At 40.7% G+C, this 57,671-nt stretch carries 56 protein-coding genes, 2 pseudogenes and 1 riboswitch (2 of these 59 running past the window's edge); of the genes and pseudogenes, 22 read left to right on the forward strand and 36 right to left on the reverse strand.

The features are described from left to right. Positions 1–193, reverse strand: partial view of a carbohydrate-binding protein gene (locus FTV88_RS02585; RefSeq protein WP_243137275.1) — the 5' portion only. 131 nt of this gene lie to the left of the window's left edge; 193 of the gene's 324 nt are visible here — the first part of the coding sequence; it begins with the start codon at positions 191–193; the stop codon falls past the left edge of the window. A gap of 196 nt (positions 194–389) precedes the next feature. Here FTV88_RS02585 and FTV88_RS02590 point away from each other — a divergent pair, with 196 nt between their 5' ends. Continuing rightward, on the forward strand, positions 390–578 hold the full coding sequence (locus FTV88_RS02590; RefSeq protein WP_153724268.1) for a hypothetical protein: 189 nt from the start codon (positions 390–392) through the stop codon (positions 576–578). Positions 579–591: 13 nt separating this feature from the next. Here the strand turns inward: FTV88_RS02590 and FTV88_RS02595 are convergent, their stop codons facing one another. Further along, positions 592–948, reverse strand: a complete 357-nt coding sequence (locus FTV88_RS02595; protein WP_162007864.1) for a GlpM family protein — start codon at positions 946–948, stop codon at positions 592–594. Positions 949–1,269: 321 nt separating this feature from the next. On the opposite strand from FTV88_RS02595, the gene FTV88_RS02600 reads away from it, so the two are divergent. From FTV88_RS02600 to FTV88_RS02610, 3 genes are all read left to right on the forward strand, one after another. Continuing rightward, positions 1,270–2,316, forward strand: a complete 1,047-nt coding sequence (locus FTV88_RS02600; protein WP_153724270.1) for a cytochrome-c peroxidase — start codon at positions 1,270–1,272, stop codon at positions 2,314–2,316. Positions 2,317–2,551: 235 nt separating this feature from the next. Continuing rightward, the gene (locus tag FTV88_RS02605) at positions 2,552–3,331 is read left to right on the forward strand and encodes an LppM family (lipo)protein (RefSeq protein ID WP_153724271.1); all 780 of its coding nucleotides are present in this window, start codon (positions 2,552–2,554) and stop codon (positions 3,329–3,331) included. 214 nt (positions 3,332–3,545) lie between these two features. Further along, positions 3,546–5,147, forward strand: coding sequence for a hybrid sensor histidine kinase/response regulator (locus FTV88_RS02610; RefSeq protein WP_162007865.1), 1,602 nt, complete (start codon positions 3,546–3,548; stop codon positions 5,145–5,147). 177 nt (positions 5,148–5,324) lie between these two features. Here FTV88_RS02610 and FTV88_RS02615 read toward each other — a convergent pair whose 3' ends face one another. Together FTV88_RS02615 and glgP are read right to left on the reverse strand one after the other, a co-directional pair. Next, positions 5,325–5,561 (reverse strand): hypothetical protein, encoded by a 237-nt coding sequence (locus FTV88_RS02615; protein WP_153724273.1) that lies wholly within the window; start codon positions 5,559–5,561, stop codon positions 5,325–5,327. Between the two features lie 197 nt (positions 5,562–5,758). After that, the gene (gene glgP / locus FTV88_RS02620) at positions 5,759–7,549 is read right to left on the reverse strand and encodes an alpha-glucan family phosphorylase (protein ID WP_368277462.1); all 1,791 of its coding nucleotides are present in this window, start codon (positions 7,547–7,549) and stop codon (positions 5,759–5,761) included. Between the two features lie 207 nt (positions 7,550–7,756). Here glgP and lexA point away from each other — a divergent pair, with 207 nt between their 5' ends. After that, entirely contained in the window at positions 7,757–8,389 is a 633-nt protein-coding gene (lexA, locus tag FTV88_RS02625) for a transcriptional repressor LexA (protein WP_153726477.1), read from the forward strand. A gap of 75 nt (positions 8,390–8,464) precedes the next feature. Here lexA and FTV88_RS02630 read toward each other — a convergent pair whose 3' ends face one another. The 5 genes from FTV88_RS02630 to FTV88_RS02650 form a co-directional block, all read right to left on the reverse strand. Further along, positions 8,465–9,559 carry a D-alanine--D-alanine ligase gene (locus FTV88_RS02630; RefSeq protein WP_153724274.1) on the reverse strand — a complete coding sequence of 365 codons (1,095 nt, stop codon included), beginning with the start codon at positions 9,557–9,559 and terminating at the stop codon, positions 8,465–8,467. Between the two features lie 53 nt (positions 9,560–9,612). Beyond that, positions 9,613–10,092 carry a DUF456 domain-containing protein gene (locus FTV88_RS02635; RefSeq protein WP_153724275.1) on the reverse strand — a complete coding sequence of 160 codons (480 nt, stop codon included), beginning with the start codon at positions 10,090–10,092 and terminating at the stop codon, positions 9,613–9,615. 32 nt (positions 10,093–10,124) lie between these two features. Beyond that, positions 10,125–11,435 (reverse strand): methionine gamma-lyase family protein, encoded by a 1,311-nt coding sequence (locus FTV88_RS02640; protein WP_153724276.1) that lies wholly within the window; start codon positions 11,433–11,435, stop codon positions 10,125–10,127. Between the two features lie 114 nt (positions 11,436–11,549). Beyond that, positions 11,550–11,933, reverse strand: a complete 384-nt coding sequence (locus tag FTV88_RS02645; RefSeq protein ID WP_153724277.1) for a response regulator — start codon at positions 11,931–11,933, stop codon at positions 11,550–11,552. Positions 11,934–12,145: 212 nt separating this feature from the next. Further along, complete coding sequence (locus FTV88_RS02650; RefSeq protein ID WP_162007866.1) at positions 12,146–12,361, reverse strand: cell division topological specificity factor MinE; 216 nt, start codon at positions 12,359–12,361, stop codon at positions 12,146–12,148. A 254-nt stretch (positions 12,362–12,615) separates the two neighbouring features. Between FTV88_RS02650 and FTV88_RS02655 the strand changes: the two genes are divergently transcribed. The 5 genes from FTV88_RS02655 to FTV88_RS02675 are packed head-to-tail and all read left to right on the forward strand — an operon-like array spanning position 12,616 to position 17,779. Further along, entirely contained in the window at positions 12,616–13,050 is a 435-nt protein-coding gene (locus tag FTV88_RS02655; RefSeq protein WP_153724279.1) for an ATP-binding protein, read from the forward strand. Positions 13,051–13,053: 3 nt separating this feature from the next. Next, positions 13,054–13,461 (forward strand): STAS domain-containing protein, encoded by a 408-nt coding sequence (locus tag FTV88_RS02660; protein WP_153724280.1) that lies wholly within the window; start codon positions 13,054–13,056, stop codon positions 13,459–13,461. Further along, positions 13,461–14,579 carry a PP2C family protein-serine/threonine phosphatase gene (locus FTV88_RS02665; protein ID WP_153724281.1) on the forward strand — a complete coding sequence of 373 codons (1,119 nt, stop codon included), beginning with the start codon at positions 13,461–13,463 and terminating at the stop codon, positions 14,577–14,579. Before FTV88_RS02660 ends, FTV88_RS02665 begins: the two co-directional genes overlap by 1 nt. Positions 14,580–14,595: 16 nt before the next feature. Beyond that, positions 14,596–15,738: a PAS domain-containing protein gene (locus FTV88_RS02670; RefSeq protein WP_162007867.1), complete on the forward strand. Its 1,143-nt coding sequence runs from the start codon at positions 14,596–14,598 to the stop codon at positions 15,736–15,738. 49 nt (positions 15,739–15,787) lie between these two features. Further along, positions 15,788–17,779, forward strand: a complete 1,992-nt coding sequence (locus FTV88_RS02675) for a methyl-accepting chemotaxis protein (protein ID WP_153724283.1) — start codon at positions 15,788–15,790, stop codon at positions 17,777–17,779. Between the two features lie 21 nt (positions 17,780–17,800). On the opposite strand, the gene FTV88_RS02680 is transcribed toward FTV88_RS02675, so the two are convergent. Beyond that, positions 17,801–18,640 carry a tyrosine-type recombinase/integrase gene (locus FTV88_RS02680; protein ID WP_162007868.1) on the reverse strand — a complete coding sequence of 280 codons (840 nt, stop codon included), beginning with the start codon at positions 18,638–18,640 and terminating at the stop codon, positions 17,801–17,803. Between the two features lie 215 nt (positions 18,641–18,855). Further along, on the reverse strand, positions 18,856–19,878 hold the full coding sequence (locus FTV88_RS02685; protein WP_153724285.1) for an AAA family ATPase: 1,023 nt from the start codon (positions 19,876–19,878) through the stop codon (positions 18,856–18,858). Between the two features lie 193 nt (positions 19,879–20,071). Here FTV88_RS02685 and FTV88_RS02690 point away from each other — a divergent pair, with 193 nt between their 5' ends. The 3 genes from FTV88_RS02690 to FTV88_RS02700 all read left to right on the forward strand — a co-directional run bounded on the left by FTV88_RS02690 (position 20,072) and on the right by FTV88_RS02700 (position 22,513). Further along, positions 20,072–20,851 carry an energy-coupling factor ABC transporter permease gene (locus FTV88_RS02690; RefSeq protein WP_153724286.1) on the forward strand — a complete coding sequence of 260 codons (780 nt, stop codon included), beginning with the start codon at positions 20,072–20,074 and terminating at the stop codon, positions 20,849–20,851. A gap of 109 nt (positions 20,852–20,960) precedes the next feature. Beyond that, positions 20,961–21,665: a CbiQ family ECF transporter T component gene (locus FTV88_RS02695; RefSeq protein ID WP_153724287.1), complete on the forward strand. Its 705-nt coding sequence runs from the start codon at positions 20,961–20,963 to the stop codon at positions 21,663–21,665. After that, on the forward strand, positions 21,662–22,513 hold the full coding sequence (locus FTV88_RS02700; RefSeq protein ID WP_153724288.1) for an energy-coupling factor ABC transporter ATP-binding protein: 852 nt from the start codon (positions 21,662–21,664) through the stop codon (positions 22,511–22,513). The genes FTV88_RS02695 and FTV88_RS02700 overlap by 4 nt, the downstream gene beginning before the upstream one ends. A 34-nt stretch (positions 22,514–22,547) precedes the next feature. On the opposite strand, the gene FTV88_RS02705 is transcribed toward FTV88_RS02700, so the two are convergent. From FTV88_RS02705 to FTV88_RS02755, 11 genes are all read right to left on the reverse strand, one after another. Then, positions 22,548–24,086, reverse strand: a complete 1,539-nt coding sequence (locus tag FTV88_RS02705; RefSeq protein WP_153724289.1) for a sensor histidine kinase — start codon at positions 24,084–24,086, stop codon at positions 22,548–22,550. 96 nt (positions 24,087–24,182) lie between these two features. Beyond that, entirely contained in the window at positions 24,183–25,349 is a 1,167-nt protein-coding gene (locus FTV88_RS02710) for a sulfate/molybdate ABC transporter ATP-binding protein (RefSeq protein ID WP_153724290.1), read from the reverse strand. Continuing rightward, positions 25,346–26,020 (reverse strand): molybdate ABC transporter permease subunit, encoded by a 675-nt coding sequence (gene modB / locus FTV88_RS02715; RefSeq protein ID WP_153724291.1) that lies wholly within the window; start codon positions 26,018–26,020, stop codon positions 25,346–25,348. Before modB ends, FTV88_RS02710 begins: the two co-directional genes overlap by 4 nt. Positions 26,021–26,072: 52 nt before the next feature. Beyond that, positions 26,073–26,921, reverse strand: a complete 849-nt coding sequence (gene modA, locus FTV88_RS02720; RefSeq protein ID WP_153724292.1) for a molybdate ABC transporter substrate-binding protein — start codon at positions 26,919–26,921, stop codon at positions 26,073–26,075. A gap of 236 nt (positions 26,922–27,157) precedes the next feature. Beyond that, positions 27,158–27,466: an ArsR/SmtB family transcription factor gene (locus FTV88_RS02725; RefSeq protein ID WP_153724293.1), complete on the reverse strand. Its 309-nt coding sequence runs from the start codon at positions 27,464–27,466 to the stop codon at positions 27,158–27,160. Between the two features lie 9 nt (positions 27,467–27,475). Next, entirely contained in the window at positions 27,476–28,564 is a 1,089-nt protein-coding gene (arsB, locus tag FTV88_RS02730) for an ACR3 family arsenite efflux transporter (RefSeq protein WP_153724294.1), read from the reverse strand. 135 nt (positions 28,565–28,699) lie between these two features. Then, a complete protein-coding gene (locus FTV88_RS02735; protein WP_153724295.1) occupies positions 28,700–29,122 on the reverse strand; it encodes an arsenate reductase ArsC in 423 nt (140 codons plus the stop codon). A gap of 232 nt (positions 29,123–29,354) precedes the next feature. Continuing rightward, complete coding sequence (locus FTV88_RS02740) at positions 29,355–29,660, reverse strand: hypothetical protein (RefSeq protein WP_162007869.1); 306 nt, start codon at positions 29,658–29,660, stop codon at positions 29,355–29,357. A gap of 246 nt (positions 29,661–29,906) precedes the next feature. Continuing rightward, complete coding sequence (locus tag FTV88_RS02745) at positions 29,907–30,407, reverse strand: L-2-amino-thiazoline-4-carboxylic acid hydrolase (RefSeq protein WP_153724297.1); 501 nt, start codon at positions 30,405–30,407, stop codon at positions 29,907–29,909. 59 nt (positions 30,408–30,466) lie between these two features. After that, positions 30,467–30,850 (reverse strand): fluoride efflux transporter FluC, encoded by a 384-nt coding sequence (locus FTV88_RS02750; RefSeq protein ID WP_153724298.1) that lies wholly within the window; start codon positions 30,848–30,850, stop codon positions 30,467–30,469. Positions 30,851–30,923: 73 nt separating this feature from the next. Further along, entirely contained in the window at positions 30,924–31,337 is a 414-nt protein-coding gene (locus FTV88_RS02755) for a fluoride efflux transporter FluC (protein WP_153724299.1), read from the reverse strand. A gap of 118 nt (positions 31,338–31,455) precedes the next feature. Here FTV88_RS02755 and FTV88_RS02760 point away from each other — a divergent pair, with 118 nt between their 5' ends. From FTV88_RS02760 to FTV88_RS02770, 3 genes are all read left to right on the forward strand, one after another. Beyond that, entirely contained in the window at positions 31,456–33,399 is a 1,944-nt protein-coding gene (locus tag FTV88_RS02760; RefSeq protein ID WP_153726478.1) for an ABC-F family ATP-binding cassette domain-containing protein, read from the forward strand. 315 nt (positions 33,400–33,714) lie between these two features. Beyond that, positions 33,715–34,251: a DoxX family protein gene (locus FTV88_RS02765; RefSeq protein ID WP_153724300.1), complete on the forward strand. Its 537-nt coding sequence runs from the start codon at positions 33,715–33,717 to the stop codon at positions 34,249–34,251. A gap of 181 nt (positions 34,252–34,432) precedes the next feature. Further along, positions 34,433–35,212 (forward strand): glycerophosphodiester phosphodiesterase, encoded by a 780-nt coding sequence (locus tag FTV88_RS02770; protein ID WP_153724301.1) that lies wholly within the window; start codon positions 34,433–34,435, stop codon positions 35,210–35,212. Here the strand turns inward: FTV88_RS02770 and FTV88_RS15760 are convergent. After that, positions 35,093–35,365, reverse strand: a pseudogene (locus FTV88_RS15760) (low molecular weight phosphatase family protein); the annotation flags it as partial. The gene FTV88_RS02770 and the pseudogene FTV88_RS15760 sit on opposite strands and share 120 nt — an antisense overlap. Positions 35,366–35,591: 226 nt before the next feature. Between FTV88_RS15760 and FTV88_RS02775 the strand changes: the two are divergent. The 4 genes from FTV88_RS02775 (at position 35,592) to FTV88_RS02790 (ending at position 39,643) form a co-directional block, all read left to right on the forward strand. After that, the gene (locus tag FTV88_RS02775; RefSeq protein ID WP_153724302.1) at positions 35,592–36,587 is read left to right on the forward strand and encodes an ABC transporter substrate-binding protein; all 996 of its coding nucleotides are present in this window, start codon (positions 35,592–35,594) and stop codon (positions 36,585–36,587) included. After that, positions 36,578–37,264 carry a GTP-binding protein gene (locus FTV88_RS02780; RefSeq protein WP_153724303.1) on the forward strand — a complete coding sequence of 229 codons (687 nt, stop codon included), beginning with the start codon at positions 36,578–36,580 and terminating at the stop codon, positions 37,262–37,264. The genes FTV88_RS02775 and FTV88_RS02780 overlap by 10 nt, the downstream gene beginning before the upstream one ends. A gap of 17 nt (positions 37,265–37,281) precedes the next feature. After that, the gene (locus FTV88_RS02785; RefSeq protein WP_153724304.1) at positions 37,282–38,292 is read left to right on the forward strand and encodes an ATP-binding cassette domain-containing protein; all 1,011 of its coding nucleotides are present in this window, start codon (positions 37,282–37,284) and stop codon (positions 38,290–38,292) included. A gap of 85 nt (positions 38,293–38,377) precedes the next feature. Next, complete coding sequence (locus FTV88_RS02790; protein WP_153724305.1) at positions 38,378–39,643, forward strand: 4Fe-4S dicluster domain-containing protein; 1,266 nt, start codon at positions 38,378–38,380, stop codon at positions 39,641–39,643. A 132-nt stretch (positions 39,644–39,775) separates the two neighbouring features. Here the strand turns inward: FTV88_RS02790 and FTV88_RS02800 are convergent. The 6 genes and pseudogenes from FTV88_RS02800 to FTV88_RS02825 form a co-directional block, all read right to left on the reverse strand. Then, positions 39,776–40,638, reverse strand: a pseudogene (locus FTV88_RS02800) (DUF6544 family protein). Positions 40,639–40,943: 305 nt separating this feature from the next. Continuing rightward, positions 40,944–41,885, reverse strand: coding sequence for an RpnC/YadD family protein (locus FTV88_RS02805; protein ID WP_153724308.1), 942 nt, complete (start codon positions 41,883–41,885; stop codon positions 40,944–40,946). Positions 41,886–42,551: 666 nt separating this feature from the next. Further along, positions 42,552–44,552, reverse strand: coding sequence for a DEAD/DEAH box helicase (locus FTV88_RS02810; protein WP_153724309.1), 2,001 nt, complete (start codon positions 44,550–44,552; stop codon positions 42,552–42,554). Beyond that, positions 44,510–45,004 carry a putative endonuclease domain-containing protein gene (locus FTV88_RS02815; RefSeq protein WP_153724310.1) on the reverse strand — a complete coding sequence of 165 codons (495 nt, stop codon included), beginning with the start codon at positions 45,002–45,004 and terminating at the stop codon, positions 44,510–44,512. The genes FTV88_RS02810 and FTV88_RS02815 overlap by 43 nt, the downstream gene beginning before the upstream one ends. A 548-nt stretch (positions 45,005–45,552) precedes the next feature. Further along, entirely contained in the window at positions 45,553–46,251 is a 699-nt protein-coding gene (locus FTV88_RS02820) for a hypothetical protein (protein ID WP_207707900.1), read from the reverse strand. Continuing rightward, positions 46,244–46,792 (reverse strand): nitroreductase family protein, encoded by a 549-nt coding sequence (locus FTV88_RS02825; RefSeq protein ID WP_153724312.1) that lies wholly within the window; start codon positions 46,790–46,792, stop codon positions 46,244–46,246. The genes FTV88_RS02820 and FTV88_RS02825 overlap by 8 nt, the downstream gene beginning before the upstream one ends. Positions 46,793–46,980: 188 nt before the next feature. Continuing rightward, positions 46,981–47,143, forward strand: a riboswitch (M-box (ykoK) riboswitch). A gap of 330 nt (positions 47,144–47,473) precedes the next feature. On the opposite strand from FTV88_RS02825, the gene mgtE (FTV88_RS02830) reads away from it, so the two are divergent. Both mgtE (FTV88_RS02830) and mgtE (FTV88_RS02835) read left to right on the forward strand, forming a co-directional pair. Next, complete coding sequence (gene mgtE / locus FTV88_RS02830; protein ID WP_207707901.1) at positions 47,474–48,466, forward strand: magnesium transporter; 993 nt, start codon at positions 47,474–47,476, stop codon at positions 48,464–48,466. Positions 48,467–48,534: 68 nt separating this feature from the next. Then, a complete protein-coding gene (gene mgtE / locus FTV88_RS02835) occupies positions 48,535–49,926 on the forward strand; it encodes a magnesium transporter (RefSeq protein WP_153724313.1) in 1,392 nt (463 codons plus the stop codon). A gap of 79 nt (positions 49,927–50,005) precedes the next feature. Here mgtE (FTV88_RS02835) and FTV88_RS02840 read toward each other — a convergent pair whose 3' ends face one another. From FTV88_RS02840 to FTV88_RS02870, 7 genes are all read right to left on the reverse strand, one after another. Further along, on the reverse strand, positions 50,006–50,740 hold the full coding sequence (locus FTV88_RS02840) for a YybI family spore inner coat protein (RefSeq protein WP_153724314.1): 735 nt from the start codon (positions 50,738–50,740) through the stop codon (positions 50,006–50,008). Positions 50,741–50,934: 194 nt separating this feature from the next. Beyond that, the gene (locus FTV88_RS02845; protein WP_153724315.1) at positions 50,935–51,984 is read right to left on the reverse strand and encodes a copper amine oxidase N-terminal domain-containing protein; all 1,050 of its coding nucleotides are present in this window, start codon (positions 51,982–51,984) and stop codon (positions 50,935–50,937) included. Positions 51,985–52,142: 158 nt separating this feature from the next. Beyond that, the gene (locus FTV88_RS02850) at positions 52,143–52,619 is read right to left on the reverse strand and encodes a gamma-glutamylcyclotransferase family protein (RefSeq protein ID WP_153724316.1); all 477 of its coding nucleotides are present in this window, start codon (positions 52,617–52,619) and stop codon (positions 52,143–52,145) included. Between the two features lie 289 nt (positions 52,620–52,908). Further along, positions 52,909–55,248: a bifunctional glutamate--cysteine ligase GshA/glutathione synthetase GshB gene (gene gshAB / locus FTV88_RS02855; protein WP_153724317.1), complete on the reverse strand. Its 2,340-nt coding sequence runs from the start codon at positions 55,246–55,248 to the stop codon at positions 52,909–52,911. An 87-nt stretch (positions 55,249–55,335) separates the two neighbouring features. After that, a complete protein-coding gene (locus FTV88_RS02860) occupies positions 55,336–56,316 on the reverse strand; it encodes an ABC transporter permease (protein WP_153724318.1) in 981 nt (326 codons plus the stop codon). Further along, entirely contained in the window at positions 56,309–57,223 is a 915-nt protein-coding gene (locus FTV88_RS02865) for an ABC transporter ATP-binding protein (RefSeq protein WP_153724319.1), read from the reverse strand. Before FTV88_RS02865 ends, FTV88_RS02860 begins: the two co-directional genes overlap by 8 nt. After that, positions 57,223–57,671 carry the 3' portion of an SGNH/GDSL hydrolase family protein gene (locus tag FTV88_RS02870; RefSeq protein WP_207707902.1) on the reverse strand. It continues 361 nt past the right edge of the window, so 449 of the gene's 810 nt are visible here — the last part of the coding sequence; the start codon falls outside the window, past its right edge; the stop codon is at positions 57,223–57,225. The genes FTV88_RS02865 and FTV88_RS02870 overlap by 1 nt, the downstream gene beginning before the upstream one ends.

Genomic DNA, 57,671 nt, shown 5'->3' on the forward strand with positions numbered 1-57,671 from the left:
CTTGAGATTTTTCCATACGATGATCGTAGCTTTTCTGCCAATTGGTGCCATATCCAGCGTGAAGATAAACCTGATCAGCACCAGAGCGATGCAGTAAACCGTCGTAAACAATGGTTACATCGCGCCCATCGTTGAATAAAGGCTCAATTTTAATGCCCTCTTGAGGATAATTTAAGGTGCCTTCGATTTTCAAAATGAAATACCCCCATAAAAAAGATTGAGCAAACCATCAATTATTATGGATCGGATGAAAATTTATATGAATACGATGACTCATAAAATGTTGGGATCTTTGGAAAGTTAAAATTTTGTCAACAGATATAAAAAACATTGAAAAAATAACCAGACATGATAATCTTAATGGTAGAACATATAGCAGAGGTGGTTGTATGGCTGAAATAATCATAGCCCTTTCGATTCTATCTATCGTGGCTTGGATTTTTCTTAAGCCTGGTTACCAGCATCATACTGATATTATTACGAAAGAGGCAGTACAACAGGGCGACAATGAAGTAGGCGTTAAAAAGTACAGTTTAAAAAGAACTAAAGGAGAAAGAATTCTTAAAAGGCGAACATAAATAAGACTTCTAGTCATCTCTTCCAGATCTCAAAATAATTACCGAGAGCCGTTGTCCCTAGGGCGGCTAAGAACCAAAAACCAAGGGCAAATACCAAAGATTTATGCATAGGCATGGTGCCTACAAAGCGATAGAGTGCATAGAGAAAGACCATCGTTGTAGGAACATAATAAAGGCTGTTAAAAATAATCGCTTTTAACTGCATTGTAGAAACATCAAAGGATAAAAAGTAATAACCTGCAACAGTAACAGCTGGAAAAAGCACGGCAATGCTGGCCAAATAGGCAAATTTGCTTTTTCCTAATAAGCTTACCAATAGAATCAGAGATCCACCTGCGACAAATCGAAGCAATGCTTCTGTGTAACTCAAAAAATTGCACCTCTTTTGCTGTATCTACGTACAGGAATTTTCTCTTCTTTATACTAGCAAGCGAATGCTACCTTTGAAAATCATTAGTTTTTTCCATTCTTAACGAATAATGAAAGCGATTTCTCTTAGTAATACCAATACTTTAAACTATTATTGCGCCTTATTCATACATAATTCTAACGAGTCAAGAAAAGCAAGATAGAAAAAGAAAAAAATTTTTTTCATATTTACACAAGTTATTCCATCAGCTATAATAAAAATGCGAACTATTACTGGCTTCGTAATAATTTATACTTTATTTCAGAAAGGGGCATTTCGGTTATGTTAAAGAAAAAGAAAGCCTCATGGATTGCAGCGGCCTGTAGTGCAGTCCTCCTCGCTGTCATTGCTTCTGGTTGCGGTAGTAGTGCTTCAACAGACTCTTCACTAGCGCCACAGGCTCCACAAGACGACTACATAGCGCTTTTTCATCCTCTTGGAGAGGTACCCATTCCTGAAGACAATCCCATGACGCCTGAAAAAGTTGATCTAGGAAAAACTTTATTCTTCGACCCTCGCTTGTCAGGCAACAATCAAATTAGCTGTGCTTTTTGTCATAATCCGAGTCTTGGCTTTGGTGATGCCCGTCCTACTTTTATTGGCTTTGAAGGGTTTCAAGGTGGACGCAACAGCCCCACTGTGATTAACGTGGGATACTATGACGCTTTTTTTTGGGATGGTCGTTCTGCGACCTTAGAAGAGCAAGCCCTGGGTCCGATTCAAGCTGCAGAAGAAATGAATCAAGATCTTGATGAGCTGGTTATAAAGCTTAAAGCGATTCCCGGATATGTAGAGCAGTTTAAGGATGTCTTTAACGAAGAAATTACAGCCGATAATATCGCTAAAGCGCTAGCTGCCTATCAGCGGACCGTTATTATCAATGACTCCGATTTTGACAAATACTTAGCGGGCGATCAAAATGCTTTATCAGAAGAGGCTAAGAGAGGCATGGATATCTTTGTTAACAAAGGCAGTTGCCTATCTTGCCACAGTGGTCCAGCTTTATCGGACTCTAACTTCTATAACACCGGTGTTTTAACAGACGACTTAGGCCGATATGAAGTCACGAAGAAAGAAGAAGATAAAGGAAAATTCCGCACACCGGGCTTACGCGGTCTTAGTTACACAGCGCCTTATATGCATAACGGCAGTATCGCTACTTTAGAAGAGTTGGTTCACTTCTATAATATTGGTGGAGAAGTAGAAGAAAATCGAGATCCTCGTGTAAGACCTTTAGGATTGACACCGGAAGAAGAGCAAGATCTGGTCGCTTTCTTAAAAGCTCTTGATGGAACAGCACCTACAGAAACGTTACCGGAACTTCCATAAAGGATCGAGAAAAGGGTAAGAGTACAAAATAATAGCCATGTGAAAGCCTAGCCGGATAGGGGGAGTAATCTTTCTATCGGGCTATTTTTTTAGCATTTTTCTTGGAAAAACAAATCAATGTGGATTTTTTTGCTATCAACGTTTTTCTATGCTCCTTGTTATTGAACGAGAGAAAGCTACATAAATATTGTCAACCAGCGTCAAGTTCTGTGGTAGGGGAGAGGGGAGTGGATTATTGGTAAAGAAAAGCAGGCTACTATCATTTTTCGCTCTCTTATTATTAACAACAATGGTTGCTTCAGCATGTATAGAAGCAAAGGCACACACGACAATTTATCATGACGGAAGCGCTGATGTAGCATACCGTGTAGGATATAATCAAAGTCTAAAGGCAATGATGACAGCAAGTGGGGAAGACCCTTTTGCTGAAATCAAAAAAACAGCTCAAGAACAGGGATTGATAGTACGAAATTATCAGGATGGTTCCATAATAGGCATTGAGCTTACAGGCCACTATAAAAACCTTGTTGAGGTACCAGACCCTATAACGTTTTTTCGTAGCTTTGAAGAAAACAGGGATGAAGGTTTCGTTGCAGAAAAAGGTACTTTACAAATAGAGCGGAATCTTTGGGGAACAAAGTATAGTGTCGATGAAAGCATTGACTTACGAGGTATGGGAGCTGCAATAGGATTTGATGAATTCGGCATCAATGCTTCTTTATTGGAAAGTATGAACTTTGTCCTATCTTTTACTTTTCCAGAAGCACCAAGGAGCCATAATGCCACTTCTGTAACAGACGAAGGAAAAACACTGATTTGGAAGTTGCCAGCGGGAGAAGTAACAGAAATTCGCTTTGATCTCGAAATGAGTCACAAGGGCGCTCTGGCTGTGATTGCTACTTCAGCGCTTCTTTTTATAGGAACTTTCTTTTTCTTCTTTCGTAAAAGAAAAAACAGTAAATCACAAGAAGATTCAAGGGATAATGATTCCAAAGATAGTGAAAAAAGTCATTGATACAAAGGAGCCTATAGAACGAGAAAAAGCCTCTTAGACGAAAATTGTCATAAGAGGCTTTTTACTCTTCTTAAATAATGTAAAATTAAAGGTGTAAAAAAAGGAAAACAAATTATTCTGTAGAATATATTTTTTGTGTTTTAGTTTCACGAAATGTTAGTAGATGATAGGAGTCGCAAGCGAGCATTGAGTGATTGCGAAAGGTTTTGATACGATGGAAATAGAAAAAAAATCCTACAGCTTTACTCCGGAAGAGCTTTTGCATACAATTACCGACAATATGCTCGATATGCTTTTTGTAACAGACAATCACTTTATGATTCAATTTGCTACACCTTCTTTTGAAAAAGGATTGGGTGTAAAAACAGCAGATATCGAAGGAACTTCCATTTTTGAACGAGTGCATCCTGAAGACTTGCCTTATGTACAAAGAAAAGTAAAAGAAGCGCTGAAAGGTGAAGGGCAAGGTACAGCAATCTTTCGCTATCGCCATGGAGCAGGTCATTATATATGGAATGAGGCCAGGGGAAAAGTTTTATATAATAACAAGGGGCAAATTACAGGCGCTGTTTTTACCAATCGAGATATTACAGAGCGGAAAAAAGTTCAAGAGTGTTTGGCCGATCAGGCTAAAGATCTAGAAATTGCCTTAAAAAAAGCAGAGAGCGCCACAAAAGAATTGATTCAATCGGATCATAATAAAAATCAATTTCTCAGCAGCCTTTCTCATGAACTAAGAAACCCGCTAGCCTCTATAACAATGAGTATTTCTATGCTAAAACGGGTAGCTTCTGATTCAGAACAGGCCAAGCAAGCGCAAGCCATATTGGAACGACAGACAATGCAACTTTCTCGATTGGTTGACGATTTACTCGATGTAACACGGATTTCTCAAAATAAAATTGAACTCAAAAAAGAGTTTGTCGAGTTAAATGGCCTGGTCTTAAAGGCCGTAGAAGACTATAAACCCATGTTCTATGAAAAAGAAGTAAGCCTAGAAGTCCACAATTCCTCAGATCCCATGTATTTACAGGCTGACTCAGCCCGAATAACACAAGTTGTAGGAAATTTATTACACAATGCGCTTAAATTCACAGAAAAAGGTCATAGCGTTCAGGTCGTTGTATTAAAAAACGAAGAATCTAAGGAAGCGGAAATCGAAGTCAGAGATAACGGACAGGGCATTAAAAAGGAGCTATTACCAGAAATTCTCAAGCCCTTTGTACAAGCGGAAGTATCTCTTGACCGCATTCACGGTGGCCTTGGTATGGGCCTGTCGATTGTCAAAGGTATCGTAGAATTACATGGTGGAAGAGTAAGCGTCCATAGCCTAGGATTGGGAAAAGGTTCACAAATAAAAATTAGCGTACCAATTCCACAAGAAAAAGAGAATAATGAAGAAAAGAATACGCCAAAGATAGAGAAATCTCTTTCTCCGATGAAGATCATGGTAATTGAAGACATTGCCGATGTAGCTGAAATTCTTTGTTCATTGCTGCAATTATTAGGCCATACGGTCACTTCAGTATCCGATGGATCTCAAGGTTTAGAAGAATTAAAAAAGTTTAATCCGGACGTAGTTTTGTGCGATATCGGTTTACCGGGGATGACAGGCTTTGAAGTAGCTCAAGCGATTCGTGCAAATCCTGCTTTTAAGGAAATATTTTTAATTGCTTTATCAGGCTATGCCCAGGAAGAAGATAAAGAAAGGGCTATGAAAGCAGGCTTTGACTTACACCTAGCCAAACCAGTGGACTTAGATCATCTAGAACAGATTTTGTCAAAAGTCAAAGCTTCAGCAAGAGAAATCTCTTAATTAAGAAAAAGAATAGAATGATTTATCAATGAATGGAAAAAGCAAGGCTTTATCAAGTGCTCGCTTTTTCCATTCAACGCTTCCCTAGTTTACATAATACCTATTATGTAAACTAGGGAAGCGTTTTTTAGGGCTTCGATTCTGCTGAATCTCACTAACTCCATTCCCGCGAGAACTTTATGAAGCCTTTTGAATCATGCTTGTTATATCTTCAGGTGCTGGTGTTGAGTATTGATCTTTTCGCAAAAGGTTTTTCTCAAGAGCATCACGGACGTAGCAGCTGATGCGCCACTGTTCTTCTAATGTGCCAAAAAAAAGATAGGCACTTTCGAGACCGTTAGCTTTAATTTTTGCAAAGAATCTGATAGAGACTATGACAGCCGAATTATCCAGTTCCTCTCTGATGCACTTCATAATAGAGCCCCTGTTTATCGCCAGAGATAGAATTTTTTACAATCCATAGAGTTTTCAATTCTCCATGTCGAATGCATTATGTCAACTGTATTATGTAAACAAAAAACCTATTCCCTGTTCTTAACTAGCAAAAAAGGGAAAATGGATTCTGTCTTCTTGCAGTGACTAGAATCCATTTTCCCTTTCCCATTTGATTGTTAGTGATCGTAGTGATGTTGACGGTGATACTGGTGATGATGGTGGAACTGATTGTTATAATAGTTGAATCGGTGCTGCCCATGCTCTTCTACAGGATTTTGCAGTGCATGCTCTACATTGCTATAACGGTACTCTTCTTTCCCGTCTTTAATATCTTTGGTCACCTGGTACATTAATTCGTAGTACTCTCGAATCATGCGATGTGATGAGAAATGCCATCGAGACATATCGATGCTTGCTCGCATCATTTCAACCCAGAGATCTCTATCATTATAGTAAGTGGGGATCACTTCATTTAGTAAGACATAATAGAGCTCTTGAAGATCCCGTTCATCTTGCTCCCACTCTTGTAATTTTTCATTGTGCTGCGGATTGATGAGCCAACCACTGACACGGTGTTGCAATCCTTCTCCAACCCAACCATCGATAACACTAAGATTTAGGACACCATTCATAGCTGCTTTCATACCAGAAGTACCACTGGCTTCAAGGGGCCTTCTAGGATTATTAAGCCAGACATCGCAGCCTCGAATCATATAGTGAGCCACTTCCATGTTGTAGTTCTCAATAAAGATCACGCTGTCTTTATACTTTCGATCCATCTGCACAAGCTGTTGAATAATATCTTTTCCCATCCCATCTTTTGGATGGGCTTTACCGGAGAATACAAGTTGCACTTTCCCTTCTCGTAACAAGGGTTCAATGACTTCTGTAGAACGGAAGATCAGATCGCTTCTTTTGTAAGGAGCAGCCCTACGTGCAAAGCCAACAAGAAGTGCGTTGGGATTGACGTTGCTTCCTGTTTTATCTTTGATATACTGGGCAAATTCTTTTTTGTTTTCCATATGAGCAGCCCAGATATCCCCTTTTTGTTCAAAGGCTTGGCGAATACGGCTATCTTGCCAGGTGTAGTTATGAACACCGTTGGTGATAGATATAATATTGGAAGCTTTAGGAACGTTTTTCCACATCCGTGATGCTGTTAGACCATGCAGCTTTGATACGCCATTGGACACATGAGACAAGGACAAACCAGCCGCTGTCATATTGAAGGGGTCGCCACCAATTTCTTTAACTTGTTCGTAGGTAAGTCCATTGTAAGCATCCATAAAGCGAAGTAAGTCATGCTTGTGAATCTCATTGCCTGCTGCAACAGGTGTGTGTGTTGTAAAGACAATTTCTTTACGTGTTTCTGCCCAAGCGTCTTCGAAAGAAAGAGCACGCTGGTTCATTTTTTCTTTGATCAACTCAAAGCCGGCAAATACGGCATGACCTTCGTTCATATGGTAGATATCTACGTTGATACCAAGAGCTCGTAAAGCACGCATACCTCCAATACCTAAAATAATCTCTGCGGCAACACGATCTTGCTCCTCCCCACCGTACAAACGACGAGTCATCCAACCATGTGTGCTGCCTGGGAAGTTAGTATCGAGTAGATAAAGGGGTATATTGCCATATTGTTCTACTTTATGAACTTTGCATGTTACATTCTCGCCGCGTACCTGTACTTGCACCGTTACGCCCGTATCTTGTACATTGTCAAAGTTGAAGTCAGGATAGACATCGTAAGGCCGTCCATCTTCTCCAATAAATTGTTCTGTATAATCTTGTTTCCATAGAATGCCGAGAGCTACCATAGGTAGTGACAAATCATGAGCCGCTTTAATGTAGTCTCCAGCTAGAACACCGAGACCCCCTGCGTAGATAGGTAGCTTGTAATGCAAGCCATATTCCATGCAAAAATAGGCAACCCGTGGAAAAAACTGACGCTCAGTGTAAATGTTCAATTACTTTCCGGTGACAATAACTGTCACCAGATTCACCTCCTCATAACAAGAACAATCATTCCTGTCTTTAGATTGCACAGCTTTATTAAAGTCATACTATCTTTAAGATTCACTTTTTTTCCTTAGTGGATGTATGAAATTTCATGGTATGTTATAATGTTTGCTGAATAGGGTGTAAGGCCCCAGGAGGTGTTCCGAACTGGGATGATGGAACAGAACAATAAGCGGAAAAAAGATCTGAGTGAGCGGCAAAAGCATATTTTAACGTATATTCGACAAGAGCTACAGAGACGTGGCTATCCCCCTTCGGTACGTGAAATTGGAGAAGCCGTGGGCTTAAGCTCCAGCTCTACAGTGCACGGTCATCTTCATCGATTGGAAAAACTAGGTTATATTAGGCGGGATCCTTCCAAGCCAAGAGCCATTGAAGTTCTAGGCACCAGCAATTCTCTTGGTGGAAAGACGATAGTAGAAGTACCAAAGCTGAGCAAAATATCTGCAGGAAAACCTCTTTTTACCAGCGAAAATCGAGATGGTTCTTTCCCTGTCCCGTATGATTTCATTCAATCAGATCAAGTTTTTATGATTACCAATCGTGGCGAAAGTATGATTGAAGCTGGTTTGTACGATGGCGACTTGCTTGTCGTACAGCAGCAAAATAATGCTCAAGATGGTGATATTGTCGTAGCCTTGCTTAGTGAAGATGTTACGGTGAAGCGAATCTACTTTGAAGATGGTTATTATCGGTTACAGCCCGAGAATAAAGGGATGGAACCTATTTTGATGAAGCAAGTCCACATTATTGGAAAAGTCGTTGCTGTTTTCCGGAAGTTACCTTAACCTAAAAAGAGAAAGACTCTCCCTGCATAAAGTAACAGGGAGAGTCTTTTGCTTTTTGGGTTTACAGTCTCATTACTATTTTGATGGTTTTACCAGTAGAGTCTGCTTTTCTTGATGCCGTTCTTCGGCCAGTTCAATAAGCCGATGTAACAAGTCACTATAGCCGAGGCCTGATGATTGCCAAAGTTTGGGATACATGCTGATAGAAGTAAAGCCAGGCAGCGTGTTAATTTCATTGATCCAGATCTGACCGTTCTTTTTGTCCATAAAGAAATCGACGCGGGCCAGTCCTGTGCCGTCAATGGCCTTAAAAGCTTGGATTGCCATTTGTTGCAATGCTTCGCTCTCTTCTTGTGTAAGCGGTGCCGGGATTAATAAGCGTGAACGATCGTCTATATACTTGGCTGTATAATCGTAAAAGTCATTGCACGGTACAATTTCTCCAGGGATGGAAGCAGAGACTTCATTATTACCAAGAACGCTCACTTCAATCTCGCGAGCTTCCACACCTTTTTCTACGACAACTTTATTATCATAGAGAAGGGCTTCTGCAAATGCTTCTTGAAGGGCCTGACGATTTGAAGCTTTAGAGATACCGACGCTCGAGCCCATATTGGCAGGCTTCACAAAAAGTGGGTAGCCAATACTTTCCTCCAGTGTTTCGATTACAGAAGAGGATTCTTTTTCCCATTGTAGCCGTTGTACCACTTGATAAGGTACCTGCGAAAGCCCAGCTTGAGAAAAAAGCATTTTCATAATGCCTTTATCCATGCCACAAGCTGAAGCAAGAACACCACAGCCTACATAGGGCACATTGGCCAACTCTAGTAAACCTTGAATAGTGCCGTCTTCCCCATTCGGTCCGTGTAAGACAGGGAAAAAGATCTGCACAGGGATTTCTTCCCAACCCTGGGCAGTAAGTCGTATCAAGCCTTGGCGACCTGGTTCAGGAAGTAAATGTACGGGATCGCCATAAGGCTCTTCCCCTTTTTGCATTCTAGCAATCGCATGCTCTCCAAGCCACCATTTACCCTGCCGATCTATGGCTATAATAAGCACATCGTATCGTTCTCTATCTAAGGCTCCTGCAATGGCATTGGCTGAGACAAGAGAGACTTCATGTTCTCCGGACCTTCCTCCACAGAGCAGGGCCACCTTTTTCTTATTCAAACAAAAACTTCCCCCTTTTGAGCATTAATAAGTCGATCATAGAAGGTCTATGCTTACCATATTCTCCATATGAATGCTACAATCATACCAAAAGCGATAAAAAGGCGAACGATTGTGGCACCAACGAGTCCCAGCATGGTTCCGATACCTGCTTCAATAGCAAAGTCAATAGAGCGGCCTTTCATGAGTTCACCAATGACAGCACCAAGAAAAGGCCCGGCCACAATACCGAGTGGGCCGAAGACAAGTAAGCCAACGACACCACCAATAACGGCACCCCAAGCACCAGAAGAAGAAGCACCAAAGCGTTTGGCACCCCAAGCGGTACCTAGGTAATCAATCACTGTAGCAAGTAGCACGATTAATAGGTTAATCGCTAGAAAAAGTGGTGTCATAGTGACAAAGCCTTCAGAAAAGCCATAGCCAACCATGGCTAGAAAGATAAGCGGAATGCCAGGAAGAATCGGCACAAAAGTACCTAAAGCTCCGAAAAACATCACGATCAGGGCAACAATTAACCAGATATCATACAAACTTTTTCTCTCCTCTCCCCCCTGCCCATCTCCTATGAACGCAATGCTGGCACCAAGGACTGCTCATAAAGCTTTTGTGCAGCTGTAACAGCACCAATGCGGACAAAAGTTTGACTCAAACCACCTTGAAAATAGACAGCATAAGGTTCACGTATGGGCGCATCAGCACTTAATTCACTAGTAGCACCTTGAATAAAGGTCCCACCAGCCATAATGACAGGATCGGCGTAGCCAGGCATGGCGTTGGGTTCCGGCAAAACAAAACCATCAACAGGGCAAGCTTGTTGTAAACCTTGACAAAAAGCAACAACGCCTTCAGCTGTACCAATGGTAATGGCTTGTATAATATCAGTACGCTTTTCATCGTAGCGAGGTGTCACTGCAAAACCAAGCAATTCAAAAAGACGAGCAGCGAAAACGGCTCCGGCTAAAGCTTCATAAACGACTTGCGGTGCCATAAACAATCCCTGAAAATAAAGTCTTCGTCCACCAGGGCTGCTGCCGACATGAGAGCCAATGCCAGGTGCTGTTAGCCGAGCTGCTGCTTTTTCTACGAGCTCACTTTTTCCGGCTACATAACCACCCGTTGGTGCCAAACCACCACCTAAATTCTTAATAAGAGAACCAGCGATTAAATGAGCACCCAGTGCAGTTGGCTCTTTTGCTTCCACAAGTTCTCCATAGCAATTATCAACAAAGGTGATGACATGAGGATACTGTTCTGCTAAAGCTTGACAGGCCTGACCTATTTCTTCGACGGATAAAGAAGGCCGTAAGCTATAACCACGGGAACGCTGAAACATAACGAGCTTCGTAGTAGGCCTGATTGTATGGAGCAAGGCAGGTATGTCAATGGTACCCTCAGCTGTTAATTCTACTTGTCTATAGGTGATGCCAAATTCTTGTAAGCTACCCGATGCATCATCAATACCGATCACTTCACGTAATGTATCATAAGGTAACCCTGTCGCTGAAAGAACTTCATCGCCCGGTCGCAAAACGCCAAAAAGAGCTGCCGCAATGGCGTGGGTACCAGATACGAACTGTTCTCTTACCAGTGCACTTTCGGCTTTAAGAACTTGTGCCATGACTTGATCAAGAGTCTGCCGAGCTGTATCGCCGTAGCCATAGCCTGTTGATAGACCAAGGTGATACTCGGAGAGACGGGCTTCTTGAAAGCTTTCTAATATACGCATCTGATGATAATCTCGTTGTTGGGCTAAATTGTCAAGATATGGCGCAACTTCTATAGCAGCTTGATTGGCCAGGTCAGCAATCGCTGCAGAGAGTCGACCTTTTTGCTGCAACATTGTGAAAAGTTGATGCTTCGTTCTGGTTATCATGAATGCTCTATTTCCTCCAGAAAAAAATACAAAAATAAGCTCCTTTCCTTGCGGTTAAGGAGCACGCTGTATGGGATAATCATACCATAATTCGACAGAATTGCCTAGGCGACGTCAGTTTCTCCCGCTATTTACGGGGGGTTGTAGACACTTCTTAATTGCTTGTTCTACTTGATCACTGATAATTGGTTTTACGAGAAAATCAACGGCACCGGCACGCATCGCATCTAAGATATAAGATTGTTGACCCATGGCGCTAACTATAATAACCCTCGCTTTTGGATCCCAACTACGGATGGCTTTAACTCCGTAGATACCATCGTACTCTGGCATCGTAATATCCATCGTTACGATATCCGGCTTTGCTTTCTTGTAGGCATGTAAAGCTTCAAGACCATTACTAGCTTCTGCGACAACTTCGTGGCCTAATTGAAGAATTATGTTCTTTATGATTTTGCGCATAAACTTACTATCATCAGTGAGTAAGAACTTGGCCATCCCACCTGCTCACCTCTTTTGCCAATTTACCAATATTCTGACTTAAGAAAAAATTGTATTTTCCACAATTGTATCATTGCAAGCGTTGTCATATTGTTTAACTATTGTACATCACTATGGAAGAATTGATCAATTTAATCATGAATATTAAAGAAACAAAGCCTGAACTTTTTACATTAATGATTGTGCAAAAAAGATCAGGCTTTGTTTCTTTAACTGCGTTGGACTGTAAGCACTGGTATAGAAGCTACCATTATGCTCTGATTATCTCTAGATTCAAAGGCTATTTTTACTTCTGAGGCATTAACTTCCATATACTGCGAGATGACTTGAACAAGGTCTTGTGTCATTTCTTCCACAATTTGTTGAGAATAGTTTTCTATTTCTTCGTCTATTACGATGATTAGTTGATTGTCTTTCTTGCTCATAGATACCACCTTTTTCATGCTTACCAGCTTTTTACCTTTTCTATGGAGTATATAGTAGAATCATACTTCATCTTGTATGGGACTTCAATATCTTTTCTAGTGGATGGAGTTATATAGATAGTAATGATATGCAAGCTCTAATCTCAGTTAAGATTAGAAGGAAAGGGACTGCTATTTATTTTACCTGTAAAATGTTATAATGTTTCACACAAGTCTTACATCATTGGAGTATTTCAGGAAGGGGTGGTTTGTTTGTGATAGAAATAAATATTTGCTGTTCTGCTACCACAGAGAATCTTCCCTATCTTACACATATGGTTGAACAAACGCTTCTTCAAGAAATTGTGGAAGAACATCGTGAGATTGCATTTGCCATTCATGAAGCCCTTATCAATGCTGTTGAAGCGGTCAGGCGAGATCATACATATAATGTAGGGTTCCTTACTCTTCATCTAAAAATCACAGAGCAGGAAGTGTACGTTTCTGTAACCAATAGCGGAAGCGCCTATTCTAGATACGAAGCAGAATATATGCTGAATCAAGATATGCTACAAGTACTTCATCAAGATTGTGGCAGAGGATTCTTGTTCATGCAAGCGTTGATGGATGAGATTTGCATTGAAAATCTCGATAATAGAAAAGCTTTTTCTGTGATTATGAGAAAATTCAGAAAAAAGAAAGAAGGATGATAGATGCAAGACAGAATACGACGTCTCGATGAACTGGTTGATATCTCAATTGATTTTAGACCTTGTAAAGACTATGAACAAATCGTATTTACAGGTCATCTTGTCTACAACACCAACGCAAAAACGAAAAGTCTTCTTCATAATCAATCGACTACGGTACGTGGTACTATCTTAGATCTGAGCAAAATTCAAAATATAGATAGCACAGGTTTCGGGGTACTTGTAAATTTAAGTAAAGAAGCGAAGCAGCAAAATAGAAAGTTAGCCGTTGTTGTTACCGATCCTTTTATTGATCAGCTTTTTCAAATCTCTAAAGTTTACTTACTTTTCCCGGTCGTTGACTCTCCTGAAAAAGCTCTTCAAATATTAGATCAAGGCTATGTACCGACCCTTTCACCGGAACAATACTGATGGATAACAAGAAAATACTATTAACGCTCGGGCGTTTGGATCAATCGATTCTAGAGTTTCTAGCATTGAATCACGCCATTCTTACGATACCTTTTAAAGATTGCTGCACTTTGTTACTAAAGCGTCTTCCTGTTGCTGATGTCGCTTTGTTGGGACAGTTCAATGATTTGACCCAAGCTTTACGGGTCATTGAATGTATCAAAGTAGAAGAGCCTCTCTTGCCTATTATTGCTTATATGCCAGAACTACCTGAGCAAGATAAATGGCTTCTTATAGAGAAGGGGCTAGATTGGTTTTTTTCGTCGCCACTGAATCTTCTCGAGTTGAGAGCTGTTATGAAAAGAGAAAATAGACGCTTTCGCTTTCTGCGACGGTATGAACAACAAATGAACCAAGTTGAGGTAGAGATTCAAGTAGCTAGGCAGATTATGAATCATCTTTTGCCGAAAAAAGGTTGCTTTCAGAACATTGAAGTTCAATGGATACAGAGACCCCACTCTCTTCTTGGCGGTGACATGTTTTATTACTATGACCTACCTGATGAGAAACTGGCTCTCTTTCTTATTGATGTTTCTGGTCATGGTTTGACGTCTTCTATGGTAACGATGGCATTGCGTTCTCTCTTAAAAGGTGTGGCCTTAAAAGTACAAGAACCGATTCAAGTGATGACAGAGTTAAATCGCCACATTTGTGATCTTTTTATGAACTTACCGGAAACAATCTATGCAGCCTGTACCTATTGCATTGTTGATAGACTGAACCAGTGTATACACTATAGTAATGCCGGAAACCCTGATGCCTGTCTATTTGGTACCAATGGAACTGTTCAAAAATTAAAAACGGAGAATATGGCCCTAGGTATCTATCCCGATCTAGAATTTCAGAAAAAGACGATTCGGTTACAGGAACAGCAAAGATTGGCACTCTTTACCGATGGAATCTATGATAAAAGAGGATCTCTAGAATCTAAGTTCGCTTTACGGGACCAAGTGATTCAATCTATAGCGCTAGGAAGAGATCTTTCTCTAGCTGTGCTTTGTGAGCAGTTAGAAAAAAGCCTTGATAAAAGCTTGCAGCACTCTGAAGATGATTACTCACTTCTTCTTGTACAATGGTGAGTCGGAGGCGTATAATTTGAAAGTAAGCAAAGAACAAGAAAGACAAGGTAATAGTAGCTTCTATCAAAATCTTTTGACGATCGTAGGCGACTTTTTTTACGTAATTCATTACGAGAAAGATCAGCCTTTTCTACATTGGCATATGGGTCATCTAGTAGAAGAAGTGCCGATGATTCTATCTCTTCTATTGAACCAGGATGAGGCTATTGACTATGTCCATCTTGATGATCAATTGCTCCTATCGCATTTTCAGGAAGTGATTGCTACAGGAGAAAGAAGTCGCCTTACCTTTCGATTTATCGATCCAAAGGGACAAACGCGGTGGTTTCAATATCATGCCATCCCGGAGAAGGATAATGAGTTGGGTAAAGTCACGAGAATCTATGGATTTATTCGTGATGTCACAGAGCAAGAATTGGCTTGGAAAGCGCGAGAACTATATGAAAGAGAGGTAGAAGCGAGAAGAAAGCAAATAGAATTGCATCAGCGTAATAAAATAGCACAGTTGCAATTGGCTATTTTCTACCAACGATTGTTCAATAAGTTGATACATAATACTCTCAAAAAAACATGCAACGGCACGTCAGAAGTAAGTCTTCGTCTTCTTTTATTAGTCAATGAACTGATGGATGACATATTCGCCACGCCTACATCATGGAACAAGCATGGTACTCCTAATCCAAATGAAAAAGAGCCTATTTCATTGAAAGACGTGATCAACCCTATGATTATTTTTTTCGAGGAGATGGCAATAAATCAGAATAAGCAGGTACAGATTTCTTTTGATTTTGATGAAAACAAAGTAGTTTCCCTAGCTCGGAAGCCCTTTCTGAAAATGATATTGGGCATCTTCGTTTATTTATTAGAGCAAGAAGAAGGTTCTAGCCATTTGCATTTTCAGTCTAAGAACAGTCGCTCCGGTCAAGTCTTTTTTCATTTTTACATTGAAGACAATCGTGCTATCATGCCATTGCGGCTTTTTGAAATGCTAGGAAATAAGGTCCAAGCTATTAACTGGACAGAATCTTATACACTCTATGGTCCCTTTGCACTTGCTCTCATAGAAGCAAAAGTCATTGCTGAAGAAAGTGGTGGCACCTTTTTGCTTAAGAAGAGAGTTGAAAGCGGTGTAGAGATTCAAGGCACCTTTCCTATCTAGCTTCATCGAGTCATCTCATATTATATCGATTTGTTAAGGAGATGTTTCTATGAAAAGCATACGTTTCAAACTATTAATCTATTTTGGCTTGGCCATTGTTGTTGTCTGTACAGCACTCGGTATGCTCGCTAGTTATACGGCTTCCCAAGCCTTAGAGCAGAAAACAGAAGAAGCGCTTACTCAATATGCTAAGAATGCAGCCGATCTTGTTGGAAGCAAAATCGACTATCACCTACTAGCCATAGAAAGCGTTGCCAGTCGTGACGATATACGTACTATGAATTGGCAAGAGCAACTGGAGGATCTGAAAGAGGAAAGTGATCGTCTCGGTTATTTGACCATGGCTGTAGTGACTCCCGATGGTGTAGCCCATTATGTAGATGGAACAGAGACCTATCTGGGCGATCGTTCTTATATTCAGAAAGCTTTTGCTGGTGAAAGCAATATGTCTGATATCCTTATTAGTCGTGTAATTAATGCACCTGTTATTATGGTTGCGGCACCGATTTATGGAGAGTTTCAGGAGATTGTAGGCGTACTTATAGCACGCCTCGCCGGTACAAGCTTGAGCCACATAATAACAGATATTTCATTTGGTGAAAGTGGCTACGCCTATATGATCAATGGTGAAGGGACCATGGTGGCTCATCGAAATGAACAACTCGTATTAGATCAAGTGAACTACATAGAGGAAGGCAAAAGCGATGCAACATTACAGGAACTTTCTTTCTTTATGAGTACCATGGTTACAGAAGGCACCGTTATGGCTACCTATAACTATGAAGGCGTCGTTCGCTATGCTAGCTCAGCGACTGTAGAAGGAACGGACTGGTATATTGCTGTTGCAACGACCCAAAGTGAAGTAATGGCAGCAATTCGTGATCTTTATAGAAATATATTTCTCTCTTCAGCTTTTGTCCTAGTCATAGGACTGGCATTAATCTATGGGCTAGCTCAAAAAGTCATTATCAATCCTCTTTTCCAGTTAAAAAAAGAGCTTTCTACATTGGCAGAAAAAGGCGGCGATCTTACACAAAAAGTAGAGACGCCAAGTAATGACGAAATAGGCGATCTTGCTCAAGCCGTCAATTCCTTTATAGAAAAAATCCACCGTATTGTTTCTTCAGTCAAAGATAGTTCCAACCTCGTGACAGCTTCTACAACAGAAATTGCTACCGCCATGATTCATACGGGGCAATCAGCCAGTCAGATCTCTCAAAGTATTGAAGAGATTGCTGATGGTGCGAGCAAACAAAGTGAAGAAGCAAGTAAAATTATAGTGATGATGAATCAAGCTGATCAAGGTATGTCCCTTGGGCTTCATAACTCTAAGAGACTTGTAGAAAAGGCGACGCAAGCCACGTCACTTGCTGAAAAAGGAGAAATGGCGATTAATGAAGCCATTTCCAACCTGAATATGGTTGAAAAAACAGTAGAGTTTGCCACAGAAGCAATTCAGAATCTAGGACTTCGTTCTTCTGAAATTGGCGAGATTGTTACAATCATTACCAATATATCCAATCAAACCAACTTACTAGCGTTAAACGCAGCCATAGAAGCAGCTCGTGCTGGTGAACAAGGCAAAGGCTTTGCTGTTGTCTCTGAGGAAGTACGAAAACTTGCTGAGGAATCAAAAGAATCGGCAGAGAAAATTTCAAGATTAATCAAAGATATTCAAGCAGAAACGTCTGTAACGGTACGATCGATGGAAAGCAATTTAGAAGTCGTGAAAAAGCAGCTTCATATTATTACCCAAGGTGGCGATATGCTCAAAGAAATTGTTATTGAAGTAACAGACACGAAAACAGATTCTCTGCGATTACAAGACGTATTTAGCTCTTTGAATAAGAGCTTTGAAGAGGTACAACGAGCCATTCAAGAGATTTCTACGTTGATTGAAAACACCGCTGCTGCTTCAGAAGAAGTTGCTTCTTCTGCTGAAGAACAGTTAGCAACAGTAGAAGAAGTCTCCGTTCATACCGATGAAGTAGCAAAAGCAGCTTCGAAATTAAATGAAGAAGTAGGTCGCTTTAAGACTTGATAAGAGAGATTGCTTATGACCCTATTCTTCGTCAAATAAACGATCGGCCACTTCTTGAATTTGTACTTTTGTTGGCTTCGCATATCGCGGCAACATTTGTGGTGTTATTAGGCCTGCCTGTTTTTGAATAACGGACCAGTCTTCTTCCCCTTGAACCATGGCCGAGATAAAAGTATGGCGGAGAACAGTAGCTCGTAGCTTATCTCCGCCATACTTTTTTATGATCATTTGAACTGAACGTGTACTGATTGGACGATCTCTATTGCTAATAAAAAGTGCAGAATGGTCGTCCTCTCTTTCAAAAAGATAGTCAGAGAGGGCTTGGCGGATCATTGGACCGATGGCTACTTCTCTAGTTTTTTCTGCATTCCTTTTATGAATAATTATAGTACCACGATTGTTTTCTAATCTTACATCACAGCGATTCAATGTTACCAGTTCAGATACGGAGAGTCCAGCGCCTAAGAACAAAAGAATAATAGCCACGTTTCTTTTGTTTTCACTGGCCATCGCGACGAGAGCCTGACGCTCTTCTTTAGAGAGCGTCTCAGGCTTTATTTTTTTGACATCGGGAAGATGAATGAGTCGAATGTCTTCCGTTAAGGTCTTTCTCTTTATCCATTTGCTATACGCTCTGAGTGCATAAAAGTGCTTGTGAATGGTTGCAGGTGCTTTCCCTTCCCCTTCCATTGCATCCAGATAGTCTTGGACATCTTGCTTGGTAAAGTTATCCAGAACAAGCTTTCTTGTTCTTAAAAAAAGTTCAAAATGTAATAGTGCTGCTTTGTAAGTTTCTCTTGTTACAGTAGACCTTCTTTTTAATCCATACGTGATAAAGTTATCTAAATGATTGTTATCCATAGCAATCCAGCAACCTTTCCGGGAGGACTTTTTTTCTTGGCTTTCTCTCTTACAATGAGGTAATGATTTTATCGTTCTCATAATCTTATTGCATGGAATTATAATTCTACGCAATAAGATAGATTTCCTTCTCTTTTCAAACAGTTTTTTTGGTGCAAATCAATTAAAATGATTAAAGGCAGTCTTCCTTTATAGGAAGTCTGCCTCACCTGCCCTCATTTTTTCTCATCGTAACATTGTTTACAACCTTCTGTTATATCCTGTGCTTCTAACACCATAAGTTCTTGACGCGAAAACTTCTTTTCATTATTTGTACTTAACAATCGCACTGCATGTCTGCGAATCGATTTTTCTATGATATTACGAACCAATCTTGCATTGCCTCGATGAGGATGGCCGTTTCGTTCTTGTTCATTCAAATGTTTTTCTAAGGCCAACTTGCCTTCACCTGATAAATAGTACTCTCTTTCTTTAACCATGGAGTCGGCAATTTCTAATAATTCTTTTGTGGCATAATCAGGAAATTCTAATTGAATTGGAAATCTAGATCGAATGCCTGGATTTGTTTTTAAGAATATGTTCATTTCATCTTTATATCCCGATAAAATAACAATAAGGTTGTCGCGAAAGTCTTCAACACTTTTGACCAAACAATCGACACATTCTTTACCAAAGTCTTTGTCACCACCACGAGCCAGTGAATAGGCTTCATCAATAAAAAGTACACCACCGAGGGCCTTCTTCACTTGTTCTCTCGCTCGAATTGCTGTATGTCCAATATACTCACCTACGAGGTCCGCTCTTTCTACCTCAATTACATGGCCTTTTGGAAGGACACCTAACTCCTTAAACAGTCTTCCTACTATTCGAGATACTGTCGTTTTTCCTGTGCCTGGATTGCCTTTGAATATCATGTGTAGCGCCATAGCCTCATTCGTTAAGCCTTGTTCTATTCTCATATTGCGAACTTCAACAAAAGACCTGAGTTCATGAATTAATGTTTTTACTTCTTGAAGGCCTACCAGACTGTTTAATTCTTTGAGAATCTCTTCTATTGCTTCGTTGTTGATTTCCCTTACATTGTTATCCATTGCCTTGGATGTTTTTTTTTCTTTGGCTTTATCGTTCCTTAATGTTTTAACAGTTTTGATTGATTCCGGTAGCTTAGAAGGCAACCAGGTACTATTTTTTAGGTTGGCCAATTGAGCCTCTGGATTTATGTTCAACCTTATTTTCATAATAGCACCTCTTTACGCGCATTTTCTCAATTATATGTGAGTAAACATTTGATCTGACCAGTAAAAATTAAAAAACCTCAGTCTTGTAGTGCCTGAGGTTTCATAGATAATGACTAGTAAATAATGTTTACTTTCTGATAACTAATATGATAATATTTATCAATGGGCTAATCCATCCTAAGGAGGTTTCTTTGTGACCCATCTACATTTTCCCGATGGCATATTACCACTATGGTTCGTAGCACTGGGATTTATTCTTACAGCTATCATTCTAGTTCCTGCATTACAGAGACTTAAAGCAGAAGAGCACTTTGCCAGAAAAGTCTCAATGATTGCTCTTTTTTCAGCATTAATGATCATTGCTATGTCGATTCCTTTAGGCTTTATCCACTATCATATGAATCTTGCCGTGCTTGTAAGTTTGCTACTAGGACCTTGGTATGCTTTTATTTCCATCTTTGTCGTTAATACTTTTCTTAGCTTAATTGGTCATGGTGGTATCACTGTAGTCGGACTGAATACAATCATCTTGGGGTTTGAAGCATTTCTAGCTTATTATATTTTTTCAGTTTTACGAAAGCTTTTACAGCCTTACATAGCTCTTTTTTCAACAGTTTTGCTTTCTCTATTAAGTACAACAGCTTTTATGCTTTTTGTAGTCTTTTTTGCCACTTTAACAACGGAGCCACTTCTTTTAGCAGAATACTTGGAAAAAGGACAGCAACTCGCTGGTGGCGTTATGCTCTGGTCTATACAGATCATTTTGCCTATCGCTTTCATCGGTGCACTCATAGAAGGAACTGTTACTCTCGTCATTGCCAAGTATTTATGCAGACTCAAACCTGAACTGATGCAGCACCTAGACTTGAGAACAGACGTTGTAAGCTTGCCAACAAAAAAGCATAGAAAAAATCCTCTCAAAGTAATTGTGAACAATCAAAGTCAAGAAGAAGATAAAAAAGAAAGAAAGTAAACCGAGTCGTCATAATCTATCTATCTATCAATTCTTTATAAGTAAGGGTCAACTGGAAGTAACCTGATCAAGCCCCTGGGATACTTAAAAGCAAGGGTGCCGTGAAAAAATGAGTTTACAAACTGTTGATATTCTGGCCGTCTCAGGAAGTAGCTATCTCCATCGAGTGACGGCTACATGTAAGCTTCTAACCTTGTTATTCATGATAATTTCTGTACTAATAACGAAGAATATTTATCTGTTAAGTGTCCTAGCTGCATCTCTTCTACTTTTTCTGCATTTTAACCTTAATTTTTCATTACTTAAGCAGCTTACAATCTATATCTATCCCCTTTTCTTCAGCCTTATCTATGGCTTCTTTTTTCTTAGTTTTACTGGTGAAGCCCTTTTGGTTGTTGTGTTACGAGCTCTTACTGCGGTCATACTTTTGCTAACTTTGATCGTAACAACACCTTATGTAAAAATTTTTTCAACCCTTAACAGAGTAGCTCCTTCGGTACTACTCGATATCTTCTTCCTCACCTATCGAGCTTTCTTTCTTTTGCTATCGAAAGTTTTAGAAATCCTTGCTCTTTTACGGTTGCGAGGGGCTATGGAAGGATTATCCTTACGGCGCCGACTGACCAATATGGGTTCCTTTTTCGGTTTAGCCTTTGTAAAAGCCATCGATTTAAACGAAAAAAACTATTGGATGATGACAGTTCGAGGCTATGAAGGTGCAATGTACAGCAAAGGCGAAAGATCTTTTCAAGGAAGAGATCTTCTTATCTATATCACGTCTGTTCTTTACTTTGCTTTGGCGGTGTTGTTATGAGATCACTCGTAGAAATTGAGTCATTGGTTCATCGATATCCTGATAAGACAACCATCGAATTTGGTGGGATTGATTTTCACATTGCGCCGGGTGAAATAGTAGCCTTGCTCGGTAGCAACGGTTCTGGAAAAAGTACGCTCCTCAATCATATGATCGGTCAGCTTGTACCTCATTCGGGAAAGATTAAAGTTTTTGGCGCCAACCCTCGTAAAGAAATCAAGAAAATCCGTCATTCGCTCGGTATGGTGTTACAATCACCAGAAGAGCAGCTCATTGGGCCTACTGTTTGGGATGACATTGCTTTTGCTCTTTATAACGCTACGTGGCCAGAAGAAGAAATTATTTCTCAAGTCGACACAATCATGAAAGAGCTATCGATTGTTCACCTTGCTGAAAAACTTCCACACTACCTCAGCGGTGGAGAACAGCAAAAAGTAGCTTTAGCCGGTGCGATCGTTATGAATCCTAAATTGCTGATTCTTGATGAGCCCTTTTCACGCCTTGATCTCAAAAGCAAAGAAGCTCTCGTACAGTTACTGCGCAAAATCAATGAAAAATACGGCACAGCCATTTTACTTACTTCCCATGATCTTTCCATGCTGCCAGAACTGGTTCATAAAGTCTACATTTTGAAGAAGGGTTCTTTTATTGGTGCTGGAAAGCCTGAAGAAGTCCTTCTTGATGTGCCTCTATTGACCCAGGCAGATCTAGAGCCACCACCGTTGCTCGAATTGGTGAAACGATTGCGCCAGCAAGGCATCAACCTCCCCTATACCTCCAATGTCAAAGAGGTGACGGATGCACTTTTGCCTTATCTATCCTTTCCTCCACGAGCTATATCTCGCTAAAATAAAAGAAAGCGCAGTAAACCGACCGATTGGTTTATTGCGCTTTCTTTTCTTGAAAAGTCATTCGAATTGTCGTTCCCATACCGATTCCTTCACTTTCTGCCTCAATTGTTCCCTTCATTTGTTCGATCAAGGCTTTGCTAATAGGCAAGCCAAGGCCTGTTCCTCCATATTTTCTACTAACAGAACCATCAAGCTGAATAAATTTTTCAAATATCAGATGCAGTTTTGATGAATCTATACCAATTCCTGTATCTTTAATAAGACATTCTACTTTACCCTTTTGTTTTTGATAAGTGATTGTAATAGAGCCTTTTTCGGTAAATTTAAGAGCGTTATCTATGATTCTGTGTAAAACTTCTTGTAATTTCATAAAGTCAGCCATAATTATGAGGTCAGATGGTGGAAGCTGGACTTGAAACTCAATACCTTTATTTTTAATTTTGGATCGATAAGCTTCTTCAACTTCTGAAAAAAGATCATTCAAGGCAACAGGTACAATCTCTTCAATAACAGATGCTTCTGTTTCAATCATAGATAATTCAAAGACATCGTTCAATATCCGTAAAAGCTGTAAACCACTTTTGAAAATGGTGTCGGTAAAGATAATTCTTTCATTTTTCGTCAATTCTTCTGCTTGTTGTAATAAATCAGCGTACCCGATAATCGCATTCAGAGGTGTCCTTAATTCATGAGATACATTAGCAAGAAATTCTGATTTTAGTTGGTTGGCCAAAGTAAGTTGTTCATTAATTTTTTCTAAAGTACGGCTGTAGGATAAGATTTTTTCATTTTTTCTTTTGATCTCTTCTTCTTGCTTTTTCCTTTCTGATATATCTCGAATAATACTAAGCAAAAGAGGCTGTTGATCGACCATAGTACTAATAGAACTTACTTCTACCGGAAAAAACATTCCGTCTTTTCTTTGATGAAGCGTCTCAAAGATAATGCCATTTGTGCTATCTGCTTGCTTCATTTGACGTTCTACTACATGAAGTGATGAAGGGGCTCTAAGATCGCGAATGTTTAAGCTTAATAAGGCTTCTCGTTCATAACCATAAGCGATTTCTGCCGCTCGATTGGCTTCTACAATATGCCCTTCTGTAGAAACAAATAAGATGATATCTCTAGCATTTTCAAAGAGTAATTGATATTTTTTCAGCACCCTCGCTGATTTTTTCTGCTCCGTTATATCTTCAAAGATCAAGATATAATATTGTGGTACTTCATCAATGTCTTTAACCATAGATGCCGTTACGTTGGTCCAGACAACCTCCCCCTTTTTGGTTTTTAATTGTCTTTCTACAACATAACGATCTAAGGTACCATCTACGAGGCGAGATAATCGATTCGCTACATCTTTCCAATCTTCTTGAAAGTTAATCTCTTCAATATGCATGTTTATCAGTTCTTTTGGATCATAGCCCAGAATATAAGCAAAACGTTGATTCACTAGAATGATGCGCCCGTCAATGGTAGCATGGGCTATGCCTACAGCAGCTTGTTCAAAAGATGCTAAAAAATGTTGCTCATGTTCCTTGATCTTTTTTTCAATTGAATGGATAGAATGCAAATTTTCACCTCCTCGTTTTAAGGTAGTATACCTTATCTTTTTGTTATTTCGATATTTTTCGATTAATTCCTTTTGTATTTTTATGCCTTTTTTGATTCATGCTTTTCTTTTCCAAATCGCCATTTCTCCTATCGGTAGATAAAGATAAACTTGCGCTCCTTCTTGGTAGATTTCTTCAACCAATGGATCTATTCCTTTAGAAGTTTGTACTTGTAAGTCATAATTATTGGAAGACACTTTACCTGAAGGAGAATGGTCTCTCACCAGACCTGCAAAAGGATAAGAATCGTTACAGCAGTTTTGAATCTTTAAAAATAGAGTTTGACCATCAGGACCTAAGATATTTTGAAGAACTGTCGCTCCAAAAGCATTGTCCCACTCTTTTTCTTGATACTCTCTTTTTGTAAGCAAGCGCACTTTGGAAGGGCGAATGCCAATGGAAACATGATTGCTTGTAAAGTCTGGCTTGGGAATTTTCAAGTTACAATGATAAGCAGGGATGTAGGCAATGGCATGGTCATCCTTTCGCTCTAAAATTTGTCCATCGAAAATGTTCTTTGTCCCTACAAAGCGAGCTACAGTACGATTTATCGGGCCATGAACGATTTGATCACGACTTCCAAATTGTAAGATTCGACCATTCTCCATGACTGCGATATGACTACAAAGGCGATAGACTTCTTCTAAACTATGTGACACCAGTATCATGGTTCCGGAAAAAGCGTTTTTTACTTCGAGCACTTCTTGTTCTAGCTTGTTTTTCACTTGACTATCGAGGGCGGAGAAAGGCTCATCTAGTAACAACAAGGCTGGATCGGTCACTAAGGTGCGAGCTAAGGCCACGCGCTGTTGTTGTCCCCCAGACAACTGAGAAGGGTAGCGTTTTTCTAAGCCTTGTAGGCGCATTCGCTCTAACATATACTGGGCTTTTTTCTTCTGTTCTTGAGCCGGTAAATGCTTGAGGCCAAAAGTTATGTTTTTTTCTACTGTAAGATGAGGAAAAAGAGCATAGTTTTGAAATAGAAAGCCTACTTTTCTCTTCCGAGCAGCGATAGAAATCTTCTTATTGCTATCGAAGTAAACTTGATCATCCATTGTAATAGAACCTTCATCGGGTTCAACAAGACCGGCTAGACAACGCAAGGTAATACTTTTTCCACAACCGGATGGTCCAAAAAGACCGAGTACAGCGCCCTGGGGTATTTGAAATTGCAGTTGCAATGAAAAAGAAGGCAGCCTTTTCTTTAGATGGGCCTGTATCATGAAGAATCCCTCCAGTCTTTTCGATGTAATAGGTTGATGACAATCAGAACCATAAATGCTGTTGCAGTCATAATCAAGACAAGCAAGTTGGCTTTTTCTTGTTCTCCTGCTAGCATAGAGTTATAGATAGCGATGGGCATGGTCATGGTGACACCAGGAATGCTACCGGCTACCATCAAAGTAGTTCCAAAGTCACCAAGAGCTCTAGCAAACATGAGGACAAGTCCAGCCACGATGCCGCGCCAGGCATTGGGGATAATCACATAGAAAAAAATTTCAAATTCATTGCGACCAAGTACGCGAGCTGCATCGAGTAAATCCTTCGATACACCTTCTATAGCCGCTCGCGATGTTTTTATGAAAAATGGAATGGAAACAAGGGTCGCTGCAATAATCACACCGCGAATGGTAAAGACCAGGGGCAAGCCTAAGGATTCAAAAAATTGACCGATCACACTGTTGCGACCGACGAGTACGAGTAGATAATAACCCAGCACGGTAGGTGGTAAAATCATCGGTAGCGTGAGCAGGGAGTCGAACACTTCGACCCAGCGCCTTTTTGACTGGCCAAGCCACCAGGCAATCGGTAAGCCTACAACAAAGCCAATGACAGTAGCAATAAAGGCGACTTGAAAAGAAAGAATGAGTGGAAATAAATCGATATGTTCCATTTTCTATCCTCTCCTTTCTCCAGCCCGCTTGCACTATTTTTCTTAGCTTTTATTAATCTTCAGGTAGAACAAAGCCGTACTTGTTCATAATTTGCTGTCCTTTTTCACTTAACAGGTAGTCAACAAAAGCCCGTGCCTTCTCTTCTTGCTTTGTTGACTTGACCACCGTTATGGCCTGGTTGAGGGGGTTGTGCCAGTTATCGTCGATGAGGGTAAAGTTTAGCTGTTCTGAATCATGGATAGAAAGAGCAATAATAGCAGCGTCTACGTTGCCTGTTTGTAACAAGACGAGTGTATCTTGAATGTTTCTACCGTAGACAAGCTTGCCTTGCAGGTCCTCCCAAAGGCCACGATGTTGCAATGCTTCTTGAGCAGCCGTCCCATAAGGCGCATGGGATGGGTCAGCGATAGCTACTTTGTGAATTCGTTGATCCTCTATGAGCTCTTCTAGGCTCTCGATTGTTACCCCCTGCTTTTTCATTGTGGCGATACCAATACGTCCTTGGGCATAAAGTTTTTGGGTATCTTCTATGGTGAGACCTTGTTGTCGTAAACGCTCGACAAAGGCCACATTGGCAGCGGCAAAAACATCATAGTGAGCACCATTTTCTATCTGCATGGCATAGGTACCTGTAGAGCCAAAGGACAACTCTGCGACAATACCTTGTTCTTCTTCAAATTGTTGGGTCAATTCTTGAAAAGCTCTCGTTAGATCAGCAGCTGCTGCAATATGAAGTTTTTCTCTTTGATGTACAGAAGCCATTGTTGTTTCTACTGAACTTGCCTCTTTAGAAGCTCCACAGCCCGTTAGAAGCGTTGCTGCGACAATAAGTAAAGCCAACCAAAGTAGGAGATTCTGATCGTTCCTATTGTTCCACTCTTTTTTTCTAGATCTTTTCATATCCTTTTCCTCTCTTTCCCTATAAATGCTTTGAAAAAACAAAAAGACGGCAACACAAAAGGAAAGTTTCCCTTTGTGTAACCGTCTTTGGTTCGAGCAGTCGCCAGTGACTGCAAATCAATCATCATCTTACATGCAATTATAGTATTTATTCTCTACTTCTACAAGATCTAATTTTTGATTTCCCAATAATACTTTTTGAAGCCAGGGGATAATAGCCTTTGATGATCAAGTTCTTAACACTCTCTGGTGCATAAAGGCTTTTCTTCTATTTGAGCTGAAACGTACTGAAGTAGAGAAGGTCCGAGCTGCTCAAGTGTGCTGTGATTTAATTGATAGTAATTCCATTTCCCTTCTTTTCGCACTGTGATCAAATGAGCTTCTGCTAAAATTTTAAGGTGATGAGATACTGTCGATTGGCGAAGCGAAAAAACATCGGTAATTTCACAGTTGCATAGTTCTCGCTTCTCTAGAGTCCGAAGTATTTTTAAGCGGCTTTCATCGGCTACTGCTCGTAAGATTTGCAACAACTCTTGGTCTTTCATTGTATCAATTTACGCCCTTTCTACAGCCCAGTTCGACTCTCCGTCAGGTTTGAAATATTTGTTTTTCATTTTCAAAGCCACGTTAACGAGAAGAATGAGCACAGGTACTTCAATCAATGGTCCTATCACGGCCGCAAAAGCCATGCCTGAATCGATGCCGAAGACAGCAATGGCTACGGCAATGGCCAATTCAAAGTTGTTGCTCGCTGCTGTAAAAGATAAGCTTGTTGTCTGTCTGTAGTTCACACCAGCACGCATGCTGATGAAGAAAGAGACAAAGAACATGATTACAAAGTAAATTAATAAAGGAATGCCGATTTTGACGACATCTAGAGGCAATTGAACGATATAGCTGCCTTTATAGGAGAACATGACGACAATGGTAAAGAGCAAGGCCATAAGGGCTAGTGGGCTAATGGTAGGGATAAACTTTTTCTCATACCATTCTGATCCTTTGGCTGGTTCTAAGATGTAGCGACTGAAAAAGCCAGCAGCAAAAGGAATGCCTAGGTAGATAAGAACACTTTGCGCTACATCAGCCATGGAAATACTGATCTGCATGCTTTCAAAGCCAAGCCAGCCTGGTAGTAAGGTGATAAAGACGTACGCGTAGGCCGAGTAGAAAAGAATTTGGAAGATGGAGTTAAAGGCAACAAGAGCCGCTGCATATTCTGTATCACCCTTGGCCAGCGCATTCCAGATAATAACCATAGCAATACAACGCGCAATACCGATTAAAATGAGACCTATCATGTACTCAGGGTGGTTGTGTAAAAATATTATGGCTAAGGCAAACATCAAGATGGGACCAATAATCCAGTTTTGAAGCAGTGATAATCCTAAGACTTTGCGATTTTTAAACACGCCACCGATTTTTTTGTAGTTGACTTTGGCTAGAGGTGGATACATCATCACAATCAAACCAATGGCAATTGGAATGGAAATGGTAGTCCCTTCTATGGTGAGGCTATCTAAGAAAGCGGGTAGCCCTGGAAAGATGTTGCCTGCTCCGACACCAATGGCCATGGCTATAAATATCCACAAGGTTAGGTAACGATCCAGCAAAGAAAGGCCTGAAGACGCTTTTTCTGTGCTCATGATAAAACCTCCTTTTGATACATCGATAGATATCGATGCGTTAATGCTAACAAGATACTTCTTATGCGTCAACCTCTCTTGTTGTTACTCTTACAATAAAGAGGTCTTCACAATGGATAGTTTCTTTTTTGGCTGCTACTGTGCTGCTATAGTCTTATTTGTAATTTTTTTAGCAAGAATCTTTATATTTTCTTCTACCTTTTTAATAATAATTCTGAATTCATCATCACTTTTTCCGGATGGATCATCTAAGCCCCAATCTTCTTCATATTGACTCGGGAGAAATGGACAAGTCACATTGCAACCCATTTTAATAACGATATCGACTTTTGGAATTTCTGTTAACAATTTAGGGCGCTGTGATTCTTCCATATCAATGGCATAAATTTCTTTCATCAATCGAAGGGCATCTTGATTGATCTGTGCTTTCATTTCTGTACCGGCAGAATAACTTTCGAATACATGGCCAGCCAAATGCTTGCCCAAGGCTTCTGCGATTTGACTTCGGCAGGAATTATGAACACAGATAAATGCTACTTTAGGCTTTTGACTGCTCATCCTTATACCTCCCAATTTTAATATCGATGATGTCGGTTATATGGGATCGCTACCTCAATATATATCGAAGCTTATCGATGTGAGTATCATATCAAGATTATGGGTTATGCGTCAACCTTTTTTATTCACAAAGTAAAATATATCATAATTTAGTTTTATTTGGTTTTTCTAAATAAGCCACGAGTAAAATATAGTTATTAGATATTTTACTCGTGGCTTAAGCTGCAATATTTTACAATCTAATTGTAGGGAAAGTAAATATTTCCTGCTCGGAGATGCCTTTTTCAAGCTGCTTGTCAGGAGCCTCCTTTTCTTTTAAAATGATCAATTGTCGGTATACTTTTTCTTCTATGAGTGCAAGTCGACTGCTAAGTATGTTCAGATCTTGAGATATGGCAATAATTTCTGCATCTGTAATGCCCATGTTTTCTGCTTCTTTTTCTGCTTTTTTAGCCAAAAGATAGGTCTGATCAGCCATAAGTGAAAGCACACCTGTTTGTTTTCCTACGTTGCGGTATAGTGGTAACAAGTTCCCCATTGAACATGTCACTCCCTTATCTTTTATTCAATTATAGTATATCTCTTTTTACTTAAGAAGATTAGTAAGAAAGGCAAACCTTTACAATGACTTTGCAGTCTCTATGAATTAAGTCTAACTTTCTTAAAAAACATGAGATTGCGAAGACATACACATATGGTTGATTTCAATTATTTCTTGTATTATCGAGTTTCTACCTGATTCTAACCATGTGTAAACAAAAAAAGCTCCAGAGCTATACTTTCACTATGCTTCTGGTGGCTTTTTTCTTCGAAAAACCATTTTACAGTAACTATCTCCCGCACCGATACGTTTTTCGGGGATAAATTCAATGTCTGGAAAAGCAGACATAAGTCCATAGTCACCTTGTACAGCCCAGTTACAAAGTTTGTCTGTCTCTTCGATGGTTGCACCATGCCGTTCTTGCCAGGCCTTAACGAGTGGACAGTGGTGAAATTCTACGATCAGTTGCTTCTCTGTCATTTCGGTCACCGACATCTTGAAGACTTGCCTCGTTACTGGTGTGGCGAATTGAGCTAAAAATTCATTCAAGTCATCGGTTGAAGTAAGCTTTTTTCCTTTGTCGACACCGTATTTGTAAATTGCACTTCTGGCCATCGCTTCAGCATTGTAACCTCGTTCTTTGGCTTCTTCTAGGAGAAGGTAGAACCAGCTAGCTCGATCTTCGAAAGCTTGGCGTAGCGTTTCTAGGGAGATGGTTCCTTCATTTTTTTGAATTGAAGACATCGTAGTCACTCCTTTTTTATATTTTTCTCCATTTTCTAGGGTCCGCACTGTCTCTCTAGTTATTTTTGCGCTACTACATAGAAAACCACAGAAAAAAGAAAAAGTGAGCCAAAAAGTGAAAGGCTTATATATTGCAGAAAAAGCCTATACAACTTCCGCTCCAACAAATCGAGGGCTTCTACTGAGAAAGTTGAATAGGTTGTGAAAGCGCCAAAAAAACCGACAGCAACTGCGAGATAGAGCCCATCCTGATAGATTGTCAAAGGGTAATCGGTATAATAAAGGGAAAGAAAAAGAGCTAGACCGACTGAGCCAATTACGTTGATGATAACCATAGGCAGAGGGATGGCATCTTTTTTTTGAAATTGTAATAGATAGATCCCCAATGCGTATCTTGAGGCAGCGCCTAGGGCGCCTCCTAAGCTGAGCAAAAGTAAATTCATAAGTTTGCTTCTCTTTCAAGTTTTTTGTTCGATTCTACAGATCAAGCTTTTTCCCTATCCTTGTATGTGTACGTTATTCCTGTGAGAATTCCATGCTTTTTTTGTCATTCTTTTTCTCAAGCCCTGTACGGACAATATAAAACCCTGCAAAAGCGCTGCCCAAACCACCGACTACTGTGACGATACCATAGAGTAGGGCTAGAAAGGGCTGATTGATTACAAGCAGGAGATAGGTATCGGCAGCGAAAGTAGACATGGTTGTAAAGCCACCGCAAAAACCAACGCCAGCACTTAAGCGCAGCCATTCTCGTTTCCCATACAAAATAAATAGGGCTGATAATAGACCCAGCAAGAAGCTTCCTATAATATTCTCTATTAGAGTGCCGATGGGATAGCCTGTCGGAAGGGCCAAAAGATTGACAGTGTAACGAAGTAAGGTCCCGAGGGCGCCTCCGATTGCTACAAGCAGTAGGTTTGTTACTATCATTGTGTGCGCCTTTCTTCTTGATAAGAAAAAGAATTCCCTTCGTGGTATAATTGAAAAAAGATTGGGATGGATTGAAAAAAGCGTACCAAGTCCCTACAGCAAAGGAATTGAAAAAAAGATGCATATCCTATCAATGGAAGATATCTCAAAGACCTATGGCGAAAAGGTTTTGTTCGACAGCGTTTCCTTAGGTATTAACGGTGGCGAAAAAATTGGCCTTATTGGCGTCAATGGTACGGGCAAATCTACTTTTCTTAAGATTATGGCTCGTCTTGAACAACCCGATCAAGGAAAGATTACGATTGGCAATGGCCTTACCATTGAATACTTGCCCCAAGATCCTCTTTTTGATGAAAAAGTGACTGTCTTAGAACAAGTCTTCAAAGGCACGAGCCCTATTATGGCCTTGTTACGACAATATGAAAAAACCTTAGAAAAAGCCAATCAACCAACGTACGATGAAAAAGTAAACGAAGAGCTTTTGGGCCTTCAAGCGAAGATGGATGAACTGGGCGCTTGGCAAGTAGAAAGCGATGCCAAAGCCATCTTGAATAAGCTAGGAATCACACAGTACGACGTCCCGATTAAGACCTTATCAGGTGGTCAAAGAAAGCGTGTTGCCTTGGCCAGTGCCTTAATCAGCCCAGCTGATTTATTGATTCTTGATGAACCGACGAACCACATTGACAATGAAACAGTAGCCTGGTTAGAGCAATACCTGAACAAACGCAAAGGCGCTCTTGTGATGATTACGCACGATCGTTATTTTCTCGATCGCGTCGTTAACCGTATTGTAGAAGTTCACAATGGAAAATTGTACGCCTACAAGGGCAATTATAGCACTTTTTTAGAACTGAAAGCAGCGCGAGAAGAGCAAGAAATAGCTTCTGAGAAGAAGCGTCAAAATCTCTACCGTCAAGAATTGGCCTGGATACGCCGTGGCGCCAAAGCGAGAACGACAAAGCAAAAAGCGCGCATCGATCGCTTTCAAATCTTACAAGAGGCAAAGCAAGACATTGTTTCCGAAAAGATCGATATATCTGTAGGCTCAACACGACTCGGCAAAAAAGTGATCGAAATCAAGGATCTATGCAAAGCCTATGGTGATCGCAAGCTCATCGATCACTTTTCATACCTTATCGGGCGAGATGATCGCATTGGTATTATTGGCGCCAATGGCACAGGCAAATCGACGCTCCTCAATATGATTGCTGGGCGAACTTCCCCCGATCAAGGCACCATAGAAGTTGGTGAAACCGTAAAGATCGGCTATTTTTCTCAAGAAAACAGTCATATGAAAGATTCCATGCGAGTGATTGAATATATCAAAGAAGAAGCCGAGTTTTTGCCAACCGCTGATGGCACTTTACTTAGCGCCAGTAAAATGCTCGAACGCTTTTTGTTTTCTTCAACAGCGCAGTGGACGCCCATTGCTAAACTTTCAGGTGGTGAAAAAAGGCGCCTCTATTTGCTTCGTGTGCTAATGAGTGCGCCCAATGTGTTGCTTTTTGATGAGCCTACCAACGATTTAGATATTCAAACACTGACCATCTTAGAAGATTATCTTGACGACTTCCCTGGCGCCGTCATCACGGTATCTCACGACCGCTACTTTCTCGATCGAGTGGCTGAGAAAATCTTCTCTTTTGAAGGTAAAGGTAAAATCAAGTATTTTGTAGGCAACTATTCAGAATATCAGGAAAGACAAAAAGTAGAGGAAAAAAAGGAAACACAAGAACAAAGTCAAAAGGAAAGTACGCATAGTGCCTCTCGCAGTGCCGAACAAAAGTCTGACCATAAGAAGGGATATCAGAAAAAAGAAAAGCCCCTTAAGCTAACGCTAAAAGAGCAAATGGAATATGAGCAAATGGATGAGCGCATCGCGGAAAAAGAAGCAGAAATCGAAAAAGTATCGAGTGAAATAAACGAAGCGGGAAGCAATTATGTACTTCTGCAAGAGCTGACAGCGAAGCAAGAAAGTCTCGAGCAGGAATTGGAAAGCTTAATGGAGCGATGGATGTATCTTGCTGAGATTGCAGAAGCCATGAAAAAAGGGAGATAAGTAGAAGTCAAGGTAGGCTTTATTCACAACAGCTATGAAAAAGTTCTTGTTTTAAATGTTGCCGAGTGGGATTTTGCCTGCTGAACCTGCAAAGACAAAAAGTATCACCTATATGCTATCACTGTAACGATGATGCCTGTGACCACAGGCATTTTTTTTTTCATAAACGATAGATTTTGTGCTCTTTTAATACCAACAATTACATGTGATTTATTTAAAAAAAATCACAACTTTTTAACATAATTATGATAACATTTTAAGGTATCCACTATGTGTTTCATTATTTATTATTTTTATTGCAAAGGAGTTTTGTGAATGTTGCAACGATTGCTTTCTGATCCAAGGCTTGTACCACTTTGGACAGTGCTTCGTTTCTGGCTTGGATATCAATGGTTGACAAGTGGTTGGGGTAAATTATTTAATCCTGCTTGGACAGGTGAAAATGCACCTGTCGCTATTATGGGCTTTTTTAATGGTGTATTAGAAAAAGCTCAAACAGGTGCTAAGCCTGAAGTCAAGGGTTGGTATGCTGATTTTGTCCAAGGATTTGCAATGCCGAATGCAGAACTTTTCTCTTATCTCATTCCGATCGCTGAAGTATTAGCGGGTCTAGGATTAATTGTAGGTGGTCTAACCACCATTGCATTGCTTGGTGGTTTTACAATGAATCTTAACTTCCTCTGGGCGGGCACATCTTCATCCAATCCAGAGATGTTAATTGTTACATTAATCTTGTTGTTTGCTGGTGCTCACGCTTATCGATATGGTATCGACCATTATCTCTTCCAGTGGATTCATAAATTACGTGGTACAGCTACATCTTCAACAACGTCCTCTTCTACCAAGGCTTAAGGTAAAGTCCTCTTAGACAAGCAAAACTTGTCTAAGAGGACTTTTTATGTTTTTTCCGTTCATTTTTGCCCTGCCCTTTGTAAAAAATAGATGATAGAAAGCATAAGTCATAAAGAAGAAGTTCTATGCTTTTTTGTGGGCCCTAGGGATTTTTTAGACATCAAGCCGAACGAGGTGACTTATGTTAAACGCTTGTGTAGCCCATCGGGGTTGGTCCGGATTGGCTCCCGAAAATACATTGGCTGCCATCAAATTGGCTGTAGAAGATGGGCTGATCGAGATGATTGAGATCGACGTTCAACTGTCAAAAGACGGCATCCCTGTTGTTATTCATGATTTTACTTTAGATAGAACAACGAATGGAACAGGACACGTAAAAGATACAATGCTATGCGAACTGGTCACATACGATGCAGGAAGCTGGTTTGCACCTGCATTTGCCGGTGAGAAGATTCCTACATTGGAAGAAGTATTGTGCTTGGTAAAAGGGAGAAAGAAACTAAATATTGAGCTAAAGCAAGTGGGCGAGCTCTATCCCTTTATGGAAATGAAGGTCTTACAATTGATTCAAGAATTTGATCTTCAAGACGAGGTGGTAGTAACCTCTTTTGATCAACAGTGTCTTCAAAAAGTAAAAGCCACCGCGCCTGAGATAGCGGTGGGTCTTATCGTTGGGAGACCGCCTGTAACGATTGAACAATTACAGGCATTGGGTGCCAAATTCCTCGCAATTGACTATTCTTATATCACAAAGTCAATGGTTCAAGAGTTTTTTGATCAAGGCATAGATATCATGGCATGGACTATCAATGATAAAGAGTCTATGAAAAAAATTATGAATTTACATCCATTTATCCGAATTTGCACGAATCATCCCGAGGTATGGAAGTGTGCGATCAAAGAGGGTGGCATGGAAGGTGGCATGGGGACGTTTCGTTTGGCATCTCAAACTCAGAAATAGAGCCCATGGCACTAACGTGGGATCGTCTAAGCCCCAATCTTCTTCATATTGACTGGGAAGATTGGGGCAAATTACATTGCAACCCATTTTAATTACGATATCGAATTTGGGGATTTCTGTTAACAGTTTAGGATGCTGCGTTTCTTCCATATCGAATTGCATACTATGAGGCTCAGCAAGGGATATTGACTTTTGTTAATTCTTATCCTAAGATTGAATTAATCAATACGAGGTTAGAAGATCACGGTGATGCTATAGGCTCGAAGGCGAGTAAAGTTCTTTGATAAGGACTTTTCTCGCCTATTTTTTTAAGAGGTATGGTGATAAGAGTAGGCTCTTTCTTTCCATGTTACTGCAAAAATATGAGAGGTGAGTTGTTTTGTTAGATTTTGATGGGAATTATGGACAATTAAATCTGCTGGCATTATTGCCTTGTCCAGTTAAGGTGCCCTTTGAACGGATTTTTAACGAACCTGCAACGAGCTGGAGCGATCGGGTAGGAATGCCCTTGCGATATGAACTAGTTAGTAATGCCAATCAGTATCAGGAGTTATACACTTACTTAGATAGCTGTCACAGGAAGGAAGATTTTCCTGATATGCTACTATCGTCTGGTTTTAATAGATTTTATCGTCGCTCTTTTATTGAGAAGTTTAAGTATGCTGGAATATGGTCAGCCATAGAGCGTCCTAAAGTAAATCGGAGCATGGAAGCAGCAGTTGTGTTTGATCCTGATCAGCAGTACACGTTACTGGCAATCAACCCAGCCGTACTGGTGGTAGACTTGCAGCGCTGGGGAGACAATGCTTTGCCTCGCAACTTTGGAGACGTCCTGGCTCCCCGTTGCCGTGGTCGGGTAGTGTTTCGAGGTCACAAAGACGACTATTGTGAAGGCGTGCTATTGCGAATATACAAAGAGTATGGCATAAATGGCATTAAGCTTCTGGCCCAAGCCACACCCAAGGGCATGCATCCAGCAGAAATGGCTAAGATTATGGGCAATGGTCAAGCAGAGGGACCTGTTGTAGCAATTATGCCCCTGTTCTTTGCCAAAATGATTCCTAAGCAGGACCGGGTGGCGATTATTTGGCCCGACGATGGAGCCTTGGCCAACCCTGTTACGATATTGATTAAAAAGGAAGCTCAGATTGATCATCAAGAGATAGTGGATTTTTTTGCAGGGCAAGAATTGTCTCAGCTCTTGGCATCTGTGCAAATGATACCTGGTTTTGCTCAGAGTCAAGCTACTGGAGAAGATAGGAAACTTTATTGGATCGGCTGGGATTTTATAAATTCCCATGATTTAGGGCAGGTAGTACCCTGGTTAACCGATGCTTTTATCAAAACCCAGCGGGAGCAGTTCCTATGCAGTTGATCACAGTGGCTGGCCCTCCCTCTTCCGGCAAGACGGCAGTAATAATCAATGTGATTGCTGCTCTACATAGAAAAGGTCGTAAGGTTGGCGTAATTAAGATGGACTGTCTGCAAGCCCAAGATCAGGAAGAATATAAAAAGCGAAGTATTCCAGTTCAAGTAGGCCTATCAGGCAATCTCTGTCCTGATCATTTTTTCGTCAGCAATATTCAGGCCTGTGTCGATTGGGGTATAGAGCAAAAGCTAGACATGCTGATTAGTGAAAGTGCGGGACTCTGTAATCGGTGCTCTCCCCACATCAAGGGCATCACGGCTCTATGCGTAATTGACAATTTAATGGGAGTAAATACGCCCAAAAAAATTGGACCCATGCTTAAGCTGGCCGATTATGTGATTGTCACCAAAGGTGATGTAGTATCCCAAGCAGAGAGAGAAATATTTGCCTTTCGTATCCGTCAAGCGAATCCCAAAGCAATCATTATGTTTGTCAATGGGATAACAGGACAAGGTGCTCCTGAGCTAGCAAGTTTATTGCAAAAAGCTGAGCCCATCTCAAGCTTGGATCAACGTCGGCTGCGTTTTTCCATGCCGGCAGCATTATGCTCCTACTGCTTGGGAGAAACTCGAATCGGTAAGGATTATCAAATGGGCAATAATCGGCTGATGAAGTTTGAGTAGAGGAAAGGATTATTGATATGGACAGCCAACATAAGCAATGGTTAAATATGCCCTATAACCAGCTGCGACAGCAATATCCTTACGCTGATCAGTTTTTTCAAACAATGGGCCTTTCCATACTGGAAGGTAGCCACTGTGTAGAGGACTATGTAAGTAAACTAGCACCCCAGGTGTTAGAGGACATTGGCATAGAGCGAAGCCAGTTGGGTCATGCTTTTATATCTTTTCTTGAGAATATGAATCAATTACAACAAGAGGATAAGCAAATTATTGAAAGTGTTACCATTTTGGGTGGTACAGATAAAGAAGGACGCAAAGAGAATTTACATTTAACCTTACGTCCTGGAGACATTGTTGCCATCGTTGGACCTACTGGTTCGGGAAAAAGCAGGCTATTGGCAGATATTGAGTGGATGGCCCAGGGTGATACGCCAACGGGCCGTCAAGTCTTGATTAACGGAAAAGCACCTGAACCAGAAAAGCGTTTTGCTGTGGAGAGCAAATTGGTTGCTCAACTATCGCAAAACATGAATTTTGTGATGGATCTATCAGTAGCAGAATTCATTTCTTTACATGCAGAAAGCAGGCTTAACAGACGAGATGATATCATAGAAAAAGTGTTAGAACAGGCGAACAAATTGGCAGGGGAACCTTTTACTGCAGATACCCCGCTCACTTCTTTGAGCGGGGGACAGTCTAGAGCCCTCATGATAGCAGATACAGCTTTGTTAAGTCGTTCCCCCATTGTTTTAATTGATGAAATTGAAAATGCAGGCGTTGATCGACAAGAGGCATTGCAGGTTTTAGTAGGTCAAGACAAAATAGTACTCATGGCGACCCACGATCCGATACTAGCTTTAATGGCCCAGCGGCGGCTGATCATTGAAAAGGGTTCTGTTAAACAGGTGATAGAAACAACTGATGAAGAGCAAAAAACTCTCCAAGAGCTGCTTCATTGGGATCAAAAACTGATGGCCTATCGCAACCATCTGCGCAAGGGCAAGAAATTGCTTGCATTCCATGATTAATTTAATGGGCTATGAACATTTGCTATCCTAGTAGGGTATAATGGAATTTATCATAGTATAGGAAAGCAGATGAGGGGAAAATGCCATGGCACACCTAACAGTCCGCTCGGGATACAAAAAACTGGAAGAAAGACTGAATCTTTTCCCCCAGGGTGCACCGCCTTCGGAAAGTCTTTATAAGATTTTATCTCTTCTTTTTCGAGAAAATGAAGCCAATCTCGTGTCACAATTGCCCATCCGACCTTTTACCGTGAAAAAAGCCGCTTCCATCTGGAAAAAGAGTGAAGCAGAAGCGCACAAGATTTTAGATGATTTGGCCAGTCGGGCTCTGCTGCTTGATATAGAACAAGAAGGTAGGCAACACTATGTCTTGCCACCACCCATGGCAGGCTTTTTTGAATTTGCTTTTATGCGAATACGGGGCGATCTGGATCAAAAGCTTTTAAGCGAGCTTTTTCATCAATATATCAATGTGGAAGAGGACTTTATTAAGGATCTTTTTCTCGGCAGCGAGACACGACTGGGTCGTGTTTTTGTGCAAGAAGCGGTCTTAAGCAATGACAATGCTCTTCATATTCTTGATTATGAACGCGCCAGCCATGTGATCGAGTCTGCAAAAACCATTGCTGTCGGTCTATGCTACTGTCGCCACAAAATGGAGCATTTAGGGCAGAATTGTTCTGCGCCTATGAACAATTGTATGACCTTTGGCAATACTGCTTCTTCTCTGATTAAGCATGGACATGCTAGAGCTATCTATTCATCGGAAGGATTGGAACTTCTTGCGGAAGCTTATGCGCACAATCTTGTGCAATGTGGGGAAAATGTACGAGAAGATGTAAGTTTTCTTTGCAATTGTTGTGGTTGTTGCTGTGAAGGCTTAATTGCTGTGCGTAAGTTTGGCCTGCTTCAACCAATACATACGACAAATTATCTTCCTACTGTTAATGAAAAGGCTTGCAACGGTTGTGGCCGCTGTGCAAAAGCTTGTCCCATTGAAGCGATTCAAATGACCTCTCACCCATCAGAGAAAGTTAAAAAAGCAAAAATCGATGAGACCCTTTGTCTTGGTTGTGCTGTTTGTATTCGTCTTTGTCCTCTAAAGTGCCTTTCTCTGAAAGAGCGACCTCAGCGGATTATTACGCCCGTTAACTCAGCCCATCGGATCGTATTAGCCGCTCTTGAACGAGGTAGATTGCAGAATCTGATCTTCGATAACCAGGCTTTACAAAGTCACCGGGCAATGGCCGCTATTTTGTCAGCCATTTTGCAGCTTCCTCCTGTAAAGCGCTTGATGGCCAAGGAGCAGTTGCGATCTCGTTATTTGGAACGGTTGCTTAAAGGAACTTAAAGTAATCAAACCAGCCATCAGGTTGAATCAGTCTAACCCAGATCCGCTTTCAACGTACTTCGTCAATTTAGAAAGAGCTCTAACGGCTGGCGCACCGTCAATAACATGCTTGCCCCCTTTTTCTTCCGAACCTTAATAAACCTCCGCCTTGTTATATTCTATCTCTTCTACTTCAAGCAAGTACCAGGTGTAGTCTCCTGCATCAAGTTTCCAGGTGATTTCCGCTTGAAGGGGTACTTTGAATCGATCCATCCATTGATGTTCTTTCATGCGAATGGACCAGGGTTGCATAATGAATTCTCCATCAAAGTCACCGTAACGGTCAGCTAGAAAATGTATTGCATTCCCTTCATCATCAAAAGTAAAGACACCGGATGCAGACACGCTTGATAGGTCATCGTTGCCAAAGCAGAATTCTCATCGATTTCTTGCCAAGCAATGTATTCTTCCAACGCAGCCGTTGGCACCCAGACAATTTCTGCTAAGTAGCGAACCAAGGAACCTTGATCCATTTCATAACCTTTTGCATCGGCTATATTGAAGAAAGATTGGAATTTAATCAACATATGACCTTTTCCTTCATGGTATCTATCTCTACCGACAATATGTATAAAAGGGGCAACCTTAAACTTGGCGGTCCAAAGAAAGCCTGGCTTATCAATGGTAAAGTATTGTTGCGCTTCTAAGGGCATCCAGTTATCCTTGTCTTGATCAAGCCGAACAAGAGCACTTTGTCGGGAACGAGCTGTATGAACTGGCTCAGTATTGATCACACCGGTTGTTCTTAACCATTTTTTCACAGGTTCAGGCAAGTGTTCTACCTCTTCGGCTTGAATTGTAGTTGCTTCGCTATGTTTTTGGGTCTCTAAAAATTCAACAATTTCCTTATGAACCTTTTGGTTGAAAGTTGCATTTGCGATGGCTGAAAAAGCGAGTACAATCACAAAAATGCCCATGATTACGCCAAAGCCGATGATTCCTATTCTTTTCATCATTTCATCTCTCTTTCAAAGGATTTATTGATCGAGCTTTTCTTGTTTTTTAAAAAAGACAAACCAGCCATGGGGTTGCTAGGAACAACCTTGAGCTGGTTTTTTCGTTACCTTGCAAATCTTGGGGGAACTCTTTTTCTTGAAAACATTGCTCCTTCTAACTAAATTCCTTGTTGCTACCCCTGTCCTTCGAATGGAAGTATTGTATCGCAATCCTCTATAAATCGAGGCACCATTTCTACCCCGCTCTTCTGAAACCCTTGCTACATAAGGCTTTCTGTAACTCCAATTCGGAAATTGAAAAGCTATTAAACGATAAGCTTCTTGGCCTCTTTAACTGTTCCTACTCTATATATGCTGTCTAAAATTTTATTCAATTTCTCTAGATCCGTTATACCTCTTACTTCTTTTTGGAGATCTATAGATCCTGTCCCAAACCTAGCTTCAAGATATTTGCATATAGACTCCTGCAAACCTTCTGACTTACCTTCTACTCGGCCTTCTACGCGACCTTCTGCCCGGCCTTCTTCTCGGCCCTCTTCTCTGATCCATTGTTCGATTTTCGTCATTTTGAGCACCTCCAGTATGCGCTTTTTTACTTCATCAGGTAGAATTCGATCGGTTATGGCCACGATACAGGCTACTGTGAAAGCTTGTAATACTTCGCTTTCAATTTGTTTGGCCAATTCTACGGCTTCTACAGCGAGTGCTGCTTCATCTTTCTTCTGGCTAAACATCATTGGTAAAAAGATCAGTTTCTGCATATCTAAATCGTCTAGCTTCTCACCACGTTCTATTTTTTCCTTTAATATCCTTAGTTCTTCGTCACCGTTAAAATCACTCATAAATACGTTAGAGACTTGATAGTTAAGGGATCCCATAACAAGCCTTTCCGGTGCTCTGTTAATCTTTCCTGCGTAGACCACAGCTGTATGAACTGGCAAGGCATGTCGTTCTACAATGCGAGCTCCGTAGTAAGCAAATCTTCTCAGCTCATCATCCGGTATGGTTGTCTGAAATTCCAGGTGTAACAGTGTATTGTCTGCAAGCTTGAAAACAAAATCTATACGCTTTTCTTTGGCTTCTACGACAGGCAAGGCTGTTGGCAGCATTTCTACGACTGGTGCTACATCTATCCCTAATACTTCTAGGCTTTTTCCTTTGAATGTCTCGGCTACGGCTTTAAGAACTATGTCTTTAGACTGCCAGGCTATCTCTGTTTCTTGTGTTGAATTCTCAATCTTCGTCATGATCGGAGGAATCAATCCCTTTCTTTCATTGTAGCATATCCTATTTTCCTTTGCAGGGCTCCACATTTTGTTCTTTTATTCTAGTTTATTTCAACTGTTTCCTTCAATTTTTGATGATTTTTTACAGTTACTTTTCTGTGATAATACCGATGATAGAGCTTTTCTTGCTTCTTTTTAAAATAAGACAAACCAGCCACAGGTTGCTAGGAACAACCTGTGGCTGGTTTTTTGTTGCTTTAAAAATATTGGAAGACCTCTTTTTCTTGAAAACATTGCTCTTTCTAACTGAATTCCTTGTTGCTACCCCTGTCCTTCGAATGGAAGTATTGTGTCGCAATCCTCTATAAATCGAGGCACCATTTCTACCCCGGTCTTCTGCAACCCTAGCTACATAAGGCTTCCCAGAGTCATTTTGCCGAACCTCTTAACGGTTCGAGTAAAAATGGATGTTTTTGCGTTATGTCAACCAAATTTCAGTGCCGAAATAATTTAATTATCTCTATTAAGCTCTATTTTTTCGCCGAATGCTCACTTTTGCCGAACCTACCCCCTTTTTTAGCCTAAAAATAGGTTCGGCAAAGAGCAGATTACTAAAAAAATTAGGTCAACGATCTAGTATGATACTACAAAAATACACCAAAAGATCCAAAAATCCTTTTTATTGCTCTACTTTTTAAGCCTCTTTTCCTTTTCAATATGCTCATAATACGCCACAATCTGCTCTTCCGCTTTATTACAAATCCGCTCTTTGTCCTGAACTGTTAACTTTCTCCAAAGCGAAGGTGCCCATTGTACTTGCGTCAATTCTCGGGACTGTTGAAAGTAGCCTTTGCGCTCAAACTTTTCAAAAGGCATGGTAAAAAGGATGTTGCGGATTTCTTCTGTCGTTAGATCTTGCACTCGTGACAATCTAAATATAGGTTTTTCAACAAGAAGATTCTGTTCAGCACGGTTACGGTAAAAGAAGGTAAAACGCTCTACCAGATCGGCAATCATAACACGACCTGTCTCATCGGCTAAATCTACCATCGCTCGAAGGAGTACAGGCTTATAAGACGATGACATATCTCCCCGCTCTAAGAATGCAAAAAATTCTTCGTAGATAGGCAATCTTTTCGGGATTCCCATGGTAGTGCGAATTTCTTCTAATCGCTCTGGCTCAAAGTAGTAATAATGATGTCGTCCCAAGGGCAACTCATGATCAGCTTCAATTTTTCCTTTTTTGACCCAATTTCTAACGGTCATATCGTCAACACCTAGCTCTATGGCCACTTTGCGGTGACTCCACATATGTTCGACTGCTTCTTGCCAATCAAAAAGGTCTACTCTTTCGACATCTTTCAACCAGAGATGCAAGTTGGCTACCAGATCAGGTCGTTCTTGCGTCCATTGCCTTGCATCCCAATGTGCTTTTTCTTCGGCGATTTTCTCTGGCGATGCTAGTACATAGCGACCAGCCATGTATTCTCGAATTTTGAAAAGTCGATGTAAACTCAAGGCCTGGTTATATTTGCTTCCATTGTCGACAAAATCGATAACAAGCAAAGATTCTTTTCCAGGAGCTTTTCGTGTGCCTCTTCCTAACTGTTGTAAGTATATGACTTTGGATAAGGTAGGACGAGCCATGATCAGCACACGCGTTTCTGGGCTATCCCACCCTTCATTGAGAATGTCGCAGGCACAAAGCACTTGCAGGATACCTTTTTCGTAGTCTTTTAAGATTTTTTGACGCTCTAATCTGCTCTGTTGACCTGATACAGCTCGTGCTGCAATGCCTTTTTCTTGAAAGAGGCTGGCCATCTTTTCAGCATGGGCTACATTAACACAGAAAACAACAGCTCTTTCTCCTGCTACCAACTCTTGATAAGCTTGGACTATCAATTGGTTGCGTTCGGGTATATGGAGTTTTTCTTCTAAATCTTTGGCTTGATAGCGGATGCCATTGAAGCGAAGAGAAGAAAGATCGATGTTTGTTTTTACTCGTATACATCGTATCGGTACCAGTTCACCCAATTCAATGGCTTGGCGAAGATCCATTCGATGGGCTACGTTTTGAAAGATTTCGAGAAGTGATTGACCGTCCATTCTTTCTGGTGTAGCTGTCAAGCCAAGTAAAAATTGTGCGTGGAAGTAGCCGATCACTTGCTGATAGGTGCGAGATGTAGCATGATGAGCTTCGTCGATAATGATATAGCCAAATTGTTCAGGATCAAAATCAATGAGATTCCGTTGTATATACTGAATCGTGCTGACAAGCACAAGGTTGCTTCCAGAATTGTTGTCATCTTGCATAGTAGTTTCTTTTCCAAAGAGATTCTTATTGCTTTGCTCCATAGCTTGATAAGGCCATGGGTGCACTTCATGATGAACTCCTCGGATCCCATCTCCATCGATAATAGCGACCTTTGCTTCCGGCCATAGACGAGCAAAAGTGGAGGCACCTTGTTCGACCAGTTCTCGCGTATGCGCCAACAAAAGGGTGGGTAGATTCATCTTTTTGGCATCAAGAACGGCTGTTGTTGTTTTCCCTGTTCCCGTGGCATGGGTGAGCAAGGCGATAGAATTGCCTTCGCGGCGTAATTTTGCTAGTTCTTCTAAAGCTGCTTTTTGGTGTTCTCGCAGCTCTAGATCGCCTGAAGAGATCTGCGATGCTCGTTGTTTGGGCAAAAAATCGGCCAAATCTGAAGATGGGGATTGTTGCCAAGAAATTGCACCAGTTCACTTTTTACTTGTTCGGGACTTTGCGTCAATTGGCGATAGGCCCAGCGGTATACTTTCCATCCTTGGTAGATGAGACTGTTTTGTCGAATCAGATCGTCGATAAATTTATCTTTGGCTACTTGCAAGGGATCGTGGTATCTTTGTCCATCGATTTCTAAGGCGTATTTTTCATAGCCTATTGATAAAGCATAATCGATTCGACGAGGATAGCCGTAGATATCTTCAAAAGGCTGTTCTGGCATGAGATATTGTACCTTTTCCAAACCAAAGGTATCTGCAAAGATTTCCATGAAAAGATCTTCTGAGGAGCTTGAACCCTTTCTTAGACTTTTGTTATTGCTGTTGTTTTCACTTTGTCTCTTCTCACCTTTTTCTTTGGTTTTTTTCTCTTCTTTCAAATTCAAATCACCTTCTTAGTACGATGAATTTCCTAAAATTAGCAAATATACTTTCCTTTTACCGTATACTTATGTAGTCTCAGCCTTATTATTTGAATAAGCACTTGCTAAAAAGCTTCTGCAAATCAAGGTCAAACTGTCTTTAACTTTCGACATGTCTTTTATGTTCTTCTTTCACATAATTGATATCTCATCAAAAAATTCTATATTCTATAAATTTCAAAAAAAAATCGATTGCCTACATTTAGACAATCGAACTCTGATGGCGATATGCTTAGATTAAATAGGTCGTCTCCTGCTTGTAAAATTGCAAAAATTTATCTCAAAACAATCAGTCATTTTGAATCGCTAAAAGAGCTTATTATCTAACTCCCTTTTGAAAAGCAAAACAAAGATGTGTTAAGTTTCTGAAGCATTGATTGAGAGGAGTAAACTACGGAAGTAAAAATTAATAGTAGTTTATCATATTTTTCTTTCTAACCTTTGTCGTATTTTGTCGCTTCATTTGTTTTTATTTTTCTCCCCTGTACCCTCAGTTCTAGGTCACTTCACAGAGGCTGTAAAGCAATGCAATCTTGCTTTTGAATTTTTTCAATCATTTCCATCCACGCTTTTGGTTTATTAGACAAGACAGCGTAGTAGCGTCTTAAAAATTTCACAACAAGATCGGCTTCCAGACAGTCCAGGCTGTCATCGGATGGAAGAAAGCATAGATCAAGCCCCGTTACAGCTTCTCCATCATTTTTCCATGAAGGATGGACATAATCAATATCAATGCGTTTAAAACCCATGTGCGACAGTACTTCTCTCCGGACAAAAGGGTCCATTGGTTTTACGCCACCAAATTCATTTTGCTTAACTCGATAGGGATCATAAATCTCGGCAAAGGTGCCATACAGTTTTTTACCCTGCTGCGTGGCCAGTTCTTCCAAATCAGCCGTACGCTTTTTGGCTAAAAAAGGACCTATAGACAGGCCTGGTTGACCAATGATCGTAAAGTCAGTCATGGCCACATTAAAGTCTTCATAATAACGATACTCTGTGGTTCCAACGACTTCACCATTGTGTAAGGCTACAAAGACACGGATTCCTGGATCTTCTAAAGGCTCTTTCCAAAGGTCAAATTCCAACACTTCTTCTGGAGGAAATACTTTTTGCATGAGTTGGTGCATCTGTTTGAATAAGGGATCGGAAATACTGGTTATTCTTCTGTATTCCATCGATATTCTTCTCTCTTTTCTAATCAATATTGGGAATTCTCTTTATAATTCCATAAGTTTCTCTATGGATTTTGTTGTAAAGTAACTTTTCTTCGTCGTAAGGCTTTTTTTCTTCTGCTGGGTAACCTACTGCGATAATAGACTCAACATGATATTTTTCTGGTATTCCTAAAAGCTGCTTAACATATTCTTCTGCTTTCACATTTTCCTTATGCATTCTCTCTCTTACCTGAATCCAGCAAGAACCAAGCCCTAAGGAATGAGACGTAAGATGGATTATGACGGAAGCAATAGAGGCATCTTCTATCCAAACGTCACAAGCCTCGGGATCTGCGATTACAACAATTCCTAATGGAGCACTTGCTAAGAACTGAGAACTATGTTCTCTACACTGGGAAAGCTTTTTCAGTACTTCTTGGTTTGTAACTGCTATATATTCCCAAGGTCTTCTAGACCTTGAAGATGGGGATAGCAAGGCCGCTTTTAGAATGGCATCTACTTTTTCTTCTTCTACTTTTTTATCCTGATACTTTCTAATGCTTCTTCGAGACTTTAATAAGTCTAACATTGAAGCTCCTCTCCCTTCATAAAGATGATCAGGTTCTGTGCAAACGATTACGGCGAGACTCTTAGCGAGCCATTATAGATTTTACTATAAAATCTATAAACTATGTACCACAAGTCTCGATCAGTTGTCTTTTTTTCGTTGACAACATACTTGAAAGTATGCTAAGGTAACGATGTTGTAAAAATTCCATACATTCCCGTTAGGTGAGGCTCCTGTACGGAGATATGCTACTGCCCAGAAATGTCGAGAGACGCCAATGGGTCAACAGTGAAGATCGGCTTAAGGTCTTCGTTAATGTAGCTGGCCAGTCCTATGCTGTACAGTGCTGAAGCTCTACGAGTGGGGAGAAGGGCAAAGTTTACTTTCTATGCCCTTTTGTTAGAATGCCTTTGTTTTTGTGTTGCTTTTTTTGAGCAATACTTTTATAGGTATGCTATTAACACACCTTCACTCTTAAAGAGCGAAGGTGTGTTTTATTTTTATTAGAAAAAGGAGGTGAGGCTCATGAGTGCAGACCCAGAACCGCCACCTGACTCTAGGAGTAATACTATCTATTTTCCGAACCACAAGGCAACGAATACGAAAATAACACTTGCAGGAGGAGAGGGATTCTGTACTCAAAAGTGCCTTATCTCTTTTGATATAGCCTTTCCCCTCCTGCCATTATGGAGGTGACACTCTTTGACAACAAAGACTTATGCCCATGAGTCAGCAGGTTCTATCATGGCTACACACTTTCTGGCTGTACCAGAACATTACAGTGTCAAAGATGCAATTCAGTTTCTAAAACAACATGAAATCAATGGAGAGAATAAATATTATCTCTATGTTACCGATCCCCAAAACGTATTAAAAGGTTTGCTTCCCATTCGCAACTTAGTAAGTGCTTCTGATGAGCAAACTGTGTCCGATGTTATGCAGTCTAAGGTAGTATCAGTCAATGTGAACATGGACCGAGAAGCTGTAGCCAAATTAATGCAACAGCATGATTTTATCTCCATCCCCGTGGTAGATGATCAAGGCGTTCTTGTTGGCATCATTGATGCGGATGATGTCTATGATGTTGTAGAAGAGGAAGCAACAGAAGATTTTCATAAAATGGCACCTGTTGGTTTGTTGAAAACAAGCCTAAAAGACGCCACTGTTGGTTTGCTTTTTCGAAAGCGCGTAGGTTGGTTGTTAGTTCTTGTCTTTATGAATATTTTTTCCGGTGCCGGTATTGCTTATTTTGAAGAGACCATTGAAGCGGTTGTAGCTCTTGTTTTTTTCCTTCCCCTTTTGATTGATAGCGGTGGTAACGCTGGTTCTCAGTCTGCTACTTTAATGGTTCGTGCTTTGGCTACAGGTGACGTAAAGCTCCGTGACTGGACTCGCTTCTTAGGGAAAGAAGTTGCCGTCGCAAGCTTGATGGGTCTGGCGATGGGTCTCGCCGTTGCTACCATTGGCATCTTCCGCGCAGGTCCTGAAGTGGCTGTCGTTGTTGCTTTAACCATGGTGGTTGTTGTTCTTGTCGGCAGTGTGATTGGTATGTCCTTACCTTTTGCTTTGAGCCGTTTACGCCTTGATCCTGCTACAGCCAGTGCGCCTCTTATTACATCCATTGCCGATATTGCAGGCGTTCTTATCTACTTCTCCATCGCGACTTGGTACCTTGGTTCTGTCGGTATGATGTAAAAGAAAGGCTTTTTAGAGAAAGCATCATTACAGAGGTGAATTTTACTGTTTAGATAAAGGTGATCGTTATGAAAAAAGTAAATATAGCTCAAGATCTTAATCAAGAAAAATGGCTTGAAAGAGCCTTGAAAAACTTAGATAAGAAAGAAACAATTCTTTCTCATCTTCTTGTCTATCCTTATGATGCCATGTTAGCTGGCAAAACGATTCAAAGTGAAGGCGTGCTGGTCGCTACCGATAGAAGATTGATTTTTTTCCTAGGTCCTCATGTTCAATCTTATTCTTATTCTGAACTAGACTCGATTCACTTTTCTACTGGTATTTTTGGTCTTTATATTTCTCTTGCTGTAACAGGTAAAAGTGTTGTTATCTTCTGGGTTCATCAAAGCAATGCTGATCAAGTGGACACCTTTATACAACTTACGGAAGATGAGTTGACAAAATATTCTGAACTCCCTAGAGAAAAGACAGCCTTGCCTTCTTATCCTGAAGATTCTGTTGGAACCATTATGACCCGGGAATTTCTAGCAATTCCAGAACAGTATAGGATAGCTGATACAATTCATTTTCTGCGCAATCATGAGATTGGTTTGCAAAGTAAATATTATCTTTACGTTGTTGATAGTGAGCAAAGGTTACGAGGCATTGTACCGATTCGTAAATTACTCTGGGCTTCGAAAGAGCAAAAAGTGGTAGAAGTCATGTCTACGGATCTCGTTTTTGTCGGTATTGATCAAGATCGAGATGTTGTGACTAAGCTTATAGAACAACATTCCTACTTATCCCTTCCTGTTGTTGATACCCGAGGTGTCCTTGTAGGCATTGTTACAGCCGATGATGTCATGGATGTTATGGAAGCAGAAGCAACAGAAGATTTTTATAAAATGGCATCGATTGGCTCTTTCAAAACAAGCCTTAAAGATGCAACGATACCCATGCTTTTCCGAAAAAGAATTGGTTGGCTCCTATTTCTCGTTTTTATGAACATTTTTTCTGGTGCTGCCATTGCTTACTACGAAGATACCATTGCTGCTGTTGTGGCTTTAGTCTTTTTTCTTCCTTTGTTGGTGGATAGCGGTGGCAATGCAGGCAGTCAAGCTGCCACATTGATGGTTCGAGCCCTGGCTACAGGTGACGTACAACTTCGTGACTGGACTCGCTTTCTGGGAAAAGAAGTGGCTGTAGCTGGGTTGATGGGTCTGGCCATGGGTGCTGCTGTTGCTACCATTGGCTTTTTCCGTGCTGGACCGGAAGTGGCCCTTGTTGTCGCTCTCACTATGATTATGGTCGTACTTGTTGGTAGTGTCATTGGTATGTCTCTTCCTTTTGCTCTTAGTCGTATGCGCCTTGATCCTGCCATTGCCAGTGCTCCTCTTATTACATCGATTGGCGATATCTTTGGTGTGCTGATTTACTTTTCTGTTGCTACGTGGTATTTGGGAGCCATTGGCTTGCTTTGATTGATCCCATGTGTTTTTGTTAAGCCTATCTGCAAAAAAAGCCGCCAGAAAGTTTTTCTGGCGGCTTTTTCACAATGTATCACCCAAAAATCCCTACCCACTGCAGCGTAGGTGTAAAGCGATTCCCATTCCACTTAAGTACTGTGATCAAATCGCCCAAACCATCGGCACGATAGCGACCATAAATTCGCTGAAAAGCCAGTAGTTCAAAAACGCCATCATAGTTAAAGTCTACGGGATACAAACCACCAACAGGACTTACATCACCTTCGATCGGTTCTTTTAATCTTCCCTTTTCATCGTAAATTTCAGAAAGATATTCTTTTCCTTTGTAGCGAATGTCTATGGTGTAATGATTCGTGGCGTTTAAGCTCTTTACTTTTACTTGATAATAGTCTAGATACGTTACTTTGTATCGATAAGCTTGGTTGAATTGTTCAAAATCAAAAAGCTTTCGAGCCTGGTTGTCTAAGAAAGAGTACACATATTCGTAGGTGAAAGCGCCAGAGCCTCCTGAGTTAATGGTAAGCTGAATATCTTTTACACCGTCCCCTGTAAAGTCTCCCAAAAAAAGAGTTGGTTCGTAGCCAGCCCTTTCTGTTAGTGGAAGGCTATACAAAGCCGAAGTTTTGCCATCTTGAACTATCAGTTTCATAGTATCAACAAAAGGACTGTCAGGATATGGATAATTCCCTGTTACGTAGACCCAATCAGGAATTCTATCTCCGTTTACATCGCCGATTTGATAAGTAAGAATCTTGCCTTGTAGAGCTTGTGTTGGTGCTTGATGTACCCTTTCATATCTATTGTCCATCCTGTCGTAAGCCTCCTTCGCATATTCGCTCTTATAGAGTATGATGAGAAGGACTTTTTGCGCCTTTACGATTTTTTGGTAGGGTTAGCAAAAAACGCTCTTTAATAGAAGCGCAAAAAAAGTAGCGATTTTACTCGCTACTTTTTTCTCAGAATAAGATTACATATGGAGAACAGAAAAGAATAATTCTTTCCTTATTCCATTTTCTCATCATTATTAATAACAATTTGCCCTTCAAAGACATAGGCATTGTTCATGGCGACAACTTCTCTGAAAAAATGTAAAGGTACATAAGTAGTATTGTCTTTTAGTACCGGCGCTGTTCCTAGTTCTATAGGCCTTATTCCTAGACTGGTATAGGCGTCTTTCCCTATTTGCAAGGAAAAATCTTGACCCACTGTTATACTTTGATCTCTTCCATCCCAAGTTACGCTATACCCCAATGCTTCTGCAATGGAGCGAAGTGGCACCATAATGGTTCCCTTTTCATCAGCATAGGGCTCAGCTGCTTTCACAACTTGATGATTCACCATGTATTCTAGATGGGAAAAATCAAGTTGTAAGATTTCCTCCGTAGTTGGCTCCTTTTCAAATAATACAATGATCTTTATAGGCGTTGTTTGCGGAGGAATGCTGCGTGTGGAAAAGTCATAGAAAACAGCCAATGTTTTGTCTGTTAGATCTCCTTTGTATGGAGCACCACTTGGATATAATATTTCCCTTTCTTCATCGATAGTAAGCTTTAATGCTTGATCTTTACTGAGCAAATTTTCATCAAAGACTTCAACTTTGACGTTACCATCGCTATTTTCAAAGACAATCAATTCAGGTGCGTATTGGGGCGGATAGATCATGATGATGGGCTTATTGGCATCATAATATCCCGTGATCATATCTCCTAGCTTAATTTGCTCTTTACCTGCTACATAAGTCTGTTGAGATACAATTAGATGGGCTTCTTGGCCTTGATCATTTTCGAGAAAGATTTTTAAGGCGCCCACATAGTGTTCCGTAATCTCCTTTACTTTCCCTGTAAAGGAGCCAATGGCAGAAGTTTCTACTTCTATCTCGACATATCTTTCTTCTTCTACTTTTTCAATTATCTCAATGACATCTCTTTTGTGATCACTGCTCACGCCTTTGTCTATTAATAAATTGTTAGCACCAGCAATACCTGGAATGGTTAATAAGGTGACCGTTAATGCACCAGCAATAGCGCCTCTAATATGTTTAATAGTACTCATTGACCGATTACTCCCTTTCTTGTTATTTACTCTATTAGACCCTAGAAAGAGCAAAAAAGTTTCAGCTTATTTTCACAAGTAACATAGAGAATATCTATAACAACCTTTTTGCGCTTGAGAATGGCTGTGCCTTGTTCTACTGAAGCGTTCTCGTGCTTCTATTTTTTATAGCTTTGACAACGTTGTATCTCTTTCAACAAGCTTTGTGTACGATAGGGTTCTGGCAAAGAGGCTCCGCCACGATTCAACTCAATCTCATATTTTTGTGTTGTCGGCAGTCCTGCTTGGCATTTGTATTCTGCAGTCGCTACATAGATCATGACGTTTTCATAAAGATGCTCTTCTATTTTTACAGTTACATATTCTTTTTCGTAGTGTTCAGGATACTGTTCACGATGATCTAAGTATTTATGCCCTCTGTCTGATACCTGATAGAGAACACCATAGACATAACTCTTTTCATCTTTTTCAACATTCGCCCACACATATCGACGGCAGCCACTTCGTTTATTCATACAAAAGCGCCAACCATCTATTCTACCAATGCCAATAAGCTCAAACTCTTCTATAACGCCAGCCTCCATAAGCCGTTCTTTGTCCATGCAAGATCCGTAAGCAAAGTAAAGAATGCTCATTGACCTACCTCCATCGATTAAGTTATATCATGTTCGAAAGAGCACTTGTTCGATTCGGGTTCTACTTCTACCATAGGCAATTTCACCTGCTACAAGGCTGTCAGCGATCACGATGGCCGGAAAAACCACCATGGCACTCCCTGCGAGCAAAAAAGAAAGGCAGTTCTAGTTGTCATGCTTTGTCATACTTGAACTGCCTTTCTATGAATTGGCGATTGCCCTTTGTTTAATGACTCAAATGGATTATTATTTCCCCTTGGGCAGCAAAGCGACTCCACTGTGCTTACACTTACTTCGGAAATAACAAATCCAACACTTTTTCTCCAACAGGTCTTCTTTTCCCTTGATAGGGGTAATAATGCATGTACATAGCTGGATTAAAGTTTAGCTCAATGATGGCATAGTTAGATTCATCACAGGGGCTTTCAATATCTTCAATTATAATATCAACGCCGGTAATGGCCGCTCCTATAGCTTGTGCAGCCTTTACAGCCAGTTCTTTGTAGCTTTCATGAACAAGCTCGGTGTAGTCTATGCTATCACCGCCGGTGCTAATATTGGAGTTCTCTCTTAAAAAGACGACCTCACCCTGCCTTGGAAGATAGTCAAAATCTTTACCCTGGGCTTTGAGGAAGCTTTCCTCGATCTCACCAAGGACGATTTTTTCCAGTGGTGTTTTGTGACCTTGTCCCCGCAAGGGGTCTTTGTTTTTCTCTATCACGAGCTCCCGAATATTTCTTTGCCCATCTCCTTGCACATTGGCCGGTACCCTTTGGAGAACCCCAATTACCTCATTGTCTATAACCAAAAAACGATACTCTTTGCCCGGCACAAAGTGCTCTATTAAGACACTCGCGTCGTGATGAAAAGCGATCTCTAAAGCCCGGTCATATTCCTTCTTGGTGAATTTATCTTTGAAAATGGATATGCCAATTCCATAATTCGTTGATTTTGGTTTCACAACGATGGGACTGTTTTGGAATGTATCAAAGGATAACTTTGCTTTCTCTATATCGTAGTAGCTACTACTAGTCGGTACAGTAAGGTTATGTTCCTTCAATAATTCCTTGGTCACAACCTTATTTTCCATGATTAAGGCGGTGACATAAGAATCCTTCGATGTTTTGGTAGCCTGCTTTACATACTCTACTTGAGACCCTTGCTGTAACTTCAGAAAGTTTTCTTCTCTATCGAGAATCTCAAAAGTAATACCTCTCGTAATAGCATCTCTGATTAAGATTTGAGTCGATAACTCCAAATCTTCAAAACCTCTTAAAATCACATTGCTTCTGCTATCTTCTACATATTCTTTTGCTTTCTCTACATGAAAAGCTACATAGGATTTGTTTTTAGCTTCTTCAATAATTCTATAGGCATAGGTTTTGGTTGGATCTTGAACCTTTTCTCTGGCCCCTTCAATCAGCGTTGCGTAAAAATCTTCTTTAACATTGAATGTTCTTGTTATTTTTGCCATTTCCTGTAGTATATCTAAGGCCGCCGCTCTAAAAGAAACCAACTGCCCCGATTCATCATAAATCGTAAGATCAGCTTGTCTGCCCGCTACGGTTACAGCATCATGGTTCTGGTTCGCAATATCTTGCTCTTTTGCACCAAAAGGCGTCTCTTCGAGTAGTACCATATAAATCATAAAAAGGTGCGTCAAATAGATATCTTCCATGAAGATTCCATTTTTGTTAAAAGGGTTTAGATCAAAGATGCGCAGCTCTAGGTACTGAATTCCCCCATTTTTCAATTGCTCTAAGTTGCCCTTTTTGCCTTTTGCTTTTAATCGTACTGGATTATAAAATTCGTTGGCATTGGCAATCTTACCGTCATCGATCAAGGACTGAATGGCGCTGATATAGCCTTCTAGAGAATCGTAGCTAACAATAAAATCTTCCTCGTTTTTGTATCCACACTTGCTGTTTCTTAAAGAGCTCATATCCTTGAAGTAATAGCTTTCGCTATCTAGTTCTTCGCTCATAGCTGCAAATTTTTCACCAAAAGACTTGTGATAAGCGGGGCTGGCACCGGTTAGGTAGATTAATAACCATCGATACCGCAAAAAGTTTTTGGCCACTTTAAGATATAGCGCATCTTTGAAATCCCTATACTTTTCTTTGCCGCCAAATTCCCTGTGCAAACGCATCAAAAAGTCTTCATCAAAAGAGAAATTGTAGTGAATCCCTGATAGTAACTGCTTCTTCCGACCGTATTTTTCGGCCAATCTTTGCCGATATTCTCTTTCTGCACTGCCTTCACTGGCAAATACAGCGATAGGAATCTCTTCCTCTTCTGGTACAATCGGCGGATTGCTTTGGGGCCATAGATATTCTTCTCCAATATTTAAGGAGATGATATCCTGCAAGTTTTCGAGGAAAGCGTATACTTCCTCTATGCTTCCACATACAGGCGTTACCATTTCAACTTGACTTTCCGAGAAGTCTGTTTTGATATAGGGATTGTAGAGCTTGTCTCCAAATTCCTTAGGATGGAGTGTCAACGCCAATTTACCTTGCCGGTCTACCCTGACATTCTCTTTTTCCAACCCAAAAGTGCCCTTAAATAATTGTGTCGATAGATTTTCTTTAATTACGTATTCTATGAGACCTTTGTTTACTTTCTCCATACGAACCTCCATGCCCGGTCACATAACCAGATGAAAATAGCACAGCGCATTGGCTTTCTCACTTGTTACAATAACACAAAAGAACCCTTAATACACATCTTGCTTTGTAAAAACAAAAAAGGATAGAAATAGCGCTCCAAGAGCCCAGATTGTCAAGATAGCCATGGAAAAACCAAGGGTCATTCCTTCTATCGGCGGACCTTGCCCTGTTAAATAGCTTGTGAGATTCAAGTTGACCATAAAGAGATACTTTGCCGTTTCCCAAGAAGAAACCATGTTACTTAAGATGGTACCGGCGATCAAGGCGGCAAGCATAATGCCCATGCCAGCAGCGGTGCTCTTAATAAGAACTGACAAAAGAAAAGACAAGGTACCGACCACAAGGGAGACAAACCAGGCTAGACCGAAGATCATTAAAAGATATTGCCATTGTGGAATAATATAAGTTGACGCTGTATCAAGCTCTCCACCTTGAACAGAAAAGCCTGTAATGATTGGCGCCATCCAACCTTTATAACCAAAGACAAGACCTGAGATGAGATAGCCAATCAAACCAAAGATAAAGATGATAAAAGACACAGCCAGAATCAGAGTAATATATTTGCTTAAAAGAATTCGCCATCGTTTGACAGGCCTTGTAAGCAACAATTTAATCGTACCGATACTTTTTTCCGATGAGACTAGATCGGCTGCAATCACCATCACCATAAGGGGCAACAACAATTGAATTGAGTTTTCTACAAAACCACGGAGAAAAGTAGGAGCCCCTGGTTCTGTTGGATTGATATCGTTATCTAGGTAGTATTGTTGCTGGGCAATGCGAATCTGCAACTGTTGCTTCCATTCATCGGAGATGCGTGTACTGCTGAGACGGTTTTGTGTATCAATGATTTGTTGTTGTAAGGTTGTTCTCCAGTCTTCTGTCCCTAGCCTTTCCCTTGTTCTTTCAATTTCTTTGGCCTGGGCATATGTAAAGACAGCAATCAGCATGGCCATAATCAAGGTGACAACAAGAAGGCGCCGCTTTCCTAGTAATTTGATGATTTCATTTAATACAAGCTTAATCAACAGTCTCGCCTCCTGTGATATGGAGGAACAGGTCTTCTAGCATAGGCATTTGTCGGTTCATTTCTTGTACCATAACGGCTGATTCTACAAGTTTTTGGTTCCAGTGAGCTGCTTCTTCACCACCAGGGTAGGTTGTTATGATACGGTCTTCTTCTACTGTAACTTCCGTAAGCCTTTGCAGAATCTCTACTCCTTTTTCTAGTGGTTCTACTCTCCAGATGAGTCGTTCTTGTTGCCCTAATAAGCTCTTCACTTCTCCCACCTGAAGCACTTGCCCTTTGGAGATAATGGCAACACGGTCGCACATTAGCTGAATCTCACTGAGCAAGTGACTCGAAACGAAAACACTTAAGCCTTCTTCTTCAGCAAGAAAACGGATAAATTGACGCATTTCTCGAATGCCTGAAGGATCAAGTCCGTTGGTCGGTTCATCAAGAATCAACACTTTAGGCTTTCCTAAGAGTGCTTGGGCAATACCAAGTCGTTGCCTCATACCAAGAGAGTAGGTCTGCACTTTATCGTGAATTCGATGTTGCAACCGAACCAATTGTACTACTTCATCGATTCGTTTTTGGCTGATCTTAGGTAACATATTGGCAAAAAGCTGTAAATTTTCCCAGCCTGTTAGGTAAGGGTACAGCTCTGGGTTTTCTACGATACAACCGAGATGGGCCATTGCTTCGGTAAAGTTCTTTTTCAGATCGTAACCACAGATCTCAATGGATCCTGTTGTAGGTTGAATCAAACCAACGAGCATGCGGATTGTTGTTGTTTTGCCTGCACCATTGGGACCTAAAAAGCCGAAAACCTCACCGCGATGCAGTTCAAAGTCAATGTTTTGAATAATCTCTTTATGGTCAATCACTTTGCGTAAGCCTTTCACGGCCAGCGTTATTTCCTGGTTCATCAATCGGTCTCACCTCGCCTTGAAAGTAGTGACGTTAGCCGTTCTGCCATCATGCGATACCCTTCTGCATTGGGATGAAATTGATCAGAATAGAGATATTGGTTCACATTCAACTGAAAAAGATCAAAAGTGGGAACAAATACAGTCTGACTATATTGGGCCAGTGCTTCGGCGCTTTCATAGTTCCATTGTCGAATCACTTGTGATGTGATTTCACTATCGTCAAAGTTGATAAATGGATTGTACAAGCCTAGGTAAAAAATAAGGGCTTCTTCGTTTTGTTGGCGAATCTCTGAAAGAATGAAATGGAGATTCTGAAGATAGTCTTTTTCATAAGCTTGAATCGCTTCTAAGTCCATAGTAAGAAGTGTTTCCCCTCGGCGGAAAAGATCGTTGCCACCGATGGTAAGTACAATAAGATCAGCTTCTTGAAGTGTTCTTTGTACAT

The organism is Heliorestis convoluta, from assembly GCF_009649955.1.
GTDB lineage: Bacteria > Bacillota > Desulfitobacteriia > Heliobacteriales > Heliobacteriaceae > Heliorestis > Heliorestis convoluta.

What these genes read in the sequence shown, in the direction of transcription:
- FTV88_RS02590 (WP_153724268.1), top strand. Translation starts at nt 390, where the DNA reads ATGGCTGAAATAATCATAGCCCTTTCGATTCTATCTATCGTGGCTTGG.
- FTV88_RS02600 (WP_153724270.1), top strand. Translation starts at nt 1,270, where the DNA reads ATGTTAAAGAAAAAGAAAGCCTCATGGATTGCAGCGGCCTGTAGTGCA.
- FTV88_RS02610 (WP_162007865.1), top strand. Translation starts at nt 3,546, where the DNA reads ATGGAAATAGAAAAAAAATCCTACAGCTTTACTCCGGAAGAGCTTTTG.
- FTV88_RS02615 (WP_153724273.1), bottom strand. Translation starts at nt 5,561, where the DNA reads ATGAAGTGCATCAGAGAGGAACTGGATAATTCGGCTGTCATAGTCTCT.
- lexA (WP_153726477.1), top strand. Translation starts at nt 7,757, where the DNA reads ATGGAACAGAACAATAAGCGGAAAAAAGATCTGAGTGAGCGGCAAAAG.
- FTV88_RS02640 (WP_153724276.1), bottom strand. Translation starts at nt 11,435, where the DNA reads ATGATAACCAGAACGAAGCATCAACTTTTCACAATGTTGCAGCAAAAA.
- FTV88_RS02645 (WP_153724277.1), bottom strand. Translation starts at nt 11,933, where the DNA reads ATGGCCAAGTTCTTACTCACTGATGATAGTAAGTTTATGCGCAAAATC.
- FTV88_RS02650 (WP_162007866.1), bottom strand. Translation starts at nt 12,361, where the DNA reads ATGAGCAAGAAAGACAATCAACTAATCATCGTAATAGACGAAGAAATA.
- FTV88_RS02660 (WP_153724280.1), top strand. Translation starts at nt 13,054, where the DNA reads ATGCAAGACAGAATACGACGTCTCGATGAACTGGTTGATATCTCAATT.
- FTV88_RS02665 (WP_153724281.1), top strand. Translation starts at nt 13,461, where the DNA reads ATGGATAACAAGAAAATACTATTAACGCTCGGGCGTTTGGATCAATCG.
- FTV88_RS02675 (WP_153724283.1), top strand. Translation starts at nt 15,788, where the DNA reads ATGAAAAGCATACGTTTCAAACTATTAATCTATTTTGGCTTGGCCATT.
- FTV88_RS02680 (WP_162007868.1), bottom strand. Translation starts at nt 18,640, where the DNA reads ATGGATAACAATCATTTAGATAACTTTATCACGTATGGATTAAAAAGA.
- FTV88_RS02685 (WP_153724285.1), bottom strand. Translation starts at nt 19,878, where the DNA reads ATGAAAATAAGGTTGAACATAAATCCAGAGGCTCAATTGGCCAACCTA.
- FTV88_RS02695 (WP_153724287.1), top strand. Translation starts at nt 20,961, where the DNA reads ATGAGTTTACAAACTGTTGATATTCTGGCCGTCTCAGGAAGTAGCTAT.
- FTV88_RS02700 (WP_153724288.1), top strand. Translation starts at nt 21,662, where the DNA reads ATGAGATCACTCGTAGAAATTGAGTCATTGGTTCATCGATATCCTGAT.
- FTV88_RS02710 (WP_153724290.1), bottom strand. Translation starts at nt 25,349, where the DNA reads ATGATACAGGCCCATCTAAAGAAAAGGCTGCCTTCTTTTTCATTGCAA.
- modB (WP_153724291.1), bottom strand. Translation starts at nt 26,020, where the DNA reads ATGGAACATATCGATTTATTTCCACTCATTCTTTCTTTTCAAGTCGCC.
- modA (WP_153724292.1), bottom strand. Translation starts at nt 26,921, where the DNA reads ATGAAAAGATCTAGAAAAAAAGAGTGGAACAATAGGAACGATCAGAAT.
- FTV88_RS02725 (WP_153724293.1), bottom strand. Translation starts at nt 27,466, where the DNA reads ATGAAAGACCAAGAGTTGTTGCAAATCTTACGAGCAGTAGCCGATGAA.
- arsB (WP_153724294.1), bottom strand. Translation starts at nt 28,564, where the DNA reads ATGAGCACAGAAAAAGCGTCTTCAGGCCTTTCTTTGCTGGATCGTTAC.
- FTV88_RS02735 (WP_153724295.1), bottom strand. Translation starts at nt 29,122, where the DNA reads ATGAGCAGTCAAAAGCCTAAAGTAGCATTTATCTGTGTTCATAATTCC.
- FTV88_RS02740 (WP_162007869.1), bottom strand. Translation starts at nt 29,660, where the DNA reads ATGGGGAACTTGTTACCACTATACCGCAACGTAGGAAAACAAACAGGT.
- FTV88_RS02745 (WP_153724297.1), bottom strand. Translation starts at nt 30,407, where the DNA reads ATGTCTTCAATTCAAAAAAATGAAGGAACCATCTCCCTAGAAACGCTA.
- FTV88_RS02750 (WP_153724298.1), bottom strand. Translation starts at nt 30,850, where the DNA reads ATGAATTTACTTTTGCTCAGCTTAGGAGGCGCCCTAGGCGCTGCCTCA.
- FTV88_RS02755 (WP_153724299.1), bottom strand. Translation starts at nt 31,337, where the DNA reads ATGATAGTAACAAACCTACTGCTTGTAGCAATCGGAGGCGCCCTCGGG.
- FTV88_RS02760 (WP_153726478.1), top strand. Translation starts at nt 31,456, where the DNA reads ATGCATATCCTATCAATGGAAGATATCTCAAAGACCTATGGCGAAAAG.
- FTV88_RS02765 (WP_153724300.1), top strand. Translation starts at nt 33,715, where the DNA reads ATGTTGCAACGATTGCTTTCTGATCCAAGGCTTGTACCACTTTGGACA.
- FTV88_RS02770 (WP_153724301.1), top strand. Translation starts at nt 34,433, where the DNA reads ATGTTAAACGCTTGTGTAGCCCATCGGGGTTGGTCCGGATTGGCTCCC.
- FTV88_RS02780 (WP_153724303.1), top strand. Translation starts at nt 36,578, where the DNA reads ATGCAGTTGATCACAGTGGCTGGCCCTCCCTCTTCCGGCAAGACGGCA.
- FTV88_RS02785 (WP_153724304.1), top strand. Translation starts at nt 37,282, where the DNA reads ATGGACAGCCAACATAAGCAATGGTTAAATATGCCCTATAACCAGCTG.
- FTV88_RS02790 (WP_153724305.1), top strand. Translation starts at nt 38,378, where the DNA reads ATGGCACACCTAACAGTCCGCTCGGGATACAAAAAACTGGAAGAAAGA.
- FTV88_RS02805 (WP_153724308.1), bottom strand. Translation starts at nt 41,885, where the DNA reads ATGACGAAGATTGAGAATTCAACACAAGAAACAGAGATAGCCTGGCAG.
- FTV88_RS02825 (WP_153724312.1), bottom strand. Translation starts at nt 46,792, where the DNA reads ATGTTAGACTTATTAAAGTCTCGAAGAAGCATTAGAAAGTATCAGGAT.
- mgtE (WP_153724313.1), top strand. Translation starts at nt 48,535, where the DNA reads ATGAAAAAAGTAAATATAGCTCAAGATCTTAATCAAGAAAAATGGCTT.
- FTV88_RS02840 (WP_153724314.1), bottom strand. Translation starts at nt 50,740, where the DNA reads ATGGACAATAGATATGAAAGGGTACATCAAGCACCAACACAAGCTCTA.
- FTV88_RS02845 (WP_153724315.1), bottom strand. Translation starts at nt 51,984, where the DNA reads ATGAGTACTATTAAACATATTAGAGGCGCTATTGCTGGTGCATTAACG.
- FTV88_RS02850 (WP_153724316.1), bottom strand. Translation starts at nt 52,619, where the DNA reads ATGAGCATTCTTTACTTTGCTTACGGATCTTGCATGGACAAAGAACGG.
- gshAB (WP_153724317.1), bottom strand. Translation starts at nt 55,248, where the DNA reads ATGGAGAAAGTAAACAAAGGTCTCATAGAATACGTAATTAAAGAAAAT.
- FTV88_RS02865 (WP_153724319.1), bottom strand. Translation starts at nt 57,223, where the DNA reads ATGAACCAGGAAATAACGCTGGCCGTGAAAGGCTTACGCAAAGTGATT.